General features: G+C 33.9%; 48 protein-coding genes. 26 read left to right on the top strand and 22 right to left on the bottom strand.

Annotation, left to right across the window (positions count from 1 at the left end):
• The first annotated feature begins 34 nt into the window (after positions 1–34).
• From AC3E9W_RS06240 to AC3E9W_RS06255, 4 genes are all read left to right on the top strand, one after another.
• Positions 35–346, top strand: a complete 312-nt coding sequence (locus tag AC3E9W_RS06240; protein ID WP_095929060.1) for a rhodanese-like domain-containing protein — start codon at positions 35–37, stop codon at positions 344–346.
• A 75-nt stretch (positions 347–421) separates the two neighbouring features.
• A complete protein-coding gene (locus AC3E9W_RS06245; protein ID WP_488767543.1) occupies positions 422–2,002 on the top strand; it encodes an NADP-dependent glyceraldehyde-3-phosphate dehydrogenase in 1,581 nt (526 codons plus the stop codon).
• Between the two features lie 208 nt (positions 2,003–2,210).
• Complete coding sequence (locus AC3E9W_RS06250) at positions 2,211–4,088, top strand: M1 family metallopeptidase (protein ID WP_488767544.1); 1,878 nt, start codon at positions 2,211–2,213, stop codon at positions 4,086–4,088.
• 163 nt (positions 4,089–4,251) lie between these two features.
• Complete coding sequence (locus AC3E9W_RS06255) at positions 4,252–4,866, top strand: hypothetical protein (protein WP_488767545.1); 615 nt, start codon at positions 4,252–4,254, stop codon at positions 4,864–4,866.
• Between the two features lie 53 nt (positions 4,867–4,919).
• On the opposite strand, the gene AC3E9W_RS06260 is transcribed toward AC3E9W_RS06255, so the two are convergent.
• Positions 4,920–5,483 (bottom strand): outer membrane beta-barrel protein, encoded by a 564-nt coding sequence (locus tag AC3E9W_RS06260; protein ID WP_488767547.1) that lies wholly within the window; start codon positions 5,481–5,483, stop codon positions 4,920–4,922.
• 176 nt (positions 5,484–5,659) lie between these two features.
• Between AC3E9W_RS06260 and AC3E9W_RS06265 the strand changes: the two genes are divergently transcribed.
• From AC3E9W_RS06265 to AC3E9W_RS06285, 5 genes are all read left to right on the top strand, one after another.
• Entirely contained in the window at positions 5,660–6,064 is a 405-nt protein-coding gene (locus AC3E9W_RS06265) for a GNAT family N-acetyltransferase (RefSeq protein ID WP_488767548.1), read from the top strand.
• Between the two features lie 180 nt (positions 6,065–6,244).
• Positions 6,245–6,625 (top strand): hypothetical protein, encoded by a 381-nt coding sequence (locus tag AC3E9W_RS06270; protein WP_488767550.1) that lies wholly within the window; start codon positions 6,245–6,247, stop codon positions 6,623–6,625.
• 177 nt (positions 6,626–6,802) lie between these two features.
• Complete coding sequence (locus AC3E9W_RS06275) at positions 6,803–7,885, top strand: efflux RND transporter periplasmic adaptor subunit (protein WP_456895957.1); 1,083 nt, start codon at positions 6,803–6,805, stop codon at positions 7,883–7,885.
• Between the two features lie 108 nt (positions 7,886–7,993).
• Positions 7,994–11,161 (top strand): efflux RND transporter permease subunit, encoded by a 3,168-nt coding sequence (locus tag AC3E9W_RS06280; protein ID WP_306155999.1) that lies wholly within the window; start codon positions 7,994–7,996, stop codon positions 11,159–11,161.
• A complete protein-coding gene (locus AC3E9W_RS06285; RefSeq protein ID WP_488767552.1) occupies positions 11,154–12,593 on the top strand; it encodes a TolC family protein in 1,440 nt (479 codons plus the stop codon). Before AC3E9W_RS06280 ends, AC3E9W_RS06285 begins: the two co-directional genes overlap by 8 nt.
• Before the next feature lie 77 nt (positions 12,594–12,670).
• Here the strand turns inward: AC3E9W_RS06285 and AC3E9W_RS06290 are convergent, their stop codons facing one another.
• Complete coding sequence (locus tag AC3E9W_RS06290) at positions 12,671–14,194, bottom strand: tetratricopeptide repeat-containing sensor histidine kinase (RefSeq protein ID WP_488767553.1); 1,524 nt, start codon at positions 14,192–14,194, stop codon at positions 12,671–12,673.
• A gap of 295 nt (positions 14,195–14,489) precedes the next feature.
• The gene (locus AC3E9W_RS06295) at positions 14,490–14,675 is read right to left on the bottom strand and encodes a hypothetical protein (protein WP_488767555.1); all 186 of its coding nucleotides are present in this window, start codon (positions 14,673–14,675) and stop codon (positions 14,490–14,492) included.
• A gap of 569 nt (positions 14,676–15,244) precedes the next feature.
• Between AC3E9W_RS06295 and AC3E9W_RS06300 the strand changes: the two genes are divergently transcribed.
• Together AC3E9W_RS06300 and AC3E9W_RS06305 are read left to right on the top strand one after the other, a co-directional pair.
• The gene (locus tag AC3E9W_RS06300) at positions 15,245–15,871 is read left to right on the top strand and encodes a hypothetical protein (RefSeq protein WP_488767557.1); all 627 of its coding nucleotides are present in this window, start codon (positions 15,245–15,247) and stop codon (positions 15,869–15,871) included.
• A 375-nt stretch (positions 15,872–16,246) separates the two neighbouring features.
• Positions 16,247–16,612: a hypothetical protein gene (locus AC3E9W_RS06305; RefSeq protein WP_488767559.1), complete on the top strand. Its 366-nt coding sequence runs from the start codon at positions 16,247–16,249 to the stop codon at positions 16,610–16,612.
• A 150-nt stretch (positions 16,613–16,762) separates the two neighbouring features.
• Here the strand turns inward: AC3E9W_RS06305 and AC3E9W_RS06310 are convergent, their stop codons facing one another.
• The 14 genes from AC3E9W_RS06310 to AC3E9W_RS06375 all read right to left on the bottom strand — a co-directional run bounded on the left by AC3E9W_RS06310 (position 16,763) and on the right by AC3E9W_RS06375 (position 26,479).
• Complete coding sequence (locus AC3E9W_RS06310; RefSeq protein ID WP_488767561.1) at positions 16,763–18,115, bottom strand: GH1 family beta-glucosidase; 1,353 nt, start codon at positions 18,113–18,115, stop codon at positions 16,763–16,765.
• Between the two features lie 237 nt (positions 18,116–18,352).
• A complete protein-coding gene (locus AC3E9W_RS06315; RefSeq protein ID WP_488767562.1) occupies positions 18,353–18,562 on the bottom strand; it encodes a hypothetical protein in 210 nt (69 codons plus the stop codon).
• Between the two features lie 143 nt (positions 18,563–18,705).
• On the bottom strand, positions 18,706–19,122 hold the full coding sequence (locus AC3E9W_RS06320) for a hypothetical protein (RefSeq protein ID WP_488767564.1): 417 nt from the start codon (positions 19,120–19,122) through the stop codon (positions 18,706–18,708).
• Between the two features lie 158 nt (positions 19,123–19,280).
• A complete protein-coding gene (locus AC3E9W_RS06325) occupies positions 19,281–19,571 on the bottom strand; it encodes a DUF3892 domain-containing protein (protein ID WP_488767565.1) in 291 nt (96 codons plus the stop codon).
• Positions 19,572–19,592: 21 nt separating this feature from the next.
• Positions 19,593–20,006, bottom strand: coding sequence for an FxLYD domain-containing protein (locus AC3E9W_RS06330; RefSeq protein WP_488767567.1), 414 nt, complete (start codon positions 20,004–20,006; stop codon positions 19,593–19,595).
• Positions 20,003–20,449, bottom strand: a complete 447-nt coding sequence (locus AC3E9W_RS06335; protein ID WP_488767568.1) for a hypothetical protein — start codon at positions 20,447–20,449, stop codon at positions 20,003–20,005. Before AC3E9W_RS06335 ends, AC3E9W_RS06330 begins: the two co-directional genes overlap by 4 nt.
• A gap of 161 nt (positions 20,450–20,610) precedes the next feature.
• Positions 20,611–21,510 (bottom strand): hypothetical protein, encoded by a 900-nt coding sequence (locus AC3E9W_RS06340; protein WP_488767570.1) that lies wholly within the window; start codon positions 21,508–21,510, stop codon positions 20,611–20,613.
• Positions 21,511–21,514: 4 nt separating this feature from the next.
• Positions 21,515–22,783, bottom strand: coding sequence for an ABC transporter permease (locus tag AC3E9W_RS06345; RefSeq protein ID WP_488767572.1), 1,269 nt, complete (start codon positions 22,781–22,783; stop codon positions 21,515–21,517).
• A gap of 3 nt (positions 22,784–22,786) precedes the next feature.
• A complete protein-coding gene (locus AC3E9W_RS06350; protein ID WP_456895980.1) occupies positions 22,787–23,182 on the bottom strand; it encodes a tellurite resistance TerB family protein in 396 nt (131 codons plus the stop codon).
• 14 nt (positions 23,183–23,196) lie between these two features.
• Positions 23,197–23,478, bottom strand: coding sequence for a membrane protein insertion efficiency factor YidD (gene yidD, locus AC3E9W_RS06355; RefSeq protein ID WP_488767574.1), 282 nt, complete (start codon positions 23,476–23,478; stop codon positions 23,197–23,199).
• A gap of 1 nt (position 23,479) precedes the next feature.
• Positions 23,480–23,710 (bottom strand): hypothetical protein, encoded by a 231-nt coding sequence (locus AC3E9W_RS06360; protein WP_488767575.1) that lies wholly within the window; start codon positions 23,708–23,710, stop codon positions 23,480–23,482.
• A gap of 150 nt (positions 23,711–23,860) precedes the next feature.
• The gene (locus AC3E9W_RS06365; protein ID WP_488767576.1) at positions 23,861–24,529 is read right to left on the bottom strand and encodes a response regulator transcription factor; all 669 of its coding nucleotides are present in this window, start codon (positions 24,527–24,529) and stop codon (positions 23,861–23,863) included.
• 6 nt (positions 24,530–24,535) lie between these two features.
• Positions 24,536–26,146, bottom strand: a complete 1,611-nt coding sequence (locus AC3E9W_RS06370; RefSeq protein ID WP_488767578.1) for a tetratricopeptide repeat-containing sensor histidine kinase — start codon at positions 26,144–26,146, stop codon at positions 24,536–24,538.
• 144 nt (positions 26,147–26,290) lie between these two features.
• Complete coding sequence (locus AC3E9W_RS06375; RefSeq protein ID WP_488767579.1) at positions 26,291–26,479, bottom strand: hypothetical protein; 189 nt, start codon at positions 26,477–26,479, stop codon at positions 26,291–26,293.
• A gap of 355 nt (positions 26,480–26,834) precedes the next feature.
• Between AC3E9W_RS06375 and AC3E9W_RS06380 the strand changes: the two genes are divergently transcribed.
• Together AC3E9W_RS06380 and AC3E9W_RS06385 are read left to right on the top strand one after the other, a co-directional pair.
• Entirely contained in the window at positions 26,835–27,800 is a 966-nt protein-coding gene (locus AC3E9W_RS06380; RefSeq protein ID WP_488767581.1) for a hypothetical protein, read from the top strand.
• A 112-nt stretch (positions 27,801–27,912) separates the two neighbouring features.
• Positions 27,913–28,329, top strand: a complete 417-nt coding sequence (locus AC3E9W_RS06385; RefSeq protein ID WP_488767582.1) for a lipocalin family protein — start codon at positions 27,913–27,915, stop codon at positions 28,327–28,329.
• A 97-nt stretch (positions 28,330–28,426) separates the two neighbouring features.
• Here the strand turns inward: AC3E9W_RS06385 and AC3E9W_RS06390 are convergent, their stop codons facing one another.
• Both AC3E9W_RS06390 and AC3E9W_RS06395 read right to left on the bottom strand, forming a co-directional pair.
• The gene (locus AC3E9W_RS06390) at positions 28,427–32,446 is read right to left on the bottom strand and encodes a PAS domain S-box protein (RefSeq protein ID WP_488767584.1); all 4,020 of its coding nucleotides are present in this window, start codon (positions 32,444–32,446) and stop codon (positions 28,427–28,429) included.
• A 12-nt stretch (positions 32,447–32,458) separates the two neighbouring features.
• The gene (locus tag AC3E9W_RS06395; RefSeq protein ID WP_306155983.1) at positions 32,459–32,905 is read right to left on the bottom strand and encodes a response regulator; all 447 of its coding nucleotides are present in this window, start codon (positions 32,903–32,905) and stop codon (positions 32,459–32,461) included.
• A 498-nt stretch (positions 32,906–33,403) separates the two neighbouring features.
• Between AC3E9W_RS06395 and AC3E9W_RS06400 the strand changes: the two genes are divergently transcribed.
• Entirely contained in the window at positions 33,404–34,849 is a 1,446-nt protein-coding gene (locus AC3E9W_RS06400) for a glycosyltransferase family 2 protein (protein WP_488767585.1), read from the top strand.
• Positions 34,850–34,962: 113 nt separating this feature from the next.
• Here AC3E9W_RS06400 and AC3E9W_RS06405 read toward each other — a convergent pair whose 3' ends face one another.
• Both AC3E9W_RS06405 and AC3E9W_RS06410 read right to left on the bottom strand, forming a co-directional pair.
• Positions 34,963–35,667 (bottom strand): AAA family ATPase, encoded by a 705-nt coding sequence (locus tag AC3E9W_RS06405; protein ID WP_488767587.1) that lies wholly within the window; start codon positions 35,665–35,667, stop codon positions 34,963–34,965.
• Positions 35,668–36,026: 359 nt separating this feature from the next.
• Positions 36,027–36,758 carry a YggS family pyridoxal phosphate-dependent enzyme gene (locus tag AC3E9W_RS06410; RefSeq protein ID WP_488767589.1) on the bottom strand — a complete coding sequence of 244 codons (732 nt, stop codon included), beginning with the start codon at positions 36,756–36,758 and terminating at the stop codon, positions 36,027–36,029.
• A 364-nt stretch (positions 36,759–37,122) separates the two neighbouring features.
• Between AC3E9W_RS06410 and AC3E9W_RS06415 the strand changes: the two genes are divergently transcribed.
• Positions 37,123–37,383, top strand: coding sequence for a DUF2024 family protein (locus AC3E9W_RS06415; protein WP_488767591.1), 261 nt, complete (start codon positions 37,123–37,125; stop codon positions 37,381–37,383).
• Positions 37,384–37,647: 264 nt separating this feature from the next.
• Here AC3E9W_RS06415 and pdxR read toward each other — a convergent pair whose 3' ends face one another.
• Positions 37,648–39,057, bottom strand: coding sequence for a MocR-like pyridoxine biosynthesis transcription factor PdxR (gene pdxR / locus AC3E9W_RS06420; protein ID WP_488767593.1), 1,410 nt, complete (start codon positions 39,055–39,057; stop codon positions 37,648–37,650).
• A 485-nt stretch (positions 39,058–39,542) separates the two neighbouring features.
• Between pdxR and AC3E9W_RS06425 the strand changes: the two genes are divergently transcribed.
• From AC3E9W_RS06425 to AC3E9W_RS06475, 11 genes are all read left to right on the top strand, one after another.
• A complete protein-coding gene (locus AC3E9W_RS06425; protein ID WP_488767595.1) occupies positions 39,543–40,136 on the top strand; it encodes an RNA polymerase sigma factor in 594 nt (197 codons plus the stop codon).
• A 157-nt stretch (positions 40,137–40,293) separates the two neighbouring features.
• Entirely contained in the window at positions 40,294–41,442 is a 1,149-nt protein-coding gene (locus tag AC3E9W_RS06430; RefSeq protein WP_488767597.1) for a FecR family protein, read from the top strand.
• Positions 41,443–41,614: 172 nt separating this feature from the next.
• Positions 41,615–44,938, top strand: a complete 3,324-nt coding sequence (locus AC3E9W_RS06435) for a SusC/RagA family TonB-linked outer membrane protein (RefSeq protein ID WP_488767599.1) — start codon at positions 41,615–41,617, stop codon at positions 44,936–44,938.
• 11 nt (positions 44,939–44,949) lie between these two features.
• Positions 44,950–46,404, top strand: a complete 1,455-nt coding sequence (locus tag AC3E9W_RS06440; RefSeq protein ID WP_488767600.1) for a RagB/SusD family nutrient uptake outer membrane protein — start codon at positions 44,950–44,952, stop codon at positions 46,402–46,404.
• A 15-nt stretch (positions 46,405–46,419) separates the two neighbouring features.
• Positions 46,420–47,187: a DUF4843 domain-containing protein gene (locus tag AC3E9W_RS06445; RefSeq protein WP_306155973.1), complete on the top strand. Its 768-nt coding sequence runs from the start codon at positions 46,420–46,422 to the stop codon at positions 47,185–47,187.
• Between the two features lie 32 nt (positions 47,188–47,219).
• Positions 47,220–48,713 (top strand): PKD-like family lipoprotein, encoded by a 1,494-nt coding sequence (locus AC3E9W_RS06450; protein WP_488767602.1) that lies wholly within the window; start codon positions 47,220–47,222, stop codon positions 48,711–48,713.
• Between the two features lie 72 nt (positions 48,714–48,785).
• A complete protein-coding gene (locus AC3E9W_RS06455; RefSeq protein WP_488767604.1) occupies positions 48,786–49,661 on the top strand; it encodes a thioredoxin family protein in 876 nt (291 codons plus the stop codon).
• A 6-nt stretch (positions 49,662–49,667) separates the two neighbouring features.
• The gene (locus AC3E9W_RS06460; protein ID WP_488767606.1) at positions 49,668–51,143 is read left to right on the top strand and encodes a retropepsin-like aspartic protease; all 1,476 of its coding nucleotides are present in this window, start codon (positions 49,668–49,670) and stop codon (positions 51,141–51,143) included.
• Positions 51,144–51,172: 29 nt separating this feature from the next.
• Positions 51,173–52,555, top strand: a complete 1,383-nt coding sequence (locus AC3E9W_RS06465; protein ID WP_488767607.1) for a TlpA family protein disulfide reductase — start codon at positions 51,173–51,175, stop codon at positions 52,553–52,555.
• Between the two features lie 12 nt (positions 52,556–52,567).
• Positions 52,568–55,384: a M16 family metallopeptidase gene (locus AC3E9W_RS06470; RefSeq protein WP_488767608.1), complete on the top strand. Its 2,817-nt coding sequence runs from the start codon at positions 52,568–52,570 to the stop codon at positions 55,382–55,384.
• Positions 55,385–55,523: 139 nt separating this feature from the next.
• A complete protein-coding gene (locus tag AC3E9W_RS06475) occupies positions 55,524–57,566 on the top strand; it encodes a protein-disulfide reductase DsbD family protein (RefSeq protein ID WP_488767610.1) in 2,043 nt (680 codons plus the stop codon).
• Positions 57,567–57,671: the final 105 nt, after the last annotated feature.

Raw genomic sequence — 57,671 nt, forward strand, 5'->3', positions numbered from 1 at the left:
GAAACGTCGTAATTTTACAAAAACACATTTTACTATGAATTTATCACAAGAAGATTGGGTTGCTCAGTTAGAAGCTGACGAAAATGCAGTTATACTTGATGTACGAACTGAAGACGAATTTAATGACGGCTACATCGAGAACGCGCTTAATATTGACATCAATAAAGGGCAGGCTTTTATCTATGAAATCGAAGAATTAGACAAAAATAAAAACTATTACGTATACTGCCGTTCTGGAGCTAGAAGTGCAAAAGCATGTCAGATCATGAACGAATTGGGTATCGAAAACGCCTACAATCTGCTTGGAGGAATCCTAGATTGGGAAGGAGAAACAGTACAACCATAAAAGAAGAAGAGGCAATAAAAAAGCCTCTTTTTTCTTTTGAAAATAGAATTACCAGACCATTAAACAAACCAAATTATGAGTTTTATACCAGAAGAATATCAGATCAAAGGGCTGATAAACCAAGATACGTATCTTGTGAATGGAGAATTGAAACAATGGACAGGGCAAACCACACCTGTGTTTTCAACTATTTCTTCAACAGAAAAATATGCGCCGACTTTATTAGGATCTATTCCGTTTATGGCAGAAAAAGAAGCTGCCGAAGTTGTAGAAGCAGCAACTGCTGCCTACGATATGGGACAAGGATTATGGCCAACCATGAAAGTAGCCGATCGTATTAAGGCTATGGAGAATTTTGTTCGCCAGATGAAAGAAACCCGCGAAGAAGTAGTAAAATACTTGATGTGGGAAATCGGAAAATCATTGGGAGATTCGCAAAAAGAATTTGACAGAACAGTAGAATATATTTACGATACTATTGCAAGTTACAAAGAATTAAACGGACGCAGTTCGCACTTTGAAAAAGTACAAGGTGTAAATGCTATGATTCGCCGCGGACCTCTTGGTGTTGTTTTGTGTCTTGGACCTTACAACTATCCGTTAAACGAAACTTTTTCATTGCTGATTCCAGCTTTGATTATGGGGAATACTGTAATCTTCAAACCTGCTAAACATGGTGTATTGTGTATTTCGCCATTATTAGAAGCTTTCAGAAGCAGTTTTCCAAAAGGTGTAATCAATATTGTTTACGGAAGAGGACGCGAAGTAGCTTCTCCGATTATGAAATCTGGAAAAATTGATGTTTTAGCATTAATAGGAAACAGTAAATCGGCGATTGCTTTGCAAGATCAGCACCCGAACAAAAACAGATTGCGTTTGATTTTAGGATTAGAGGCCAAAAATCCAGCGATTATTCTTCCAGATGCCGATTTAGATTTGGCTATTCAGGAATGTATTACAGGAAGTTTGTCTTTCAACGGGCAACGTTGTACGGCTCTAAAAGTATTGTATGTGCACGAATCTGTAAGAGAAGAATTCAACAGACGTTTTGCTGAAAAAGTAGACAGTTTGGTTTATGGAAATCCGTGGGAGAAAGGAGTTTCTTTAACGCCGCTTCCAGAAACAGATAAACCAAAATATATTCAAGGTTTAATTGATGATGCAACTTCTAAAGGAGCAAAAATCATCAATGAAAAAGGAGGAAAACATACCGAAAATTATATTTTCCCAGCAGTTTTATATCCGGTAAACAAAGAAATGCGTGTCTATCACGAAGAGCAGTTTGGACCAGTGGTTCCTGTGCTTTCTTTCAGCGATATCAAAGAACCGCTTCATGATATGGCAGAATCTAATTACGGACAGCAAGTAAGTTTGTTCGGAAAAGACATTAAAACATTGGCACCGCTTATTGACTCGCTTGTAAATTTAGTTTGCAGAGTAAACCTCAACAGTTCTTGCCAGAGAGGGCCAGATGCGTTCCCATTTACAGGAAGAAAAGATTCTGCTGTAGGAACCTTGAGTATTCCAGATGCTTTGCGTTCCTTCTCAATTCGTACGTTTGTAGCTTCAAAAGATATCGATTATAATAATCAGATTCTGCAGGAATTGCTTAACAGCAAAGAATCGAATTTTATTAATACCGATTATATTTTGTAGTCATCAAGGTTATATATTAATTGTAGATGCCGTCTGTTGCTTTTGGTGACAGGCGGTTTTTCTTTTTTTTAGCTTCTAAGTTTTTAGTCTTAATACATTCATAATTCGCAATTGAGCATTCACAATTAATAATTAACTTTGTAACATTCTAAAAAAAATCTCCACTAATAGTTATCTAAAAAATAATTTAAAGACCTAAGAATCATTTATGAAAAAGAAATTTTTGCAATTTGCATTAATAGCATTTGTTCTTTTCGCTCAAAATAGTTTTGCCCAAGAACTTTATATGCCAAGAAATATAAAAAAAGCCTTTGAAAAAGGAACTCGTTCTAAAGACGGAAAGCCTGGCGCAAACTACTGGCAAAACCGAGGAAAATATAATATGGAAATCTCGGTTGACCCCAAAACCAGATTGGTTACAGGAACGGAAACCATCATTTACGAAAACAATAGTAAAGACACTCTGAAAAACATAGTTATCCGTTTTGTAAACAATCTTCACAAACCGTCTTCACCAAGAGGCAGTGAAGTGAGTAACGATTTTTTAAGCGACGGATTAACGATTACTTCCTTAAAAATTGAAAATGAAGTCTACAAAGAAGACGCTAAAAACTGGGGAACGGTTGGAAATGTAAAATTGCAAAAACCGATTTTTCCGCATTCAAAAACCATAATCAATATTCAGTGGAACTATCCTTTATCTAAAGAAAGCGGTAGAGAAGGGCAGATTGACGAAACAACATTTTTTGTAGCGTACAGTTATCCTCGCGTTTCAGTTTACGACGATTATAACGGCTGGGATAGATTGCCGCACACAGACCGTCAAGAATTCTACAACGATTTTAATGATTATACTTTTTCTGTAAAAGCACCTAAAAATTATGTGGTGTATGCAACCGGAGATCTATTAAATCCAGATGAGGTGCTACAGCCAGAATTTGCTTCACGATTAAAGAAATCGTACACCACAGATGAAATTCTGCATATCGCTAACGAACAGGAAATGAAAAGCGGTATCGTAACGAAACAGTACGATTGGAATGTCTGGAAATTTGAAGCAAAAAATATTACCGATGTGACTTTTGGTTTGAGCGATCACTATTTGTGGGATGCCAGCAGTGTTGTGGTGGATAAAAAAACAAATCGTCGTGCAAGTGTTCAAGCTGCTTACAATGTTAAGGGAACCGATTTTGTAAATTCAGTAAAAAACAACCAATATGCTCTAGACTGGTTTTCTAACAATTGGCCTGGAGTTCCGTATCCGTTTTCTAAAATGACAGCCTTTCAAGGTTTTGCAGACATGGAATACCCAATGATGTGTAACGATTCGCAAATGGATGATCCAATTTTTGCTCAATTAGTTCAGGATCATGAAGTAGCTCATACTTATTTTCCTTTTTATATGGGAATTAATGAAACACGTTATGCTTTTATGGACGAAGGCTGGGCGACAACTTTCGAATATTTAATCGGAATTGCCGAACATGGCAAAGAAGCAGCAGATAAGTTTTATCAAAATTTTAGAGTAAAAGGCTATATCAATGATCGTTCTACAGAGGAAGACCAGCCTATAATTACAATGTCGACTCAAGTTTCGGGTGCAGGCTATGGCAATAATTCTTATGGAAAAGCTTCTCTATCTTATTTGGCTTTAAAAGATATGCTTGGAGATGATGTATTCAAAAAAGCATTACACGATTACATGGATATCTGGAACGGAAAACATCCAATTCCTTGGGATTATTTTAATGCATTTAACACCTCAACAGGAAAGAATTTAAATTGGTTTTTTAATAATTGGTTCTTTACCAACAATTATTTAGACATTGGTGTAAAAGATTATTCTGCTGATAAAAAAGTTATAACAGTAGAAAACATTGGAGGTTTTGCAATTCCGTTTGATGTTGTGATTACTTACGCTGATAAATCGACAGCAACAGTTCATCAAACTCCAGCAATTTGGGAGAAAAATCAAAAAACAGCTAGAATAATTCTGAAAAGCGCAAAAAAAATAGAAAAAATTGAACTTGATGGCGGAATTTTTATGGATGCAACGCCAGAAAATAATATTTTGCTTGTTAAATAATTGAATTAATTCTAATAAAACTTTAATAACGCCACTTTGTTTTGATGAAGTGGCGTTTTTTTGTTTATAATAGTTAAAAATATTCAAGAATACGGAAAACCGTAAAGATTATTGTGCAAAATAATTTATGTTTGCAAAAACAAAAAAAAACCTACAAGATTTAATGAAAAAGACATTTGTTGTGATTGTTCTGCTAACTACTTTTCAGTTTTTTGGCCAGAACGATCAAAAAACCGCGTTTCAAAAAAACAAGTATGAATTGGCTGTCTCTTACTACAAAAAAGCCGATTTTGTAAAAGCTATCGATTTATTTTCTTTGGCGGCAAAGATTAAACCAGAGAATGAAATAGGGCAAGAAGCTGTCAAAAAAGTAGACACTTTACGCGAGCTTTTAAGAAAAGAAATTATGAGCCAAGCAATTGGAACTTGGAAAAAAACAGGGAACCAGCCTGTATGGTCTTCGGCTCAATCAAACAGTAATGATCAGTCTACTTTTGACGAAGTAGTTGAAATTAAAGAAAATGAGATATTGTTTTATGAAGTCGATAAAAAAACGAAAGTAAAGAAACTTCTAAAAACAGAAAATTTAGTTTATAATGATGCTAAATGTATGGTATCTCCATTTTCAGAAATTATTCTATCAGACGGAACAATTTGGAATTGCAGTATCGATGAAAAATCAAATACACTTCATGTTATTAATGTAGCCATTAAAACAGAAGAAGGAATAGAGAGAATCAAAACCAATAACGAAGAAAGTTATTACGTTAAGATTTAAATAAGGCACAAAAAAGGGAATCAATCGATTCCCTTTTTTTATGTTTTTATATTCTATAGGAATTTAAATCCTACCGATAAGTTGGTGACTCCAGTTTTAATTTCACCGTCAGAAGCATCTATATCTGTCAATCCGGCGAGATATCTTACATCAAAAGTAAATCGCCAAACATCGACTCCAACTCCTCCAAGCACGCTGTGATTATTTTTTTCGAATGCTATAGAATTTAAATTGTTGCTAGAACTTATATCAGAATAATTCTTCCAGTTATAGCCTACAAAAAGTCTCACGTTTCCGAGTTTTCCAAGCGGAATAAGTTTGTATCCTGCAATTAATGTAGCATCTGTCCCAGCCAATTTAAATTCAGTTTCTCCAATACCATCTTGATAAACGCTGAAACTGTTTTTGGCATATCCAAATTCACCCTGAGCATAAAAAAGCAACAGATTTACTCGTGCAAAACCGGCAAAGCCAATTCCTGTATTAGTATGGTCGGAGCTGAAATTTTTTGTATCGACAGAAGTAATATTCGTCGAAATCTGAGGTCCAATTTGTATTAATTGTGCAAATCCATTGGCGCAAATACATAAAAATGCTGCTAAAAATAATTTTCTCATAACGGGATCTTATTTGATTTTGGTGACATAAAAATAATCATAATAGATTAAAATTGAATGATTTGTCTGATTTATTTTTTTGTAAAGTTTTGGAAATTAATTGTATCGAGATTTCTCTTTTACTTTTCTCCATCCAATCAAAAAGAATTATTTTTGAAGATATTTAATACATCGAAATGGAAATTAAAACAATAAAAGCATTCGATACTTGGCAGATCAGACATGAAGTAATGTGGCCAGACCAGCCTTTCGAATTTGTACAACTTGAAGAAGACAATTCGGGATATCATTTTGGAGTTTTTGAAGAAGATAAATTGGTTTCTATTGTTTCCTGTTTTATTGAAGGAAAAGAAATGCAGTTTAGAAAATTGGCAACTCTTGAAGAATATCAGGGAAAAGGAATTGCTTCTTATCTTTTAAAGCATATTTTGGAATTTGCAAAAAATAAAAATATACAAAAAGTATGGTGTAATGCCAGAAGCAATAAAAAGTCTTTTTACGAAAAAATCGGACTTGCAGATACTCACAAAACATTTATCAAAGCAGATCAGGAATTTACAATCATGGAAATAAACCTGTAAATTGATTTTTTATAACAGTTTTAAATTTTTGAATTGCAGTTGTTTATGATCTTAAAAAACAAGTTTTGTTTTCTTATTTTCATCTGTTTAATTACTGAAAACGTTTTCGCTTTTGGCAATTGTTAAAGCTTGTTAAAAAATCTTTTTTTCTTTCGATTCTTTTATTACTTTCGCACCGAAATGAGAAAGTTAATTGTATTTCTAGTATTCATGAATATGCTTCTGTTTGGCGGAGGCCAATATTTGAATGCCAATACTTTTGGTCCTCATTCTCATCATCATCTTCAAAAGCACAGAGTAAAATTTACCAATCAGGATCGTGGAACTTCAACAATTGAAGAAGCTACAGATATTGATCTAGAAGAAGACCTTTTAGGAGGAGATGATGTTAATACACTTACGAACAAGTTTTTTGCTGCTTCGTATAGTTTGGTAGACGCTTTGTATCTGGCACTTTCAGATCAGTCTGCAGCGAATGATTCTAATCGTTTAAAAATTTCTACGCCTGTTTTCGGGCATTCAAATCCTATCTATATTACTCAACGAGTATTAAGAATTTGATTTTACAGTATACATCGGTTACCTGAGTTTTGATCTCTGCGTATCTTGCTGTTGTATATTTTCTACTTCTGCTTATATGAAAGTTAAGGTCTGGACTAGGCTGACTGATGCATTTTAACATCCAAAAGGAATTTTCATTCCAAAAAGCATTCAATCGCTTAATTTCCAAACTAAATCATGAAAAAAATCATTGTGTTCACAGGCTTAATGGCCTTGGTGTGCTTAACGAGCTGTACATCAAAAAAAGAAGAAAAAGAAGAAGTTGAAAAATTTACCGTTACCAATCCGGTTGTAATTGACACTTCGTTTACAAAAGATTATGTATCTCAAATAAAATCAGTTCGAAATATTGAACTGCGTGCCCAAGAAAAAGGGTTTCTACAAAATATATACGTTGATGAAGGGCAGTTTGTAAAAGCGGGCCAGCTGTTGTTTAAAATTATGCCAAACATGTATCAGGCAGAATTATTAAAAGCGCAAGCAGAACAAAAATCAGCAGAAATCGAATTGCAAAATGCTAAATTGCTGGCAGACAAAAATATCGTTTCTAAAAACGAATTGAGCGTTGCTCAGGCAAAACTGCAATCAGCAAAAGCTGAAGTTTCATTAGCAAAACTTCATTTATCATTCACAGAAATCAGGGCTCCGTTTGACGGAACAATCGACCGTATTCCTTTAAAATTAGGAAGTTTAATTGACGAAGGCGAATTATTGACAAGCCTTTCAGACAACAGTCAGATGTTTGCTTATTTCAACGTTTCTGAACCAGAATATCTTCAATATCAGACGAATGTTAAAGACCGTGCTGATAATAAAGTGTCGCTGGTTTTAGCTAATGGAGATACTTTTAAAGACAAAGGAAATGTTGAAGTTATCGAAAGTGAATTCAACAACGAAACAGGAAATATCGCTTTTAGAGCAAGATTCCCAAATTCTGGAAAATTACTTAGAAACGGAGAAACAGGACAAGTTCAGATGAATGTTCCTCTTAAAAATGCTGTTGTAATTCCGCAAAAAGCAACTTACGAAATTCAAGACAAAAAGTATGTTTTTATAGTAGGCAAAGACGACAAAGTAACTTCAAGAGAAATTACCATTACGGGTGAAATTCCTGATTTATATGTCATCAAAAAAGGGCTTACACAAAATGACAGAATCTTGCTTGAAGGCGTTCAGAAAGTAAAAGAGAACGACAAAATTAAATTCGATTACGAATCTCCTAAAGAAGTAATCAATCACTTACGCTTAAAAGCAGAGTAATTCAGTGTTCAGTGCTCAGTCCCGAAGTATCGGGATAGTATTCAGTGAATGCTGAAAGTGTACTGACTGTATTGATTTGCATGGATTAATCATTAAAAAATATACAAAATGTTTAATAAATTTATACAAAGACCTGTTCTGTCGATAGTGATATCGCTGATTATTGTCTTTTTAGGGGTATTGTCGGTTTTAAATTTACCAATTACACAATTCCCTACCATTTCGCCTCCAATGGTGAATGTTACCGCAGATTATCCGGGTTCAAACGGTGAGCTGATGGTTAAAGCGGTTGTTATTCCTTTAGAAAGAGCCTTAAATGGAGTTCCAGGAATGAAATATATGGCTTCTGATGCAGGAAACGACGGAGAAGCTACAATTAAAGTAGTTTTTAACTTAGGAACAGATCCGAACCAAGCGGCGATTAACGTTCAGAACCGTGTGGCTTCTGTTACGAATAAACTTCCTCCTTTGGTAATTCGTGAAGGTATAAAAATTACCCGCGAAGTGCCAAGTATGTTGATGTACGTGAACCTTTACAGTACAGATCCAAATACCGACATGAAGTTCTTGTACAACTATGCCGATATCAACGTACTTTCTGAATTAAAAAGGGTAAACGGTATTGGTTCTGGTGACATCTTAGGAACACGTGAATATGCAATGCGTATTTGGCTGAAACCAGACCGTATGCTGGCCTATAAAATTTCTGCAGACGAGGTAATGGAAGCATTATCTAGCCAAAGTTTGGAGGCTTCTCCGGGTAAAACAGGAGAAAGTTCTGGTAAACGTTCTCAGGCATTCGAATATGTATTAAAATATTCTGGGCGTTTTACAACGAAAGAGCAATACGGAAACATCGTAGTGAAGGCAAATCCGAACGGAGAACTTTTACGTTTGAAAGATATTGCGAACATTGAATTTGGAAGTTCGATGTATGATATTTATTCTAATTTGAATGGAAAACCATCTGCGGCAATTGTATTAAAACAATCTTTTGGAAGTAACGCGAATCAGGTTATTGAGGAAGTAAAAGCAAAACTGGAAAAACTGAAACAAAGATTTCCAAAAGGAATGAATTATGAAATTTCTTATGACGTTTCTAAATTCCTTGATGCTTCTATCGAAAAAGTAATTCATACGCTAGTTGAAGCTTTTATTCTGGTAGGTTTAGTAGTTTTCCTTTTCTTAGGAGACTGGCGCTCGACCGTTATTCCAGCAATTGCAGTACCTGTTTCTTTGGTTGGAACGTTTGTGTTTATGACATTCTTCGATATATCACTAAACTTGATTACACTATTTGCATTAGTATTAGCGATTGGAGTCGTCGTCGATGATGCCATTGTGGTTATTGAGGCCGTTCACGCCAAGATGGAAGAAGAACACCTTTCGCCATTTAAAGCCACTAAAAAAGCCATGCATGAAATTGCAGGGGCAATTATTGCAATTACATTCTTGATGGCGGCTGTATTTATTCCAGTGGCGTTTATGTCAGGACCAGTTGGGGTATTCTACAGACAGTTCTCAGTTACTATGGCAACGGCTATTATTCTTTCGGGTATCGTGGCCTTGACTTTAACACCGGCACTTTGTGCAATGATGCTGAAAAACAATCACGGTCAACCTAAAAAGAAAACGCCTGCCAATAGATTTATTGATGCGTTTAACGAAAAATTCAATTTAGCTCAAGGAAAATATCAAAATCTATTAGCTAAAATTATCGACAGAAGAGTAGTGACTATCGTAGCACTTCTTGGTTTCTGTGCTGGAACTTGGTTTATAAGCAGTACAGTTCCTTCAGGATTTATTCCAAATGAGGATCAGGGAATGTTTTATGCGGTTATTCAGACTCCTCCAGGTTCTTCATTAGAAAGAACAAATAATATTGCCGAAAGAGTTCAGAAAATTGCTGAAGATATTGACGGCGTAAAATCGGTTTCTTCTTTGGCAGGTTACGAAATTTTGTCTGAAGGTACGGGAGCTAACTCAGGAACTTGTTTGGTCAACCTAAAAGATTGGAGCGATAGAAAGGAATCTGTTCTAGAGATTATGCATGAAATGGAAGAAAAATGTAAAGATATTGCGGGGGCAAATATCGAATTCTTCCAACCGCCAGCTGTTCCTGGATATGGTGCTGCCGGAGGATTTGAGCTTCGTCTTTTAGATAAAACAGGTACCGTAGATTACAAAAGAACAGAGCAGGTAAACAATGAATTTGTTGCTGAATTGAACAAACAGCCAGAATTATCAAACGTATTTAGTTTCTATAGTTCTAGTTTCCCTCAGTACATGATGAAAGTAGACAATGATTTGGCACAGCAAAAAGGGGTTTCTATCGAAAATGCCATGAATTCGCTGTCAACTCTTGTGGGAAGTAACTACGAAATCAGTTTTATTAAGTTCGGTATTAACTACAAAGTAATCGTTCAGGCTTCTCCAGAATATCGCGCGCAGCCAGATGATATTTTGAAACTGTATGTGAAAAACGATCGTGACGAAATGGTTCCGTATTCTGCTTTTATGAAATTAGAAAAAGTATATGGACTTTCAGAAATTACACGTCACAACATGTACACCTCAACACAGATCAGTGGTTCTGCTGCTCCGGGTTACAGTTCTGGAACAGCGATTAAAGTGATTCAGAAAGTAGCGGCTGAAAAATTACCGAGAGGTTATGACATTGACTGGGCAGGTATTTCTGCCGATGAGGTAGCGCAAGGAAATCAAGCTATTTGGGTATTCTTAATTTGTTTAGGATTTGTTTACTTGGTATTGGCGGCGCAGTATGAAAGTTTTATTCTGCCATTATCTGTAATCCTTTCATTGCCAGCGGGTATTTTTGGAGCTTTCCTTCTACTAAAATTAACTGGATTAGAAAACAATATCTATGCTCAGGTTGCCATGGTAATGTTGATCGGATTATTGGGTAAAAATGCCGTATTGATTGTGGAGTTTGCCATCCAAAGGCATGCAGCAGGAAAATCAGTTCTAGATGCTGCTATGGAAGGAGCAAAAGCACGTTTCCGTCCGATCTTGATGACTTCGTTTGCTTTCATCGCAGGTTTATTGCCACTTGCTTTTGCGACTGGTCCAGGTAAAATTGGAAACAGAACAATCGGTACTGCAGCAGCAGGAGGTATGCTTATCGGAACCATTTGCGGTGTATTTGTTATTCCAGGCTTGTATTTCATATTTGCTAAAATTGCAGAAAAACACAAATTGGTAAAACATGAAGAAGAAAATCCATTAACAGAAGAAATTGACAACAATCATGTATAAAATCAAATTATATCAATACAGTATTGCATTGGGTTTATGTCTTGCCGTGGCAGGATGTAAAACCCCTGCAGCTGAAACTGCCACTACAAGCACTCCAGTTCCTGAAGCGTTTGGAGCTGAAAAATCGCAGGACACAACCAATATGTCGGCTCTAAAATGGAAAGAATTTTTTAAAGACCAAAATTTAGTAGAGCTGATTGACGTTGCCTTAAAAAACAATCAGGAACTGAATATGACTTTGCAAGAAATTGAAATTGCAAAGAATGATATTCGTGTTAGAAAAGGATTATTGCTTCCAACAGCTGGAATTCGCGCGGGCGCTGGAATAGAAAAAGTAGGTCGCTATACCAGTCAAGGCGCAGGAGATGCTACAACTGAAATAAAACCAGGAGTAGAAACACCAGATCCATTGCCAGATTTTACGATTGCCGCTTACGCGAATTGGGAAGTAGATATCTGGAAAAAACTGCGCAACTCTAAAAAAGCTGCCGTAAACAGATATTTAGCAACCGTTGAAGGCAAGAACTTTGTGGTAACCAATCTTATTGCTGAAATCGCGGATTCGTATTACGAATTATTAGCTTTAGACAGTCAATTAGATATTGTAAAACAGACCATTGCTTTGCAAAGTAACGCTTTAGAAATTGTAAAAATTCAGAAACAAGCGGCTAGAGCAACAGAATTGGGAGTTCAGAAATTTCAGGCTGAGGTTTTAACATCAAAAAGTTTGGAGTTTGATATTCTTCAGAAAATTAAAGAAAACGAAAACAAAATCAACTTTTTGTTAGGACGTTATCCACAGGATATTAAAAGAGACAAAACCAATTTTACAGATTTGCTTCCGGCAGCTGTAAATTCAGGTTTACCTTCTCAATTATTAATGAACCGTCCAGATGTTAAACAAGCTGAATTAGAATTAGTAGCTGCAAAATTGGATGTAAAAGTAGCTCGTGCAGAATTTTATCCTTCATTGGATATTTCTGCAGCAATTGGAGTTCAAGCTTTTAAACCATCTTATTTATTCACAATGCCAGAATCACTTTTGTATTCTTTAGCGGGAGATCTTGTTGCGCCGTTGATTAACAGAAATGCAATTAAAGCGGAATTTTCAAGTGCCAATGCAAGACAGCTTCAAGCGTTATATAATTATGATAAAACAATCTTAAACGCATATTTAGAAGTTTCAACACAGCTTTCTAAAATCGAGAACCTTCAAAAAAGTTATGATTTAAAATCGCAACAAGTTGATGCGTTGAATACCTCTATTAGTGTTTCAAACGATTTGTTTAAATCGGCTAGAGTAGATTATTTTGAAGTTTTGATGACGCAGAGAGATGCATTAGAAGCAAAACTAGAATTGGTCGATACTAAAAAAGAACAATTGAATGCTGCAGTCCATGTTTACCGAGACTTGGGCGGCGGATGGAAATAATTTTGCCAATTGATTTGTAGAGAAAAAGCCTTTTGGGAGTAAATTCCTGAAAGGCTTTTTTGTTTTCCAAAAATAGCTTAAAACACGGCTGCTATTTTTTTTACTTTACTTTGAGTGTGTTTTGGTATCTCTATTTTGGCACGGAATCCTTTATCGGGTTCTGTGTCAAATTCAATATTTCCTTTTATTGCGTTTAGACGGCTTTCGATGTTTTGAAGGCCATTTTTTGCAATTTTAGTTTTTTCGCAACCAATTCCGTTGTCCATATAATTTATAAATATAGATTTGGCATCACTGTCAAATTTTATGACAACCAGATTGGCCTGACTGTGTTTTTTCATATTCACCATTAATTCCTGTAAAATTCGGCTTATGGTAATCTTTTTTACTTCGTCGATCACTTCCCATTCCACACTTTCGAGATTGGTGACCATGACATTTCGTTCTTTGGTTTGATAAGTCGAAAGCATTTCTTTTATACTTTGTGTAAAATCAAGTCCGGTATCAATACTATTGTTTTCTTTAGAAATTCCTCTCACGCGAGAATAGATGTCATCGAGTTTCTGAAGAAGATTTTCTTTTGTACTTTCTACAGATAATGGCTGCGATTCTGTAAACGCAATTACATTGAATACGTCGTTTGCCAATTCATCATGAATTTTTTTAGCAATTCGCGTTTCTGTATTATAAGAAGTTTTAAATTCTATAGCCTTGTTCTTATTTTTAAAATAACGCACTAAAATTGCTATTAAAAGGAGTAAAAAGGCAGATATAATACCAAATACAATTTTTAGGTATTTATCTCTTTGAAGAGCTAATTGGTTCTCTGCTTTCTCCAAACGAAGTTTTTCGTTTTCGTCTTTTTCTTTTTGGGAATCGTATTTGATTTTAGCAAACTTATTTTTAAACTTATTTCGAACTTTAATGATGCTGTCATTTAAAGAAAAGTAATGCTGTATATATTTGTCAGTTTTAGGACTGTTGTCATTCGAAATTAAAATTTGGAGAGCTTCTAATCTTTCGTCGACACTATTTAGTTTTGTAGCTACATTGTAAGCAGCTAACGCATTTTCGTCTGACTTTAGGAGATCTATTTTAGAATAGTAATCAGCAAGGTGTAAATAACTTTCGATACTTCCATAAGTGTTATTTGTTTCTTTCCTTATTTGAAGCCCTTCTTTCATTAAAAAATAACCTTTTTCATGGATTCCTTTCTTAAAATAGGCATAACCTAAGTTGTCCATAACTAAAGATTTACCAAATGCTTTGTCTATTTCTTTTATTTTTTTGCTTGAAAGAGATTTTAAAAGATACTCTAGAATAATAATCGCTTGATCGTATTTTTTTTGCTGAATATAAATGGCGGCTATATTGTTAAAGGGACCCACCTTATCAATAAAATCTTTAGATTCTTTTGCTGATTTTTTATAATACAGAATTGCGTCCTCATAAAGAGAAAGTTCTTTGTCTGCTATGCCTAATATATTGTTTATATAAGGAATGTAATTAAATCGGTTTTGAGCATAAGGTAATGCTTCTGTCATTGTTTCTTTACTGCCATAATAGTCTCCATTAATTTGTTGGATAATTGCCATATTCATGAGAACATAGGCAATATTGGCACTGTCTTTTAAAGACTCGAAAATTGGTTTAGATTTATTAAACTGGTAAAAAGCGGTGTTTAAATTCTGTTTTTGGTAATTTATATCTGCTTTGTCGCGTAAATCTAAAGCTTCCTTTCTTAGTGGTTCTGTATTAATCGTGACAGTCTTTTTTTCTTTACAAGAAAAGAGAAAAAGGAAAAGAAGAAAATAAAAAAACGGGGATCGTAACATGTAAATTTACTTTCCCCGAAAATAGTAATTAATTAAATACCATAAATATTTTTTTAAGTATTTAAGGTTTTGTCGGTGGTTTAGTACCTCCACCATCACCAGGTCCATCAGGATTTGGGTCACCAGCTTGTGCCTTATCAATAGTTTTTTCAACTTTTTTTGTTGGTTGAGTCTCGAACTCATCAGGAGTACAAGAAAATATAGTGAACAATAGCGCGAAAGCTATGAATAGTATTAGTTTTTTCATTTTAATTTAATTTAGAAATTAGACATAGGTATGGCCGTCCGAATCATGTTCAGAGCTTCTGAAAGCAATACCAATTTTGATTTTGGGAAGTCGATTGTGTAGAACGGTAAGACGTAATTTATACTTCCCGAATAAACTCGGTCTTACGGTTTTCCACAATGTTAATTAGAACTAGTTTTATATTTTTGTTTTAGTCTGCAGACAAAACTTGAACTAATTTCTGATACAAAGGAAAGGCGTTTCTAGGCCACTGTTGACAAGGGATTCCCAGAATTCCCACGTATTCCTGAGATTCCCGAGAATTCCCAGTAAAAGCGAAAAATCGACGCCTATTTTGACATTAATTTTTATTTAATTCTAAACAAATCTTTATTATTATAGATGCAAAAAGTTCTTCAAAAGTTGGCTGAGAACAATTAAAAAAAATGTGGAAATAATATAGATTTTGGAATAAAAATTGAAAGTGCTGAGAAGGGTTAATCAGAGAAGTCGAAAATAATGGCATATAAAAATTGTTTTGGTGAAAAATGAAAATTAATGAGTCTAAAGAAGTTCCTAAAAAAGGCAAGATGAATAATACATTAGAAGAATATATTAAAGCAATTAAAATGAAATACGAGACCGAAAAAGAGGGAGAGTATTTTGATTTTTTATACAATCCATCGCGCGGTAAACTCCGTGACTTATGCTGGATTATTTTTGAAGATAACCCGACTCAAGACGATTTAAATGTTTTTCGGAATTTGTTCTGTTTAGATTTTAATCATACTCAAAAGAATAAGTTTAAAGACCAGAAAGATAAGTTTAGGCCAATTGAAACCTTCTTTAAAGGCGAAACACATCCATCAAATATTGATGCTATAAATCTTGCCGCAATACTTGTCGATTTTCAGCCTCGACCTTTCAAAAAGTTTAACGAAAAATGTAGAATTGAAGATGCAAAACAGATTAAAAATGTAGGGAAGGTTGCAGTCGAAATCGATAATAATGGCATAGAAAAAAATGTTTTGGTGAATAATGGGCATGAAGAGTCTAAAGAAGTTTCTAAAACAGAAAATTCTTTATTGGATTTTGCAGGTTTATTTTCTAAAAAAATGATTCAGAAAATATATCCGCGAAAAATAATTACGGTTGCGGTTGGAGCTGTTGCTCTAATTTCTTCTGCTTGCTTATATCTGGTGCAGAAAAAAGATTAGAAAAAAATGTTTCGAAATGAAACTTAAAAACATTTTGAAAAATGAAATGTTTGAAGAAGTAAAAAGAATAATTTTTGAAAGGGTAATGTAGGCTTTTTAGAAAGTTTGTTTTTCGGCATATATTTACTGTTATTTACACTATAAAGATAAGAAAAAAACTCTGTTAAACCTAATGAAAATCAATAAAATAACAACTTTTTTACTAAAAAAATCACTTTTTTTGACTTTGATTTTCAGTCGGTTAATTGTTGATTTTAAAGCCAGAAAAACTTCCTTTTTCTCGTTTTAGAAATGCAATAAAATTGCCTATATTTATCAAATATTATAAATAAAAACACCTTTTAAGGTTAACCATTTAGTTTAAAAATAGCATTTATGAAAAAGTTCCTAGTACTATTGATTGTTTTATGCACTTTTGGCTGTAAAAAATATGTCGTGTCGTTTGAACAGCCGACAAATATGAAATTGGATAATTTAAAACTGGAAGTATTTCTGGATAAAGAAAAAATGCAGGATATTAATTTGAAAGCAACAGAAGCATTGCCAACTTACGAAACAGTGGGATTGTCAGTTTCTGGTGAAGGAAAACACTTGCTTCAGATAAAAGCTAAAGACACCACTTTTAATTTTGAGGTAAAGTATCCAGAAGAAAAATATATTATGGTTACAACTCATTTAAAAAATAATGGCAAAATTCACGTTGGAATCTTAAAACAAAGTTACAAGTATAGAGTTCGTTAGATTCGTTAGAACGTATTTTTAACCGCAAGGCACGCAAAGATAAACGCAAAGTTCGCAAAGCCATTTATAGATAAAGCTTTGCGAACTTTGCGGTTTTTATAGGTAACGTAAGATAAAAAACCTTGCGAACTTTGCGTTAAAAAAACAAGTCTACGATAAAAAATCCTTAAACCAAAGTCCAGAATTTTTGATCGTACGCTTTTGTGTCTCAAAATCGACATGAATTAAGCCAAATCGGGCGTTATAACCTTCGGCCCATTCAAAGTTATCGGTTAGAGTCCACACGAAGTAGCCGTCGACATTTAAACCGTCTTCTTTGGCTTTTAAAATTTGTTCTAAATGATCTTGTATGTAGTGTGTTCGTTTTATATCATGAACTTTTCCGTTTGTTACAGTATCAGGAAAAGCGGCTCCGTTTTCGGTAATAATGATTTTTCGGATTCCGTTATAATCATTAAATTTTTTCAAGACATGATATAAGGCAGGCGGATAAACTTCCCAGCCCATATCGGTTGCAATTACATTTCTTTTTTCGGCACTTACCAATTCGGCACCAATATAAGGCGTAAGCATGGAAGACTTTACCACTTCTCGGGTATAACATTGTAAACCAATGAAATCAAAATCGAAATCGAGATTGTTTAAATCGTCTCCTAGAATATAATTATTCAGTTTTTTAAGAACAGGAAGATCTTTCTGCGGATATCCTAATCCTAAAATAGGTTCTATAAAAGTTCTGTTCAGTAAAGTATCCACACGTTTTGCGGCTTCGATATCTTTTGCGCTTTCTGTCGCGGGTTCGATATGTGTGCACGAAAATGTAGTTCCGATATTCGCATGAGGAACTCGTTCGCGAATTATTTTAGCTCCTGCAGCAGTTGCCAGAGTAACGTGATGCATGGCTTTTAAGTAATTGGTAATGCCTTTTTTGCCAGGTGCGTGAATGCCTAAAAAATAGCCAGCTCCCGTAAATACAGAAGGCTCGTTAATGACCATCCAGTTTTTGACACGATTTCCAAAATATTGTACGCAGACTTCCACATATTCTTTAAACCACGAAACAGATTCTCGGTTTGTCCAGCCTCCTTTTACTTCTAGAGCATGTGGCAGATCCCAATGGTAAAGTGTTATCCAAGGTTCTATCCCAGAAGCCAATAATGAATCTATGATTTTGTTGTAGTAGTCAATACCCGCCTGATTAACAGGATGAACGCCAGTTGGCATAATTCTAGTCCAGCTGATAGAGAATCTAAAATTCGGAATATTTAATTCCTTAATTAAATTGATGTCGTCTTGATAACAATTGTAGAAATCGCAGGCAGTTAAGGCATGATGTCCGTTTTTAATTTTTCCCTTTTGAGAAGTAAAAACGTCCCAGATAGAAGAACCTTTTCCGTCAGAATCATGTGCACCTTCAATTTGGAAAGCGGCGGTTGACACACCCCACAAGAAATCTTCGCCAAATTGGTTTTTATTCAGAAATGAGCTTTCAACTTTATTCATTCAATCGGTTTTTCCTTTATAATTAAGTGTTTATTAGTGTAGGAAAGAAGATTGCATTGCTCTTAAAAAAAGCCATTCTTTGAAAGATACTAGAAATTTTAGATTAAAGAATTTCATAACGATTAGTTTTATATCAAATTAATAAAACTAATGTGAATTTATTGTAAAGTGATTATTATCAAATAGTTAAAATGATGTTTGAGTGTGGAATGTGAAATGTAAAAAGATGGGAAGACGTTAATCTTCCCATCCGCAAAGTGTTAAACCCAAACCTTGGGCTTGTTTAAGCGATTTCTTTACCACTTCGTGACTGCAAGAAGATAATCCGCGGCAGGTTTCTTTGTAATGGTATCTTTTAGCTCCCGTCGGTCCGCAGATGTAAACGGATGTTTCTACGGGATGAAATGAGCTTAAAATAAAAAGAAGAGAGATTAAAGTGTATTTCATAATGTGGTATTTAGAATAGAGAATAGAGAATAGAGAATAGAGAATAGAGAATAGAGAATAGAAAAAAGAGAATAGAAAAAAGAAAATCAATAAAAGAATCAAACATTATCTAATTGACTAATTTCAAATTATCTAATTAAAAATCATTTAACAACCAGCTGATATTCGTTTCCTTTTTTATCAACACCTTTGAGTTTCCCGTGCGAGACCCATTCTGTATTAATCTCTAGTTCAGGTACAGTATCCGTTATTAATATTCCTGCGCCATATTTTCCCTCTGTATTTATGTTTCCAAAAACCGAATCGCCTTTAATATTTATTCCTTTGACATGATAATTATATTTATAATGTCCTGGATGCCCCGTTCTGTATTCGTATTTATAAGTTGAATTGACATGGTACGTTTTGGCTTCTTCCGCCGTAATGGTTTTACGGTCATCTGCAGTAATGACATTTTTATAAAACGAACTTACTTGTGGCTGCGGTGGAGGAGGGGCGCTGGCTTTTTTACAGGAAAATGCAAATAGTAATACAAATAGTAGAGAGTAGTTTTTTAGCATAGGCGATGAGGGTTTGGTTAGAAGCTAAACATTTTGTCTCATTTAGCTGGGATAAATCTAATTAGAATTAAATTTTTTAAAATGAGTAGTTATACGGGATTTAAGAAACTAAAACTTGGAGAAAAATAAATACACTCCAAGCTTTAGTTCTCTACAAATTATATACATTCAGGTAATTCTAATAAATTGTTTTTTTCAGTAGTATCAGCTTCAGTTTTTAAGTATTTATACCCAAGCGGAGTTTTAGCAATTACAACGTTTACTTTTCCGCCGTAAATGTTGTTGACATAGAATGCCCATTTGTTACTTTCGATACCTTCTATTGCTTCTGCTAAAGATAATTTCCATTTTGTTCCATTAGAATTTAATCCTCCAATACTTTTAATGCGTTCATGTATATTATATCTATCAGATTTGTTTATACATTTAATTTCGTGTGAATCTGCCATTTTTATATTTATTTATGATTATTAATTCATTACATTTCCAATTTCAACGTTATAAGTCTCACAGTTTTGAATGTCAAGCCCCATTACATCGATTGTTTTTTCTGAACCTGCCGCAAAATTTGCAGCGTTGCCGATTCCAGTTCCAACTATATTTCCTTCCTTGTCGTAAAAAGTAGCCTTCAAATCTATATAAGTAATTAATTCAGAAGTATTATTTTTTACACGACAGTGAATTGTATATGCATTTAAATTAGGTTCATATTTTGCAGTTTCTTTTAAAATTTCTACATCAGGAACTGAATTGCTTGTTTCAGTCATTACTGTTGAGTTTGTTTTAAAATTCCTTTTTGTATCATCATCGCCACTGCCAAAAGCGATCAAAATAAATCCTGCAAAAATTAAAGCAGAAAATAGATGTTGTACTTTTCTTTTCATTTGTTTATTAAATTTAAGGTTATTGATTTTCGGTAAATTATAAGAGGTAATATTGTTCCGAGTAAATACATAAGAAGATCTGAGAAGTCGAAAGTGCCGGGAACTATATTTACGATTTGTCCTATTTCTGACAAAATAGAAATTATAGGAACTATGAAAATCCAAATAAAATTTTCTTGTTTTATCTCATTTTCCCATAGAAATAAAGTAAGACTTACATACGAAAACAACCACAATCCATCTGGTAATGAATACAAAATGATTTCTGGTAAGTTGTTAGAATATTTAGCTGTAAAGTTTCTGAGTGTAATGATGGTTTGTAAAATATTTAATTTTTCAAACCAGGCAAACATTTTCAAATTTGAAGTTCTAAACAAGATGTATATTAAACTTCCAGAAAGTAATGTAAGAATGTGACCAATATATAATTGTTTAGTTTTCATTTTGACTGCTTTAATACTTCAAAAGTAAAACCAATCAAAACCAGTATTTTATGGAAATCCGTAAAGGTGGCAGAATTTTAAAAGAAGTTTTTTAGAGATGAGTTTAAACAGAAAAAAGAGGACAATAAAGTTCCTCTTTAAAACATATTGGTGTTGTTTATTTATTCTTTTTCTAAAATGAAATCTTTGATAATCTTGTCCATGTTAGAAGGCAGATCTGCATTTTTAATTTCGAAATGTTTTATTTTCATTTCAGAAAGCCATTTGGTCCAATAAGCTTTTATCACTTTTTCTTCAAATGGATTATTCTTGCTTGGATTTATTCCTAAAACTAAAACTTCAAGGTTAGATAAATCAGCATCAATTTTAATGAAGCCAAAATTTTCCTTTTCAAATTTATTCTGCCAATTGTTAGTATTTAATCCATTTTGCTTAATTAGTTGAGGTGTTAAGTAGCTGGATAAATTTCCATCTTTGATTTGAGTTCCTTCATAAAACATATATCCATCAGTTAAAATAACTAAAATGTTTCTGGAGTTTTTATCTATACATTGATCTTGGACTTTGCTGTCGAAAAAATTCCAAATATCAGATCCAATATATTTATCGTCTTTAATTGCCGATTCATAAATTGCAGCTGTTTTAGAAGCGTAAGTTTCGTTTATAGAATTCAACAATTTTTTTGAAGCATTGTCCTTATTGACATTAATTCTCAACTCTTTTGAAATAGAATTAATTTCAGGATTTTCTGGTTCGGGATTAAAGAACAACTGCATTTTATCATCAATCTGTCTCATTCTTTTAGATTTTAGATGATTTGTAAAAGCCTCAGAAACTGACTTAATATATCCCAAATCTCTTTGGTAAATTTCCATTGTAGGATTTGGATTTTTCTTGAGACTTATTCGATCAGATAAATCAACAAGAATGCTGATATTATAATTTTCTGAAACAGAACTTTTAATAGCAGTTTCTTTTTCCTCTTTCTTGATTTCTTCTTTACAAGAAAAAAACAAAATGATCAATAAGGATGTCGAAATTTTGAGTAGAGTATTTCTCATAATTTTAGTTTTTAAAATACACTAAATGTTGAAAATCTGGATCAATTAAATTTAATCTGCCAAGATGTTCTTCGGATAAATTTTCGCAGTTTTCGAGCAGTTCTACTTTTTCTTTGTGTGGTAAAGCAATCTCAGTATTTATAGCCTGAAACCATCCTTCTTTATACTGATGATGGTAATGCAAATACTCTTTTACAGGAAAAACAAAACCATCGATTTTCAATTGAAGTTCTGAAATTTTACCGTTTATAGTAACAATCTGCTCTTTAAAACCATTGATTTTATTTATATAATCTGTTTTAAGTTTTTCTAGATTTAATAAATTTTCTTTTCTGCCTCTTATAAAAGCTCTGATTTTATCAATGTTTTCAAATTCTTTCATTACAAAATCAAACACAAGTCCCCAAATGATATAAACTACAAAACCTGCAAAAATGATCATCCAAAATTCTGGTTCGCCCAAAGCGATATTTAGGTTATAAGGAGATGATTCGGTTGTTTTGTTAAATTCATATATTTTTTTCTCGATGATATAAGCCAAGAGAGAATCAAATAAAAAGGTTATGGTAAAAAGCGCAACGAGCCTAAAAATATTTTTAATCCCTTTTCCTTTTTGCACCATGTGAATAACGTAACCTAATCCCATGAAGACAAACGGAATCGTGACAACCAAAACTCCCTCGAGCCAGCTTGCCTTAAACGCATTTGTAAAAGCATCGGCATCGAAGATTGCGGCGGTTAAACTGTCATTTGAGAATTCTTTGAAAAAAGCCGAATAAGAAGCCGAAATATAGAAAACCAAAACATATAAAGTAATTGGCAGTAAAAGTATAAGGCCAATATAAAATTGCGCTTTTAAACCTTTTCCTTCTTCAATTCCGTATTTATCAGGATTGCGTTTTACTTCTATAATCTCGTTTTTAATTTGGTCGATATTATCATTAACATCCTGTTCTTTTTTTTCGAAAATACCAATTGCGGCTTCAGACTTTTTCAGTTCAGTTCTATTTTTTTCCTGCTCTTCGCGGTAAGGCTGTTTCAGTCTGTCTTGTTCCATTTTTTGTTTTCGGCATTGGTCTTCAAAACTCATATATAAATTTTGGAGACAAGCTTTTAAAACAATTGGTTTTCCTGTTGCTTTGACCGATGCGGCAAAACCGCTTTGGTAATATGTGATTCTAATTTGTTCTCTGTCTTCTTCATTTTCTTCTAAAATTTTTAAAGAAGAATCTTCAGGTTTTTTTAAACTGAATAATTGGGTTATTGTTTTCATAACTTATGAGTTTAGTTGACTAATAATTTCTTCTTTTCCGATATTTTTTTGCACACAACCGATGAGGTAATCAGATAAGTCATTGATATTTTCTTCTACGAAATCAAATTTCCTGCAATACTTTCTCAGCATATTTAATTCGTCGTCAGTAATTTTTCCATCAGCCCAAATAATGCGAGTTAGGTCATAGAGATATTCAATTTTTGTGTTTAAAGTTTCAGGAACAATAAAATCTGTATTGACAGGGTTTAGAAAAAGTTTATCAAGTTCTTCTTTTGGAATTCCTCTTTCGTCTGCAAAATGATAAAGCATTTGAAGTTCTAATACATCAAATTGATCATCAGATAATGCCATTTGGTATAATCTTAAAAAATGGCTTTTTAGTTCTAGTGTTATCATGAATAATTTTTTGTTTAGTTGATTAGTCTATCAGCGATTTCCTCTCTGTCAATTATGAGTTGGGACGGAAGAATCATTTGAATTTTGTTGTCTATTGGATTTTGAAAAATTGAAAAATTTCCTCTGCAGTTTTCATATCTAAATTGAAAAGCTTTTAATCCTTTTATAAAACCTTCTTTTTGAGTTGTTTCAAAAACATAGTTTGAACAAGATTTTTTAAAAATGCATTTTCTTCTTTTAGATTGAGGAATTAAAATCCAATACAATCGAATGATTAATAAGATAAAAAATTTCATCCTATTTTTCGAAAATGATTAAGTGAGTAAAAAGTGTTTGAGCTGGTCTTGCTCCAAATCCAAAACAACCCAATTCTGCATTAACAAAAGTGGTTATGTTTTCTACTCGAATATATTTCCAGCCTTTTTCAGTATGATACTGTATTGCACTTTCTAATTGTTCAGCGATTTGTGTAGATGTGTTTTTCTTAAGGTCAATTGAAGCGGCAAAAGGTACTACTTTGTGTTCCATGATTTTTTTGTTTTTAGTTAATACTGATTAATAACCCAAAAGTAAAACCAATCAAAACCAGTATTTTACGGAAATCCATAATCCGTAAAATTTAGATTTTAGAAATAAAAAAAGCCCCAAGAAGGAGCTTTAAAATGGAGTAAATAGGAATTAAATTATTCCCATATCTTTTGTAATCGAAACCAAATGAACCGTATTGTTTGCTTTGAAAAAGTCTTTTAGTTTGGCTAATCTTTTTTCCATGGCACTTTTGCTATTTGGTTTGATATCACTGGTTTTAAAAATTTCTATAATTTCATCTTGCGAAGTTCCGTCAGATAAATATTTTAGGATTTTAATATCGACATCATCAATTTCGTAGTTGCCTTTTTCCTGAAGAGCAGAAGCTACTTCGGGGGAAATAAATTTTTGTTCTGAAGTCGAAATTATTGAAATCGCTTTTTTGAGTTCATCTATACTGTTTCTACCTTTTAGCACAAAAGCGTTAATTTCAGAATCTTCAAAAAGTGATTTTATACGAGCATTCTTATCTTCAATAGAGTAAGCGATGATTTTAATATCGGGTTGAAGTTCACGCACTTTTTGAATCAGTTCGTCGCCACTTCCGATTTTCACCTCTCGATGGTCTTTTTTAAAAGAAAGATCACTTATCAATAAATCGTATGGTTCATTATCTTGAATGGCTTTTCTTATTTTTAGAAAAGCATCGTCACAATATTTTGCGTGCTGAAAATTGACAATGTTGAGGTCACTCAAAGTTTGTTTTACGGCTAAATTGAATTCTTCAAAATCTTCGGCAATAATTACTTTTTTAAACATAGGCTCTTATTTTGGCATTGTTATTTTTACTTTAAAACCTTTATTGGGTTCAGTGTCAAAAGTAATAGTTCCTTTATTAGACAAAATACGGTTTTCCATATTTTGTAAACCATTTTTTATAATTTTAGCTATTTCGCAGCCTTTACCGTTATCCGAATAATTTATAATTAAAGTATTTGAAGCGTTTTCAAACTTTAAAGCAACAATAGAAGCGTCACTGTGTTTTTTCATGTTGACCATTAACTCATGCAAAACTCTCTGAATGGCAACTTTTTTTAAATGCTCTACCGAATCCCAGTTTATTTTTTCAGCACCATTAATAATAACGTTTGTTTGAGGGCTATTGTAAGTTGAAAGCATTTCTTTTAAATTATTCGAATAATTTGGACCAGTATCGATATCATTATTTTCTCTAGAAATTCCACGAACTCTCGAATAAATATCATCGAGTTTTTGCAGCAAGTTTTCTTTGTTATTTTCGTTGGTTAAAGATTGGGTTTGCGTATAAGTAATGGCATGAAAAACATCATTTGCCAATCCGTCGTGAATATCTTTTGAAATTCGTGTTTCGGTATCGTATGCTGTTTTTATTTTTTCTTCTCGATTTCTATTATCTAAGTGCTTTTTTAGATACGCCATAGAAAAAAGTGCAATAATGAATGCTGAAATCAATATAATCTTTTGTTTTTCTGCATTTTGAAGAGCTATTGTATTCTCTGCTTTCTCTAGTTTAAGTTTCTCATTTTCGTCTTTTTCTTTTTTAGAATCGTATTTTATTTTAGCAAATTTGTTTTTAAAATTGTTTCTGACTTTGATTATGCTATCATTCAGAGAAATATACATTTTGCCATATTTTATATGAGATCCATTTGAGATAAGAAAAGCCAATGCTCTCAAGCGTTCATCAATACTATTAAAATTAGTTGCTATATCATAAGCCTTTTTAGCATACTCATTTGATTTTTTTGTATCAGTTTTTGAATAATATTCTGATAAATGCAGATAACTTTCAATGCTTCCGTAAAAATCTTCATTCTTGGTTCTTAAGTTTAAGCTTTCATCCATAAGAATTAGGCCTTTATCTAATTTTCCTATTTTGAAATAAGCAAATCCAAGATTATCCAGAATTCTCGATTTAGTTTTAGAAGATAACATGCTGTCCATATCTTTTTTATTTAAGATAGATTGCAAGATTCGAATTGCTTTATCGTATTTTTTTTGCTGAATATAAACGACAGCAATATTATTTAAAGGCGATTGTTTTGAAATAGAATCTGTGCAATCTTTTATGGCCTCATTATAATAGAATATCGCATCTTCATATATTGCAAGTTCTTTATCGGCAATACCAAAAAAATTATTTATCGAAGCGCTATAGACATCTTTCCTCTTAATATATGGCAAAGTTTCGGTAAGAGTTTCTTTGCTGCCATAATAGTCTCCATTTATCTGCTGGATAGAAGCCATCTGAATAAGATTGTAAACAATATTAGCGCTGTCTTTTATCTTTTCGAAGTCAATTTTAGATTTATTAAAAGAATAAAAAGCACTATTAAAATTTTTATCTTCAAGTTGAGCTATTCCTTTTTCTCTTAGCGCGAGGGCTTTTTCATGCATATTTTTACTGTCAACAGGAGTATATGTCTTTTCTGTGCAAGAAAAAACCGATAGAGCAACGAGAAGAAATAAAAACGGGGATCGTATCATAAATAATACTTTCCCCGAAATTAAGAATAAAATATAAATGAGCTATTTTATAGACTATTTTTTTGGTGGAGGAACTACAATTGGATCATCACCAGGGCCATCCGGTTCGCTTGCCTGCGGATTTGAAATGGTATCTTTTACAATTTCTGCTTTTGATTCTGTTTTTTCAAATTCATCAGCAGTACAAGAAAATAATGTAGTTGACAATAGCGCGCACGCTCCCAATAGATATAGTGTTTTCATTTTGTTTAAGATTAAAAATTAGACAAGAGCATTTGCTGTCCAGAACTTTTCCAGATCTTTTTTAGTGACGGCAATACCAAATTTTGGTTGGGAAGTGAAGTGCGTAGAACTATAAAGCTTTATTTATACTTCCCGGATAAACTCCGTTTTACGGTTTTCCGCACTTGGTACATAAACTAGTTTTGTACTTTTGTTTTTAATCTGCAGATCAAAGCGATAACTAATTTTGTTGAGGCAAAGTAACAACCGTTTTGAGCCTGTGTTGATACGGAATTCCGGGATTTCCTAATTCTCTGGAGATGTCCAATAAAAACTTGAAAAAACAGTAATAAATCCTGAAAAATCCTGAGGGCCTATGAGAAAAATTACTCAAGATGATATTGAAAATGAATATAAAGAAGCGATTCGAGAGAAATATATGGTTGAAAAAAATAATGGAAAGTATTCACATTATTTGGCTAACCCTTCACAAGCACTTTTGCGAGATTTATGTTGGGAAATTTTCAACTCACAACCTAAAGTTGATGATTTAGCAGTTTATCGTGCTTTTTTTAAAGCTGAATTTATTCCAAAAGAAGAAGATACTTCACAGCAATACACAGATAAATTTAAAAAGGTTGGAGCATTTTTTAAAGCAGAGAGAGGAACGGCAAAAATTAGCACTGTAGAGTTAGCTGCAATATTGGTAGATTTTGAACCTAGACCTTTTAGGAAATTTGTTAAAAAAGGATTTGAATCAGATGTTAATAAAAAAGATTGTGTTTCTATTCCCAATGAGGTCGAAAGTATAAATGAAGCAAATTTTCATATTGCAGATAAAGATTTTGAAAATAAGCCTGAAGGGATTAAAGCTGAAGATTTATTAGTAGTAGCAAAACCAATAAATCTATTTGTAAATGCAAAGGAGAAATTTTTGAATAGATTTAAAGACAAACTAAAAAAAACAGCGATTGTAGTAACTCTAATTTTTGCTTTAATAACCGCTGTAGTTTATTTTGCTTTTTTCAAAAAACACTGTATGCAATGGACAGGCGAGCATTATGAAGTTGTAGATTGTACTTCTAATATTGGAAACAATAATTTGAATGAAGTAATTCCATTAGATAAAAATCTTTTAAATTTTAAAAGAATAAATGCTTGTGATACAACAAAATGTTTTCTGACTAATGGAGAAGCTATTGTTTGGTATGGCAAAACAGCTCATGGAATTGATTTCTTTAATGAGAATGGAAATGGCTGGCATCCAGAGAATAAAAAAGCACTTCGACCAATGACTGATTATATGTTTAGAAAATACTTAAAAGGCAAAGCTTGTGAGTAATTTACTTTAAAATGCGATTTATGTAAGATATTCCTAAAATCATGAAATTTTTTGTAAGTATATACATTTAATTTAGCAGTATTGAATTAAATTAATAAAAAACAAACAAATCATGAGAAATAAAAGTTTATTATTCGTATTAGCCTTAAGCGCGGGAATGTTCGTTACCTCTTGTAGTAGCGACGATAATGAAGGAGAAACAATTGTACCAATCCAAGGGAAATATAACCTAAGTCAAACTGGAACAATTGTTAATGGACAAGAAGTATTAGTAGATGCGATTCAAAATGCACCAGGATGTAATAGAGATTACCTTGATTTAAGATTAAGTAATGCTGCAGTTATTGGAGATTATGACGGAAGTAACTGTGCATTAACAGAAACTACAGGTACTTATGTGAGATCTCACAATGATTTAACTCTTACTGTTGGAAATATTAGCTCAACTAGTGATATCATGAATCTTACTAACAAAGAACTAAAACTTAAAGACAAAACAACTGGTATTATCACTGTTTATACTAGATAAAAAATTGTTTTGAGATAATTTCAATTCGTTTGAAATGGAAAAACGGAAACTCCAATTAAGTAGTTTCCGTTTTTTTTTTGTTTTTTATTTAATTGATTTATTTTACAGGAATATAAATATCAAAAGAAGCACCTTCGTTCTGAAGGCCAGAAGCAGTAATGATTCCGTTATGGTTTTCTACAATTTTCTTGACAATGGCAAGTCCGATTCCAGTGCCATTATAGCGGTCTCTGCCGTGAAGGCGCTGAAAAACTTCGAATATTTTTTTGTTGTACTGTGCTTCAAAACCAATTCCGTTATCAGAAACTTTAACGTGGCAGTATTTTTTAGCAGGAATCAGTTTTTCTTCTGCTAAATCTTTGCCCAACGCAATTTCGCTTGTAATCGTAATGACTATTGGAATTTCAGGATTTGAGAATTTTAACGAATTGCTAATCAAATTATAAAGCAATTGCTTGAACTGAAACGGAATAATATCCACTTCAGAATTTTTTTCGATTTTAATTATAGCACTTTTTTGTTCCAGTTCTTCGGTTAAATCTTCTTTTACCTCGCCAATAATCTGGGCTAGATCTGTTTTTATAAAAATGCGTTCCTGAATGTTTGTTCTCGAATAAGCCAATAAATCGTTTATTAAAGTCTGCATTCTTTGAGCGGCATTCTGCATTCGTTTAAATTTATCCATCCCATTTTCAGATAAATTTTCAGATTCTTTTTCGATAATCTGAGAAGCAAAAGTCTGTATTTTTCGAAGTGGTTCCTGTAAATCATGACTCGAAATATATGCAAATGACTGAAGTTCTTTGTTCATTTCTTCCAGTTCATTATTTTTCTGCTCTAGTTCGAGTGCATTCATTTTGAGTTTATCGTCGGCTTTTTTTCTTTCCGTTAAGTCATGTGTAACTTTAGAAAAACCAATTACTTCTCCTTTTTTATTATGAACAGCCGTAATAACCACACTTGCCCAGAATAAAATTCCGTCTTTGCGCGCACGCCAGCCTTCGTGAATTACTTTTCCTTTTTCTCTTGCCAGCTGCAAAAGTTTCTCTGGCAGTTTGGCTTTTTGATCTTCTTCGGTATAAAAAATGGCAAAATATTTTCCGATAATTTCTTCTGCTTTATAACCTTTAATCTTCTCGGCTCCAACATTCCAATTCTCTACAATTCCATTTGGATTTAGATATAGAATGGAATATTCTTGAACTTCTTCGACCATTAAATGATAGCGTTCTTCACTTTTTCGAAGCGATTCGTTTATCTGGATTAGTTCTCTTGTTCTGGCTGTAACCTGTTGTTCAAGTTCATGAGTAAAGGCTTTTTCGGTATGAATATCGGTAAAAGCGCCAACCCACTTTATAATTTTGTTGTTAAGCCCAAAAACGGGTTCGCCAATAACGGTGTGCCATCTGTAAGTGCCATCTTTTCTGCGCATTCTTACATCGCAGCGGTACATTTCTCCCGTTTTAAGAGCATGCTGCCAGATTTTTACATTTTCGTCAAAATCGTCTGGATGAATCATTTTTTGCCAAGAATCTTCTATTCCAGGCTCAATTCCGGTATATTCGAGCCATTTTCCAGAGGTAAAAAGCGCTTTTCCTTCAGCATCAGTTTCCCAAATTAATTGCGGAATACTTTCGGTAAGCGAGCGGAATCTTTTCTCGCTTTCTTCGATTTTTTTTCTGGCTTCGACTTTTTCGGTCACATCAATCAATGTCATTCGAATTCCAGAGATCGAATTATCGCTTTCGCGGAGCGGTGCAAATTCAAAATCAACATAAAACTGACTGCCCGTCTTTTCATTAGCAATAAAAAGCAGGGATTCAGATTCTGCATATACCTTTCCAGATTCGTACACTGTTTGTAGTAATTCAGCATATTTTTGTTTGCTGAGTTCTGGAAATATGTCTAATAGTTTTTTTCCTTGAACTTCGGATTCTTCTTTCTTCCAAATATTATTCAAAAGCACAAAATTGGCCATTTCGACCACAAAATCGGTTCCGCGTAAAATGGCTTTTGGAACAGGCGACTGCATGATAAGATTTCGCAGTTTCCTTTCGCTATCTTCTATTTTCTGCTGATATTTTTTCTCTTCAGTTATATCTCTAATCGTTCCAATAAGCTTTTGAGGCTCATTATTTTCATCATAAAAAAGCTTGCCTTTTCCTTCAACCCAATGTACAGATTTGTCCAACCAGATAACTCTAGCTTCATAATTTAGAAAGCCTTTTTCTAGAGCATCTTTAAAAGCTCTATTTCGAATAGGCATATCATCAGGATGCAGATGTGCTAAAAGCTGATCGTGTGTGAGCTGAAGATCTTCTTTGTAACCGCCCACAATCTCAAGATATCTTTGCGAATAGATTGGTTCCCGTGTTTTTACATTGAGTTCCCAAGTTCCCAATTCACTGGCTTCAACCACTATTTTAAGACGATCTTCATTCAATTCGATTTTCTTGCGGGCTTCTACTTTTTCACTTACTTCGGTAACGGTTACTAAAATGCCCGAAATAGTCCCGTTTTCTTCTTTTAAGGGATGATATAGAAAATCGAAATACGAAGTTTCTATTTTTCCGTATCGGTTTAAAGGAACAGGAACTTCACTTCCGTGAAAGGGAATGCCAGTATTTAAAACTCCGTCTAATAATGCGCTTACAGTTCCTTCAACTTCAGGAAGCGAATCATACAAAGGTCTTCCAACAAAAGTCTTTTCTTCTCGATCGACAAGTTTTAGATAAGCTTCGTTGGCCATTTCTACCACATATTCCGGCCCACGGAGAATCGTAATTCCTACAGGAGCTTGCCTTACCGTATCTCGAAATCGCTTGTCGCTTTCTTCAATTTTTTGTTTGGCTAAAGATAAGTCGGTAATATCTACAGCAGTGTTCATTACGCCGTAAATTTTGCCGTTGAGGTCGTATAAAGGCGTAAAACTGTAATTGAAATAAGAAGTTTTTAAAACATTGTCTACTACAAGATCAATCCTTGTATTTTTAGAATGAAAAGATTGTCCTGTTTCATATACCGTCTCGACCTGTTTAAAAATAGGTTCGTCCTTTAGTTCCGGAAGAATTTCGGTGTATGTTTTTCCGATTACGTCTGGGCCTTTTCCCCAAACTTTAATTATGGAATCATTTGCTAGTTCAATACGCATTTCCTTCCCAACATAAACCGCAATTGGGAAAGGAGCATTTTCAACCAGCTGTCTTATTTTTTGTTCGCTTTCTTCTACTTTTGAGCGTGCCAAAACCTGAGCGGTAACTTCTGTAGCAATTGCCGCAACGCCAGAAATAGTGCCGTCCTTTTCTCTCAGCGCTTCGTAAACAAAATTGATATAAGTATTTTCGGTTTGTCCGTTTCGGCTTAATTGGACAAATAATTCGTCTGTAGTAATCTTTTTTCCGTCTCTAAAAACGTTTTGAAGAATTTCGCTAAAACCTTGTTTTTTCAATTCTGGCAGAACTTCAAAAATAGGTTTATTAATTACATTTTCAGCTTTTGTTCCCCAGAGCTCCAGCATTTGTTCGTTGGCGATTTCAACAAGATGGTTTTCGCCTCTAAAAATGCACATTGCCACAGGCGCCTGCATAATGTTATTAATAAATCTTGCATTACTTTCCTGCAAAGCATCTGCAACAATTCTTTTCTCTGTATTTTCGATAACAGTCACCAGAATTCCGCCAACAGAACCATCTTCTATTTTTATAGGACTGTACGAAAAATCAAAAAAACAATCTTCTGTATAGCCATTTCGATGAAGTGAAACTTTAAAATCAGGAAAACTTACCGCATTTCCTTTCATGACATCTGCAAACATAGGACCTATAGTATCCCAGATTTCTGCAAATGTTTCCCTTGAACTTATCCCCAAGGCATGAGGATGTTTGGAAGCGCCAAGAATGGGGCGAAAAGCATCATTATACAGCTGCGTATAATTTTCTCCCCAAGCAATGTACATTCCAAACGGATTGCCAAGCATCATTGCCGTCATGGTTTTTAAACTCTGAGGCCAATTTTCAGGATCGCCCAAAGTAGTTTTGCTCCAATCTGCAGAACGAATTAAATTCCCCATTTCTCCTTCTTGGGAAAGAAAATAATGTTCCTTTTTTTTGCGGTTCATTTCCAAAGAAGATTAAGGTTGCAGAATGAAATTGGCTCTTTCGGGCTGTTTGAAATTATTTTCGGATGCAATGGTGAGCGCTTTTTCTATAACAGTTTTGAGTTTAGCAAATTCACCTGGTTTTCTAATATAAAAAGAAGCACCTTTTTGATATAATTTGTTCACTATTTCGCCATCTAACGAAGTAGAAAAAATAATAATAGGCAAGTTTTTTAAGTTTTCGTCAGCTTTTATTTCGGCCAGACATTCCAAGCCATTTTTTAGAGGCATATTTAAATCCAAAAAAAGAACATCTGGAAGATTTGAAATAGTATTTTTTAAATGATTCATCAGCTGCACTCCGTCGTGTACCATTGACAAAGTTGTGCCGACAGTTATCTCATCGAGAGCTTCTTTAAAGAAAAGGCAGTCATCTTCGTCGTCATCAGCCAATAAAAGATAATAATGCTCTTTAGTCATTTTGTATTCTCCTTAAGTTTAGGGTTAAGTTTGTTTCGATAAATTTAACTTTTTTTCGCTAAAACTTCTAGCTTTTTTGTGAAGAATGTTTTTTAAAAGATAAAAAAAAATACAAAATAAAGCTGCTTTCTTTTTTTGATGCAATTTTATTATAAAAATAGCGTTTTCATTAGTTCTTATAATTTTTTATAAAACTTGCTTTTCGAGATTCAGAATTTCTTTTTCAAGCGAAAGAAAAAATACGCCAAACCCTTCTGAAATCTGACTTCTTCGATTCCAAATTCTCCGATTTTTGTGTATACCGTATCCAGAAAGTGTAAAATAATTACACACTCTTTTTGGTCTTGATTTTCTTAAATGGCTCTATACCAGTTTAAAATCGTATTGGCATGCCGCTTGCAAATTGTGTTTATGTCAAATCTTTTATGTGTCCGTTTTTTGAAAGGAAAAAGATTTTACTAAAAGCCAAATTAAGGAAATTAAAAAAGGAGTATAAGCATGGAAAGCGAAACAATTATCTCAGAACAATTTTATGCGAACGGCAGTTCAGCAATCAGCAAAAAAACATTAAACGGTTCTTTTTTTAGAACCAATGAAAAAGTACAAAAAATACACGTAAAAAGACCAAACAGTCTATTAGGCTCTACTGTCTTAATCGGAACATTTATATTGATGTTGGTAGGAACTTATTTTACGATTCAATTGCAAGATGATTTCGAACAATTTCAAATGGAAAGAATCGAATCTACATTAGGATTTCCATTTTTGATTATTGCTACTATTTTATTCTTTTATCAAGCAGGAGTTTTTCTTTACAGTTCTTTCTTGTATTTAAGATATAAAGCAATTCCATCTGTTTCAGACGATTTGTTGCCAACTTGTACGATCATTGTACCAGCTTACAATGAAGGAAAACTAGTTTGGGACACTTTATTAAGTCTTGCAGACAGCGATTATCCAGCTGAAAAATTACAGCTTTTGGCAATCGACGATGGAAGTAAAGATGATACTTGGTACTGGATGCAAGAAGCAAAAGCAAAATTGGGAGATAGAGTAACGATCTTTCAACAGCCTAAAAATGCCGGAAAACGTCACGCTTTATACAGAGGATTTAAATTGGGTACAGGAGAAATCTTTGTAACGGTAGATAGTGATTCTATTGTGAAAAAAGATACTTTAAGAAACTTGGTAAGTCCGTTTGTGGTAAACAAAAAATGTGGTGCCGTTGCAGGAAACGTTCAGGTTCTAAATAACAAAACCGCTATTTTGCCAAAAATGTTGAATGTAAGTTTTGTAATGAGTTTTGAATTTCAGCGTTCTGCAGAAAGCGAGTTAGGATCTGTTTTATGTACTCCTGGCGCACTTGCAGCGTACAGAAGAGATGCAGTTTTTAACTGTCTTCCAGAATGGATCAACCAGACTTTTATGGGACAGCCATCAGATATTGGAGAAGACCGTGCGATGACTAATATGATCTTGAAACAAGGATTGGAAGTGAAATTTCAAAGAAATGCAGTGGTTTTAACCAATGTTCCTGAAGAATACAAAGGTCTGTACAAAATGTTTATCAGATGGGCGAGAAGTAATGTTCGTGAAAATCTGGCAATGGGAAAATTTGTGTTCACCAACTTTAGAAAAGAATCAAAATTTGGAGCAAGAATGCTGTTTTTAAATCAGTTTTTTAGAATTGCAATGACGTATCCATTTTTAATATTCATGATCTATTTTATTGCAGTTCACCCGATATTATTCTTGACTTCTACCTTTTTTGGAATTCTTATTATGTCAACATTCTCAATGCTATTTTATGCAAAAAGATATAAATCGACAGAATCTTTCTGGGCGTACACTTATAGTTTTTTCTATACTTTCAGTTTATTCTGGATTGCGCCTTATGCTCTAGTAACAGCCAACAAAAGAGGATGGCTAACAAGAGGATTATAATTTAGTACACTATTCATTCTATATAAAAACTCCGCCAAATGAAAACCCGCTGTATTGTACAGCGGGTTTTCTGTTTTACCAATGATATATTCCTACGGAATATTTTTATGGGTTTATTTAGATTCTAAAGTTGCAATAATCTGCCTTTTCATTGTAGTATTTATATAGTCTAAGGCTTCGGCATACGAAATCGAATATTTTCTTTCTATGTTTTGAAAATGTTCAGGAAAGGTGCTTAAAATTTTATCGTAATAAATATCCAGCTGTTCTTTTGAAGGCATGTCATATTTCAAACGAAGCTGAAATCTTCGCAATAAAGCGCTATCTATTATTTCGTAATGATTCGTTGCGCAGATCAATAAGCTGTCAGAAGGAAAATAATCAAAAAGCTGAATGATAGTGTTAACCAAACGTCTCATTTCGCCCACATCTTTGTCGTCGCTGTCACGGCTTTTTCCGATTTGATCAAATTCATCCAAAAATAAAACGGCTCTTTCAAGAATGGCTTTATCAAAAATCGCTTTCAAATTTTTTGAAGTTTCGCCAATTCTAGAATCGACAACCGTGCTGAGGTTTACAATGATAATTTTTTTGTTTAAAGTATTGGCAATCGCTTTTGCCGTTGTCGTTTTACCGCAGCCAGAACTTCCGTGCAGTAAAATCTTGTTGTCAACCTTCAGATTGTATTTTTTTAATTCGTCAATATATTGATGTTCTTTAATGATTTGAAATAAAGCGGCTTTATTTTCGTCACTAAAAAACAAATCGTCCAGTGCAATTTTTTCATTATCGATTACAGTAAGATCATTCAGGTTCATCTGCTTTTATTTTTTGCAAAAGTAATTTTTTATTTTTTTAATTATTGATGTCAATAGGTGCAACCCCGCTGGGTTGTTGATAGGGGGATTTTGAATTTTCTATAAATATTTAACTCCGCTGGAGTTATTATTCTAGTATGGGATTTTTTTCTATAAATAGGTAATCCCTTCTGGATATTCTTTAGTTGTTTTATTTTTTTTTTCAAAATTTGGATTTGTTGGTTAAATCCGAATTAATTTCCTCATTAATAAATCCCAGAGGGATTACATATTTATAGAAAATTAAAATCACCGTCGTCTACAACTCCAGCGGGGTTGAATATTTATAAAAAAAATCGTCCCAGAATGATAACTCAATTTTATTCCACAATATTCTCATTCCATATTTCTTTCCCTAAAAATCGATTCCCGAATATAGACGTCCCAACTCTAACCATATTAGAACCTTCAGCAATGGCGAGCTCCAAATCCTGAGACATTCCCATAGACAATTTTAAATCTTGTAAACCCTCGATTCCTTCTGCATAAATTTCATCTCGAATTGTTCTTAAAAGCAGTAGAGACGGAATCATTTTTTCTTTTTCAACATCCAAAAGTCCGATTGTCATTAAACCTTTAATATTTAAAGTGTCGTATGTTTTTATTTTTTTAATGAAAGATAAAACCGCTTCTGGAGCTAGACCGAATTTGCTTTCTTCATACGAGGTATTGACTTGCACAAAAACATCCAATTTTCTGTTTTGGTTTTGAAGCTGTTTATGCAATTCATCTGCCAGATTTATTCTGTCCAGAGACTGAATGCAAGAAACATATTTTAAGACATCCTTAACTTTATTAGTTTGAAGATGTCCAATAAAATGGCGTTCCACAGGAAGATTTTTCAAAACATCATTTTTATCCCGCAATTCCTGCATTTTATTTTCGCCCATTAAAGTTTCGCCCGCTTCAATTGCGATTCTTATTTTTTCTGCAGGAACTGTTTTGGTCGCCAATAAAAGCTGAACATCAGCAGGACTTCTTCCTGAAATTTTACAGGCCTCTTCAATACGCTGATGAACCTGATTCAAATTAAAAATAATATCGTTTTCCATATCACAAAATTAAATCTAAACCATAAAATAGTACTGGACCAGTACCGCTCAAAAAATGAAAAAACTGGATGATTCCGCACATTCAAAACCAGCATAAATTTGCAGAGTAAAATGAGACTTCTAAGATGCTAAGTTTCTGTGATATTGATCAGTGTATGTTTTGCATAAATCTTCTAAAACATTTTGCTGTAAAAAATGAGTAAAAATGTTTTCTCGCAGATTTAGCAGATAAAGCAGATTGCTGAGTGTGTAAAGATTTGCGCAGATCTACAAATAAAAAAATCTGCCGAATCTGCAAAATCTGCGAGAGATATCCTTAGCGACTTAGCGCCTTAGCAGCTTAGAACCTTAAAAAAGAAAAAAAATGAAAGTAGCAGTTTGGGATACTTATGTAACCCGTAAAGACGGAAAAATTATGCATTTTGATATTTTGGTTGACGAAAATGTTAATGCAGAACAAGTATATGATTACGGTAAAAAATACTTGAAAAGTGTGGAACAAGAAGGACAGGATTTGTCTTCAAAAGAATGCCGTTTCTGCCACATCGATAAAGCACCGATCGAAGTTGAAAATCAGATTCGGGCAAATGGTTTTTCTATTATTGAAATGGAAAACTGTAATTAAATTTTTAACACATAGAAACATAGGATTTTGAGGATCATAAAAGGCGTTTCACTAACATTAGTGCACATAAGCTTTCTTAAGCTATGTGTTAATGATGTATCATCTTCTTTTTTCTTACACACATTCAAAATAAAAACTATGTTTCTATGTGTTAGAAAATATTTATTAGGTTGGTTTTTGGAACATGCAGAGCATGAAAAAGGCTTCGACTCCGCTCAGCCAGACAATTACAATGTCACTTAGAGTTGGGTCGAAGAGCTTTTATTAAAGCAATTTAGAAAGTGCTTTAATTCCTTCTTCCATTTGTTTTTCTGAAAGAGAAGCATAACCTAAACGGAAACCTTTGATTGTTTCATCAAAACTAAATCTATTCGGATTCATGATTTGAATGCCTTGCGATTTTAGTTTTTCGAAAACATCAAGAACATTGATTGGTTCATTTGGAACAATCCAAAAAGCCAATCCGCCTTCAGGTTTTGAGAACGTGATTTTGTCTTGAAGATACTGGTTTAAAATACTTTCGAAATAGTCTCTTTTGCTTTTATAAACCAAACTGGCTTTTTTAAGATGACGCTTTATTTTGCCTTCATTGATGAGGTTTAAAATCGCTTCTTCCATAATATTATCGCCCTGAACATCGATGATTTTTCGATGATTCCCGATTTTCTGAATAATTTCATGCGAACTGGCTAAATAACCGATACGAAGAGCAGGAGCAACGATTTTACTAAAAGTACCAATATAAATGTAGTTTTTTAAAGCCGAATAACTCGAAATCGGAAGTATTGGTCGCTGCCCAAAATGAAACTCATTATCATAATCATCTTCAATAATCGTAAAATGATATTGGTTCGAAAGTTCGATAAGCTTTAACCTCTTTTTTAAAGATAGCGTTACCGTGGTCGGAAATTGATGATGCGGTGTAACATAAATGGCTTTAATGTTTTTATGCTGCAAGTATTTTTCGACTTGATCAATATCCAGTCCGTCCTGTTCTACGTTGACAGGAAGTAGAGTTGCACCGGCATTTTCAAAAGCTTCCCACGCAGGTTTGTAGCCAGGATTTTCGACTAAGACAAAATCGCCTGCTTTCAAGATGCAATGTGAGGCGAGATACATAGCCATTTGGCTTCCGCGTGTAATGCAGATTTGATCGTGAGAAATACTCATTCCACGTTTAAAATTCAGCATTTGAGTAATCGATTTTCTGAACTCCAAATTTCCCAATTCGCTGCTGTAACCCATAATTTGCCAGCGTGATTTTCGGCTGAACAATTCGCGGTACGCTCTTGCGAGATCATTCATTGGGGCCAAACGGCTGTCCGGAAGCCCATCATCAAAAACCAAGAAACTTTTAGATTCTTCGGTTACCATTTTTTCGTCTTTTTTATTTTCCGAAAAATGATCAATCTGCGGGAGTGACTGCGTTACAAAAGTGCCTTTTCTGTCAATGGTTACGAGCCAGCCTTCGGCGTTTAAAACATCCAAAGCTTCTACAACAGTATTTCGGTTTACCTTGAGTAAATCGGCGAGCTGTCTGCTTCCTGGCAAAGCATTTCCGCTAACCAGTTTTCCAGTTTTTATAGCATCAATTACCGCATCGGCAATTTGCAGGTAAATGGCTTTGTCTGATTTTTTATCTAGCTGAATTTCTAAAGGCCAAGGTCGAAGCATCTGGACTGTTTTTATTTTAGGAATAAATATAATCTGCTAGTCCAAAAATACAAATAAATATAAAAAGGTCACTATCAAATTGGTATTGTTATTTCTAGCGTATAAAATCTGTTGTAGAAATTTCTATGGCAGATTTTTTTATTTAAGAATTTTTGAGTTAAAAAAATAAGTGTTGAAAATTCCCTTTTAGATTTAAAGAAATTGGCTACGTCATTTTTTTGAAATTTAATAAAAATACAATTTTAACTTAACAAGATTTTGGGTTTTGTATTTTGAAAAATTCATTTTATTTTAATTGTGATTCTTGCTTATGTTTAAAAATAGAGCTGATTGTTGGATTAAAATTAGATTTTGTTTAAATCTTTTTGCTATTTAAAATTAAGATTAATGCTAATTATAAAGCTCTGATGATTAGAACAAATTAGGATTATTAACGGAATTTATTAAGTTTGTTGCGAATTATTCAATTCTTTAAACAGCCATCATTGCCAAATTCCATATTAAATCAGGATCAAATTTTAATCAATCGTCTTCGTGACGGCGATGAATCGGCGTTGACAGAATTGTACAATAAATTTTGGCAGGCACTTTTTATGTCGGCTTACAATGTGATTAAAGACAAAGAATTGTGCGAAGATATTATTCAGGATATTTTCATGAACATTTGGTACAATCGCGAAAAAATCGAAATTCATATTTCGCTGAAAGGATATATGTACGCTTGTGCAAGATATCAGGTTTTTAATCATTTAAGAAAAAACAAAGACAAAGTACATGTCGAGCTTTTTGACGATTTAGAAAAACGCTTTTTGTCTACAACTCCAGAAACGCAGCTTATGCACGACGAATTGGTGCAACAGCTGAATTTAATTATTGAATCGCTTCCAGAAAAATGTCGGGCCGTTTATAAATTAAGCCGTGAAGAACAGCTGAGTCATAAAGAAATTGCCGAACGACTTAATATTTCTACAAAAACTGTCGAAAATCATATTACAAAAGCACTTCATACCATCCGATCTTCTATGGGCGAAAGTATGAGCATGGCGATGATTTTATGGCTCTCAAAAAATATCTTTTAGCAAAAAAATAAAATGAAGGGTTTGGGCTGATGAGGTGTGGTTTTTCTTCTTTTTTAATTGCTTTTCAAAAAAAATCAAAAAAAATACCATTTGGACTAGGGGGAACATTCCTTTTTGGTTACTTACCTTATATACTCCCGAAATAATACAATAAAAAATGAAAAAAGAGGATTTCTTACTGTTACTAAATAGATATCTTTCCGGTGATACGAATCTCGAGGAGAATAATAAATTATTGAATTATTACGAAAGTTTCCAGACCGACAAAGATTGGGACGAAAACTTAGGTTCTAAAGAAGAATTAGAATTTAAAATGAGAACCCGTCTTCAAAATGCCATTCAGTCTCAAGAAACAAAAATAATATCAATACAACCCTTTTATACCAAAACTGCTTTTAAGCTTGGAGCAATGGCAGCTTCATTATTATTACTGATTTCAATTTCTTTAATAATTAATAAAACCAATCCGCTTAAGATTGAAACGCCGCAAGTGGCACACAAAGAAATTTTGATTGGAAGCGACAAAGCCACGCTGACTCTTGAAGATGGTTCTGTAATTGAATTGGAAAAAGGAAAATCGTATACCAAAGGAAACGCTTCTAGCAACGGAGAAAAACTGATTTACAATTCGAATAAGAAAACGGCAGCTATTGCCAATAACCTTTTAACAATTCCGAGAGGAGGTCAGTTTTTTGTACAATTGGCAGACAGCACCAAAGTTTGGCTGAATTCAGAATCGCAATTAAAATATCCAGTTGCTTTTACAGATGGTGAAATTAGGCAAGTGGAACTGGTTTATGGAGAAGCTTATTTTGAAGTTTCGCCAAGCACCAAACATAAAGGTTCAAGATTTAAGGTTAAAACTCAAGAACAGAATGTTGAAGTTATCGGAACCGAATTTAATATTAAAGCTTACCGAGACGAACCTGCCATTTACACAACTCTAGTAAAAGGAGTTGTTGCCGTTAGCAATGCTGCCAAAAAACAGATTTTAACGCCAAACGAACAGTCTAAAATAACGGAGTATAATGGAAATATAACCGTTTCTGAAGTAGACGTTTACAATGAAATTTCTTGGAGAAAAGGATTGTTTGTTTTTAAAGGAATGCCGCTAAAAGATATTGCAAAAGTATTGTCAAGATGGTACGATGTAGATATTGTGTTTGCAGATCCTGCGCTTGGCAATGTTAAATTTAATGGGGTTTTAAATAAAGATCAGAAACTAGAAGATATATTAACCACGATCAAGAATATTAATTTTATTAATGCCTATGAGAAAAAAGACAATAAGATTATAATCAAATAAAAAGAAAAGGGATTAAAGTTTAGACCTCTCACCGTACTGCGCTTTATCCCTTTCTGTGTATTAATCCATTAATCAGTTTTAACAACCAACCAACCAATTAACATGTAAATTTATGAAATTTAAATTAACCAGTGCCTATTTCTATTTTAGAAAGCGGCTAATTATTAACATTATGAGAACTTTTATCTTCTTGTTTTGTACTACAATTTTTGGTTTTTCTCCCGTAAATCTATTTTCACAAAACACGAAAGTTGTAATTACAGCTGATAAAACAGTATCTGTTGACGAAGTTTTTGAGATCATTAAAAAGCAGACCAACTATACTTTTATTTATCAGGAAGATTCATTTAAAAAATTGCCTAAAGTACATTTAAAAAAAGGAAAAATTAAAGTAAATGATTTACTGGCAGCCACTTTTACAGGTAATGATTTTGGCTTTAGTTTCGCAAACGGCAATACCATTGTTATCAAAGAAAACCGAAAACTAGAGAAGGTTTATATCATTGAAGCAAAAGATATTGAAATTAAAGGTACAGTAACCAACGAAAAAGGCGAACCGATACCAGGAGTAAATATTAAAGTGAAGGGGACAAATGCCAGTGCGCAAACTGATTTTGACGGAAAATTTACGATTATGGCTCCCGAAGATGGGCAGATTTTATTTACTTACATTGGACACAAGGCACAAATTATTCAAGTAAATAAAAGAAAGGTAATTAACGTAAAACTGCTTGAAGAAAGAAATGAATTGTCTAGTGTTGTCGTAAATACTGGGGTTACAGTTCGTAAAAAAGAATTAATTACTGGAGCAGTTTCAATTTATAAAGGAGAGGAATTAAGACAGGTTTCTACTCAAAACGTAGTGCAGGCTTTAAAAACTTTAGATCCTTCATTTATCGTTTTAAATAATAATATTTCAGGTTCAAACCCAAATGTACTGCCTGTAATTGAGGTGAGAGGACAAACTAGTTTATCTGTAAATCAGGTAAATGACCAGTTTAAGGAAGACCCAAATCAGCCATTGTTTATCTTGGACGGATTCCCTACTACTTTACAGCAGGTGGTCGATTTAGATATTAATAGAATTGCGAGCATTACTTTATTGAAGGATGCTGCTTCAACTGCATTATACGGTTCTCGTTCTGCAAATGGAGTTGTCGTTATTGAAACCAATAAACCGCTTCCTGGAAAATTACAGGTTTCTTATGTGTATAATTCATCTTACGAATTAGCAGATTTAAGTGTTTATAATTTAATGAATGCCGAGCAGAAATTAGAATTCGAAAGACTTTCTGGAGCTTATACGCCATCTCGTTATTCTTCTTATGAAACACCAATAAAATACGAGCAGGTTTACAATGATCGTCTGGCTGCAGTGCGCCGCGGTGTTAATACGTATTGGCTGAACGAACCTATCCAGATGGGAATCACTTCGGGACACAGTTTAACAGTAGGTGGAGGATCTGATGAGTTTCGATTTAATCTTGCCGGAAATTACAAAACGGTTTCTGGAACAATGAAGGGTACAGAGCATAATACATGGGGATATAATGCCAATTTAACCTATAGAAAAAACAAAATAAGCTTCAACAATAACTTCTTTATTTCTGGAGGAAACAATCAGATTTCTCCTTATGGCGATTTTTCTATTTGGGCAAAAGCAAGTCCGTATTATCCAAAATACAACGAAAATGGTGTGCCAACAAGATATTTGGACGGAAGCTCACTTCCGATTCCTGCTAATCAACGTACTTTAAACCAGCCTGCAAATCCGCTTTACAATGTGTTTTTGAACAGTTATGACAAAGATGTTGATTTTAATTTTACGAATAACTTTGCCATAAATTATGACATCAATTCGCATATTAGAACTACAGCAGCCTTATCTGTTTCGAGATTAGACAATACAGCAACGACATTTATCTCGCCAGATGATACGAGATATATTACCAATCTTCCAACTGAAAAAGGAAGCTATGAAAGAATAGATTATTTAACCAATAAATGGAATGCGAACATTGGAGGGACTTATTCTAATGTGTTTGCCGGTGTACATTCTTTAAACTATACCATTAGAGCTTCTGCATACGAAACAAAAAATACATCGTATGGTTCTATTTTGAGAGGATTTCCTTTAGGAGTTCCCGGTAATCCTTCGTTTGCTTTCGGATTTCAGTTGAATTCTAAACCAGAAGTTTACAATGATATGGTTAGAAGTATAGATTTGACCAACCAGATCAACTATGCGTACGACAAAAGATATTTGCTTGATTTAACGCAAACCATTTCTGGAGCAACAAACTTTGGAACCAATAAAAAATATTCCCCATATTATGGAATTGGAGTAGGATGGAACTTAAACCACGAATTTAAAATGAATGAAGATATCGTTAATATCTTTAAAATTCGTGCCAATTATGGTCAGACAGGAAACCAGAATTTAGTGGGTTACGCCTCACATGATGTTTACACATACGATCCAAATACTAATATTTTTGGAGCAGGTTTAAATATTTCGCAATTAGCAAATGCCGATTTAGAACCTCAAAAAACAAAAGATTTATCGGTAGGTTTAGATTTAGCGATGTATAGAAATAGGCTTACCCTTACATTAGGGGCTTATCGCCGAGTAACTACGCCACAAATTGTTCCGATTGATCTTGCCGCTTCTACAGGAGTAAATACCTATCCGCTAAATGTAGGTCATATTACCACAAGAGGTTTAGAGCTAAAAGGAAATTATAATATTATCAATAATTATAAAGAAAATATTATTTGGTCAGTTGGTTTAACTGCTACAACAAATGAAAACGAATTAGGAGGTTTTAATAACGCACTGGCATCTTTAAACGAGGCTGCTAAAAAAACAACGAGCCTAACAAGATATTATGATGGAGCGAGTTCAAACGACTTATGGGCTGTGCCATCTTTAGGAATTGACCCTGGAACTGGAAAAGAAATTTTCTTAAAGAAAAATGGAGAGAAGACTTTCATCTTAGATAAAAAAGATGAAGTTGTAATGGGAAATTCTAGAGAAATTGCTACTGGAGTATTCTCAACAAATGTAAACTACAAGAACTTCAGTTTAGGTGTTTTCATCCGTTACAGTTTTGGTGCAGACCGATTCAATACGGCTTTGTATGATAAAGTAGAAAACATCAGCATAAATAATATTTTTGAAAATCAAGATGCGAGAGCCTTTACAGATCGTTGGACAACTCCTGGACAGATTGCTCAATTTAAAGCGATTAGTTTAACCAATCAAACTCCAATATCTTCTCGATTTATTCAGAAAGATGATTATATCTCTGGAGAATCAATGCGTTTTGGATACCGTGTGACCAATAGAAAATGGCTTCAAAAATCTGGTTTGGCAGGTTTAGGATTTAACGCTTATGCGAATGAATTTTTTAGAATTTCTTCTATAAAAGCCGAGCGCGGAATTACCTATCCGTTCTCAAGAATTTATTCGCTAAGTATAAACGTATCATTTTAATACCATTAATTATGAATCAGTATTTAAATAAAATAGCATTATGTTTTCTGATTGCCTTTTCAGCTACCAGCTGCAGCGACTTTCTGGATGTAGTGCCTCAGGATAAAATTTTAGAAAATCAGATATTTGAAAATGAAGCCGGAGTGCAAAATGTGCACAACGGACTCTATATGAGTCTTTCTTCAAATAATTTATACGGGCAGCAGCTGACTATGGATGCTGTCGAAATTTTAGGACAGCAGTACAATACGGGAGGTAATCATGACAAATATGAAATGGGAACCTATGCTTACACAGAAGCAAATCCTAAAGCTGTTTTTACAAATGTTTGGGAAAAAGCATTTACAACTATTTTGTATGTAAATAAATTTCTAGAAAGCATGAAAGAGCATTCTGGAGTTGTTTCTCAAGAAAAAGCCGATCTTTTAACAGGGGAGGCAATTGCCATAAGAGCTATGCTTCATTTTGATATGCTTCGTTTGTACGGGCCAATTTATAAAGTAGATGCATCACTTCCTGCGATTCCGTATTACGATGCAGCGGTTACCGTGAATCAGCCTTTGATTTCAGCAAAAGATGCGATGTCAAAAATTCTCGCAGATCTTGATGCAGCCTTGGTTTTACTAGCAAAAGACCCTGTTGTTACCGTAGGGAAATATAATGGAAATTCAGATTTTGATGCAAATCCGTATTACTCTCGAAACAGAGGAAACCGTCTGAATTATTTAGCAGTAAAATGCCTTAAAGCGCGAGTGCTTTTATATTCTGGAGACAAAACTGGTGCATATGCGACGGCAAATGAAGTGATCAATTTTACTAAAGCAAGTCCTTTATTTCGTTGGACTACATTTTTGGAAGCAACTCATTCAATTATTCCAGATCGAACTTTTTCTCCCGAAACGTTTTTTGCTTTAAGTGACTTTACATTATACAATAAACAGAAAAATTTATTCGATTCGAGTTTGCCAGACGATGAAATTTATGCGCCGCTATTAAACAGAATAAATGCCGTTTTTGAATCGAACGATAATGATTACAGAAACTTGCCAAGCTGGAAAATTCCGATTGTTGGAGGAAAAACGCAGAAAACATTCTACAAATATGAAGATGTTACAGACATAGTAAATTTAGAAGAACCTTTCCGTTTTCAGATTCCGATATTTAAGCTTTCAGAAATGTATCTTATTGCAGCCGAAGCAGCGCCATCTCCAGCAGAAAGTATTGCTTTTTTAAATACACTTCGCTTTAATCGCGGTCTGTCCAATTTGGCGGCAACTGCAAACGTAACAACAGAAATTACTAAAGAGTATAGAAAAGAATTTATAGGAGAAGGCCAGCTGTTTTTTTATTATAAAAGAATAAACAGTACGACTATTCCAAATGGTTCTGCAGCTTCTGGAAACGTTACGATGAATGCATTGCAATACGTAGTTCCGTTACCAGATTCTGAAATTAATTTTCAATAATTTAAAAAAGTACACATGAAAAAAATATTGATTTTAGGCATCACTTTTTTAGCCTTTTTGGCAGTAACATCTTGTAATAGCGAAGAAATTGAAACGTACCAAGGTTCAGACAGTATTTATTTTTCGCCTTCTGTTTTTGAGTTAGTATTCAATGGACCGCTTATAGATAGTACTGGTTATAGTTTTAGTTTAGAACCTGCGACGGTAAAAGAACATGTTTATTTTCTTGCAGTTAGAGTTCAGGGAAAAGTGTCAGATGTAGATCGAAAAATAAAACTAACAGTTGATCCTTCGAGTACTGCAGTTTTGGGAACACACTTTACTTTGCCTGATAACATTGTGATGCGTGCCGGAAGAGCTGTAGATACAATTGCAGTAACCATGTTAAGAACAGAAGACATGAAGCGAGAAGGAAAATTATTAGTGTTGAATCTTGAGGAAAATGAATCGTTTAAGACCGATATGAAAAGTACGGTTACAAATGTACTTACTCAAAAAACACTAAGTTATATAAGTTTCAAATTGTCTTTTGACGATAAACTGACTCAGCCTCTTGGCTGGTATGTTCCTTATTTGGGAGTTTTTACGGCTAAAAAGTTCTTTTTAATGTGTGATTTGATGGGTTTGCAACCTTCTATGTTCAATCAGAAATTAGGAGCTCCAGGTTTGGCAATTGCCGATATCAACTATTATCAAAACTTTATGAAGCGTTATCTGGCAGATCAAAAAGCATCTGGAAATATTATTTATGAAGAGGACGGAAAAGAAATGATTTTTCCATAAAGACAATTCATTAATTCTAAAAATAGAACAACATGTTAAAAAATATAAAAATTCAATTATTGCTTTCTCTGCTTCTGGTTGTAAGTTATAGCTGTACAGACGACGAAGGGAATTACGATTATAAAGAAATTAATGAAATTGCTGTTACCGGAATTGAGGATAGTTACACCGTATATACAGGAGAGTATCTTAAAATTACGCCAGATTTAAATGCCACTATCGATGACGGTAGTAACCCAGAACGTTATACTTACGAGTGGGTAGCACTAAATCCCTCAAAACTTTTGTTAGAATCAAAAACAATTATCGCAACAACCAAAAATTTTGATGGAATATTAAAATTGCCACCAGGATCTTATGATGTGTATTATTTTATTAAAGATAATGTCACGGGAGTAACATGGAAAAGAAAATCTTTTGATCTAAATGTAGTCTCTTCGATCTATGAAGGCTGGCTAGTAATTGGTGAAGCAGACGGAAAAGCACGTCTTGATATGATCTCTATTTTGCCTTCAATACCGCAGCCGCGTATCATTACAGATGTTTTAGATGCTGCCGGTTCTGCACTAAAATTATCTGGTAAACCTGTTGAGGTTACTTGTTTAGGTAATGCTTTATCAACAACTTCAGCTTATGGTATATATGTTACCACTACAGAAAATGGTACGGCGCGTATAGATCCAGATTCTTTCGGCTGGGCACAGTCGCAAAATTTGGCTTACGAAACTTTAGGCGGAGCATTTCCAACAAATTTTGGCATAGATTTTATGAAATCGCCAGGCGGAGGAGAAAATTTTCTTTACTCTAAAGGAAATATTTACTACTATTTACGTGTCTTTAATATTAAATACGGATTGCCGCAGAATATTTTAGAAACCGAAACCAAAACATTTAATGCGGCGCCTTTTATTGCAGAAAATGCGGGTTATTCTATTGGAGCACCAGTATTTTTTGACCTCGATGCGCGCCGTTTTGTAAGGTTTAATTATTCTAAAGGCAACTGTTCTACAATGCCGCCGCTTGTAGGAAGTCCAACTGTTTTAGATTGGAATAATACCAATTCTGATCTGGTATATATGACAACTTCTAGCTATAACGGAATTGAAAATTTTGCAGTTCTTAAGAATATAACAACTGGAAAATACCATTTGCTTCGTTTTACAAAAACTTTGGTACAGAATTATTATAAAGAAATTTTAAATGCTCCTGATTTTGATAAAGCAACTCAGTTTGCTGTGAGCCCAGATTCTGGATATTTATTTTACGTTGCTGGAAATAAAGTCTACGAATACGATCACGGCACACAGTCTGCAAAATTGATGATAGACAAAGGTTCAGAAGCTGTGACTTATATTGGTTTTCATAGTTACGCCAGAAACGCAGACAAAAAGTTAGTGCTTGGAAGTTATGGCACAGCTGGCACATTAGAATTGTATACTGTTCCTCCCGTAAATGGAGATTTGATATTAACCGATAAATTCAGTGGCTTAAGCAAAATTGTTGATGTTGCATACCGTCGCAGATAATTAAAAACCTTAAAACAAGACCGAATGAAGAATAAACCTCATTCTTCATTCGGTTTCTAAAAACCACATTTTATGAAACGTTTTTTTAAAATCGCAAGTGCAGTTTTGCTGCTTGCCTGTCCTTCTATTGCCTTAAAAGCACAAACACAATCAGCAGATTATGGTTGGGAAAATGCTAAAAAACAAGCCGCTGAAGAGAAGAAATTAATTTTTGTCGATTTGTATTTTACAGGTTGTATGCCGTGCGCACAAATGGACAAAGAGGTATTTCCAGACCCGAAGGTGGCAGCGCTTTTAAACGCCGATTTTGTCACTTTTAAATCGGATATCTTGAAAGAAGAAATCGGTAAAAAATTGTGCATGAAATATGGCGTGACTGGATTTCCAACTTTTTTATTCCTGAATGCTGATGGAAAAGTAATTGATATTGCTGGCGGTTTTCAAAACGTAGAGCAATTTACGGCTTTACTTCAAAACGCAAAAAGTCAGGCTGCAAAAGGAGATTTCAAAAAATACAGCACCACAATTAACGAAAAAGATTATCCTGATTTTTATGTGCAGGCATATATGGCAAACAAAAGAAATGTCCCTTTTGAAACCGTTGATGCTTACCTAAAAGCACAGCCTTCATTAATGGAAGAAGTTCCTTTTGTAATAATTTCAGGATTAAGAATTGGGCGCCAGTACGATGATTTTTATTTAAAAAATGCACAGCAGCTTTATAAGGATTACGGTTCTTCAAGTGTAAATATTCATGTTTTTAATATTTTGAGAAGCAAAAGAAAAGAGTTTGAAAAAACGAAAGATATGGCTTCTTTTAAAAAGCTTTTAGAAGAAATGAAATCCCTTTACACTACAGAAGAATGGACAAAATATGAAGGCATTCTGCTAAAAGATTTTGGTGTAGAAAAATCTGCAGCAAGCAATCCGTACACTTTACAAAAGTAATTACAAATGAAAAAAATAGCAGTCTTGTTACTGACGATTTTCTGTTGTTCCCTTTACGGACAGAAAAATAATGTCCGCCAATGTATAAAAACATTTGAGCAAGCTTTTCAGCAAAAGAATTATAGCAGTATAAAAAATCTTTTGGCACCTGAATTTACAGTTGGTGTTGGAGATTCTTCGTCAAACGAATTTTATCTGAACGGAATTATGAACGCTTTTCCAGTTTTAGATTCTATTCAAATTGGAAAATCTGTCGAAATTAAAAATGAAACTTTTGTTCTGGCCGATTTTTGTTTTAAAGGAAAAGAAAAAAAACCGACTCAATTCGTTTTCAATTCTGAAAATAAAATTTTGTACGTAACATTTTTTGATGGATTATATAAAGTGGATCGACATGCCGCAGTAAAAGAAGTTGCTAGTATTCCGTTTGAAATTGTCGAAAATGGAATTGCCATTAAAATAAAACTGAACAAATCGGATCGTGAATTTTTGATGCAGTTTGATACTGGTGCTGACGGAATGGCTTTAAATCCTGACAGTGCTTACAAAGCGGGTGTTGTCGTTACTAAAACAAAATCTGCAGGTGTTGTCGGCGGTACTCAGCAAGTGCAGTATTCGGCAGACAATACAATTTATATTGGTGATCAGGTTCTTAAAAATCAAGCATTGGTTATTTTTCCAAAACATGGTGTTTACGACGGACTTTTTGGTGCCAATTTGCTTCGAAATTTTATCACTTCGGTCAATTTTGATACGATGACGATTGATTTGTACAATTTCGGAAATTTCAATTATTGGGGAAAAGCGAAGCCTTTTGTTTTCGATTATAAATCGGGACTTCCGGTTGTAAAAATGAATCTGACTTTTGAAGATAAAAAAACAGTCGAAGGCAATTTTACTTTCGATACAGGCGCAAGTTATGATTTGATTGCTTATGGGCCTTTCAATCATAAAAATAATCTCGAAGCAAGTTTAAAAACAGAATATACTTCGATCAATCACAGTTTAGGAAAACAAACCAAAATTGTCGGCGGTACTATTCCGAATATTGCCATTAACGGAAATAATTTTCCAAACGTAACCATTGCTTTGCAGGAATACGATGAAGAAAATAAAAGCTGGGCTTTTGCCGACGGCTCACTCGGAATCGATTTAATCAAACGCTTCAATTTTACAATCGATCTTTTGCATAAAACGGTGTATCTGGAGCCCAATAAAAATTTTAAAAAGCTTTCTTCTTTTTACTTAAATGGTTTAGAGCTGGATTTTGATGAAAACCAAAACCTATTTGTAAAACGAATTTTGGATTATGAAAATAAAGATTTAAAACAAGTAAAAATCGGAGCCAAAGTAGTACAGATTAACGATTTTGAAGCCAAAGATTTGGTAAATCCAGAAAGTCTCAAAAAACTAAAGTCAACAAAAGAAAGCAAAGATTTTATCATCGAGCAAGGCGATCAGTCTATGCAAATTTCAATTTAAGATTATCAATCAAAAAACAAGGAAATAATATGAAAAAACACATTTTACATTTCATTTTGGCCTTTATTACGGTTCAAATGAGTTTTGCTGCCAATTTTTCTGAATATGCAGTAATTAGAGGAACAATTTCAATCCCCGATCTTAAAGCGAAAGAAGTAACGCTTTATAATGTTGAAGAAGGAAAGCCAGCGGTAGCTGCGACGGCTAAAATCAATACGTCTGGGGAGTTTGGTTTTATGGTGCCAGTTTCAGCAGCTGGTTTTTATTACGTAGATTATGGTCAAATGAAAAGCAGAAATCAATTAATTCGTTTGTATTTAGAACCAAAATTAGACATTAGCCTTTCCATCAATAAAGAGAATTATGTTTTGAGTGGAAAGAATGTAGGGCAAAATGCTTTAGTTCAAAAAGCAAATGAAATCTACAACGAATTTGCACCGTTTTCAAGACTTGGCGAAAATGTAACCTATGTAGAGTTTTATCCGTTTATTGACAAAGGTGTGGCAAAAGCCGAAGAATTTTCGAAATCTATTAAAACGAAAGATGTAACATTCAATAAATTATTAAAATTAGCTGTTGCAACAGATGTTGAAGAATTGACGTATACTTTTTTCAGAATGCCAAGAACAGCATTTCCAGATAAAAATGACCGTCCAGCAGTTATAAAAACTTGGGAAACAGACCAAAAGTTTACAGATCCAGATTTATTAAAACTGCAAAACGGCGTTTCTTTAATGTCAAATTACTTTTTCTACATTAGTATGAACAGCACTGCGCCTGCAAAGCGTTTGGATATTGTTGAATCATTAAATCATATTACAGATCCAGCTTTAAAAGATGTTTATCTTCGTGATGCAGTGGCAACTTCTAGAATGAAAATAGAAGAATACGAAAAAATTGCTCCAAGCATTAAACCGTATATGATTTCTGATGCGAGTAAAGCATTTCTATTAGAATATGAAAAAGTTTTGCACAAAAACGTTGGGCAAAAAGGTTTAAATTTTACCTATAAAGATATTAATGACAAACCAGTTTCTTTTTCAGATTTCAAAGGTAAATTTGTATACATCGATTTATGGGCAACTTGGTGCGGACCTTGCAAGGCTGAAATTCCGCACATGAAAAAAATCGAAGAAGATTATCACGGAAAAAATATTGTTTTTGTGAGTCTTTCGTTAGATAAAGCAAAAGATGCTCAAAAATGGAAAGATTTTGTAACCAAACAAGAATTAAAAGGAATTCAGTTAATGGCAGACAAAGATTTTGGCTCTGATGTGGCTAAAAACTACGATGTCAATGCGATTCCGAGATTTTTATTGTTTGATACAAAAGGAAATATTATCAATGCAGATGCACTTCGACCTTCAAATCCTGAATTGAGAGCGCAGCTGGACAAATTATTGAAAAGCTAAAAAATATATTTTATGTGGTGCAGCAAAAAAATATTCATTTTACTGTTTATCGCGGGAGTTTTTTCTTCCGCGAAAGCGCAAAATTTTAAATCGAGTGATCCAATTGCGGTCAATCAGAAAATAAAAAAAGGAGTTCTTCCAAACGGAATGACGTATTATATTTATCCGACAGAAGTCAATAAAAATACGGCAAGTTATTACATCATTCAAAACGTAGGGTCTATTTTAGAAAACGATCAACAGAAAGGTTTGGCGCATTTTCTAGAGCACATGGCGTTTAACGGAACCAAACATTTTGAAGGAAAAGGCATTTTGAATACGCTTCAGAAACAAGGAGCGGTTTTCGGAAAAAATATAAATGCGTATACGAGTACAGATGAAACGGTTTACAATCTAGATAACATTCCGTCAAAAGATGGCGGGGTGGTAGATACTTGTTTATTGGTTTTACACGACTGGTCTAATTTCTTATCGCTTACAGATGCAGAAATCGATGCGGAGCGCGGTGTAATTACTGAAGAATGGCGTACGAGACAAAATGCCCGTGCGAGAATTTATAACCAGCTGGCGCCGTATTATTACAACAATTCGCTATATGCAGATCGCATGCCGATTGGTGATATGGATATTGTAAAAAACTTTAAATATCAGGTTTTAAAAGATTTTTATAAAGATTGGTACCGTCCAGATTTGCAGGCAATCGCCATTGTTGGAGACATTAATGCAGACGAAATTGAAGCAAAAATCAAAAAACTTTTTGCTGATATTCCGACGCCTCAAAATCCGAAAAAACGTTTTGAAATTGCGATTCCAGATCGAGCAGAACCAACTTTCAAATTGGCTCTGGACAAAGAAATTTCAGCTTCTGGAATTAGTTTTATGATTCGCCATGCAGCTGAAAAACCAACAAATAACTACGCCGAATTAGAAAAATCAACACAAAGAAGCATTGCTTTTTCTATTTTGAATAATCGTTTGGCAGAAATGGCGCAGAAACAAGAATGCCCATTTAAAAGTGCTCAGATTGGCTATCAAAATTATTCTCGTTTAAATGATATCTGGATTTTAAGCGTTTCGCCAAAACCAGAAAAACAGGCCGAAGCTTTTGCAATGGTAATGAACGAATGGGTGAGAGCGTATAAATTTGGTTTTTCTAAAGGAGAAATCGAACGCGCCGTTACAGAAACTATTTCAGGATACGAAAATTACTTAGACAAATTAAATGAGATTTCGCACAAGCAAGTAATCGGAATGGTAAAAGACGATTATTTGAACCATGAAGTAATTGCTGATCCTAAGGCAGAATTTGAAATGACAAAAAGCATTTTGAACAATTTGGATAGCAAAATACTTCAGGAACAAATCAGCAAATTATACACTTCTCAAAACCGCGTTGTAGCGGTAACTGGAGTTGAAGACGAAGAAAATTTGACTCAGGAAAAAGCTTTTGCTATTATTCAGAAAGCAGAAAGTGATGCTTCTCTACAGCCTTATGTAGATACTTTTGAAGGAAAAACACTTTTAGGAAATCTAAAAATTGTTCCAGGAAAAATTGTGTCTGAGAAAAAAGAAACAGCCATTGATGCCACAACTTTTGTACTTAGCAATGGTGTAAAAGTGCATTACAAATTTGCAGATAAAAATAAAAAGCACGTATTGCTGCAAGCAAAAAGTTTGGGAGGATCTTCTCTGTATGGAGCTAAAGATTTGCCATCAATAAATTCACTTTCAGAATTTGCATCGATGTCGGGCGTTGGAGAACTTTCTAATGTAGAGCTGTCAAAAGTACTAAAAGGGAAAATCCTTGGAGTATCTGCAGATGTTTCTAGCTTATCTGAGTCGGTATCTGGTTCTACGAATACTAAAGATATCGAGACATTCATGCAACTCGTTTATTTAAAATTTGTAAAGCCAAGATTTGATGCCGATCAATACAATTTGCTGAAACAGAGAATGCAAAATTCTTTAAAAAATAGACAAAATGATATTTCGTCTAAAATGAAAGACAGCCTAACTTTTGCAATCTATGGAAAAAACAATCCAAAAATTCGCATCATGAATCAGCAGTTTATTGATGATTTGTCTTTTGATAAAATGAAGTCATTTTATCTGGATCGTTTCTCAGATGTTTCAAATTTTGAATTTTTTATTGTTGGTGATGTAACTCCAGAAATTTTGAAACCATTGCTAGAAAAATACATAGCAAGCATTGAAGGAATAAAACGTAAAGAACATTTTAAAAATGATAATCCAAAATGGATTGCGCCTAAAATAGACAAGGATGTTTTTATTAAAATGGAAACACCTAAAAGTTCTGTGCGAATTGCATTCTCTAAAGAATATTCTTTTACTCAAAAAAACAGAATTCTGACTTCTTATTTAGCTGATATATTAACCTTACGTTATACTGAAAGTTTGCGTGAAAAAGAAGGTGGAACCTATGGAACGCATGTTTCGGCAAGCTTAGAAAAATTTCCAATTTCGAAAATAAGAATGAATGTTGTTTTTGATTGTGATGCTGATAAAGTAGAGCACTTACTGCCAATTGTATACCAGGAAATTGATAAAATCAAAAAAGGGGAAATTGGTGCTGAAGATATCGAGAAAACCAGAATCAACTATTTAAAGTCGAAAGAAGACAGTAAAAACTTTAATACTTACAGCTTGAATTTGCTTCAGAATTATTTTGAGAATAAGTACGACATGAATGATCCTAAAAATTACGAGGATATTGTAAAAAACATTACTGCGAAAGACATTCAAGAATTTGCCAATTCATTTTTGAACAAAGCAGATTCTTATGAAATAGTTTTCAAACCACTAAAATAATCTGACCTCTTTTTATTAGAGTTTAATTTGTGTTTCCCTATCAAATAAAATTTTGAATTAGTAAGCAATTTAGTTTGTATAGCGGATTACTTAGAGGGTTGTTTTTTGCTATTCAACCCTCTTTTTTAAAAATTTTCCCATGAAAAAAAATGTTTTTTTACTGGGCTTTTTCCTGCTGTTTTCCATATTCGTAAAGGCTCAGATCTATAATCCCATAAAATGGAAAACCAGTGTCGAGAAAATTTCTGATACTGAATACGAATTGCAGGCAAAAGCCATTATAGAATCGGGCTGGCATTTATACAGTCAGGAAGTGGCAGACGGTGGCCCGATACCCACTCATTTTAATTTTATCAAAAGTGCCGATTTTCAGTTGACAGATGCTGTAAAAGAAGAAAAAGGAAAAACGATTAACGATCCTGTTTTCAAGATGCAGATTAAGTTTTTTGAAAAAGAAACCACTTTTAGACAGCGCATAAAAATACTTTCATCAAAACCGTTCAAAATTAAGGTTGAGGTTGAATTTATGGTTTGTAATGATGAAAATTGCCTTCCGCCAAGTTCAGACGAATTGGAGTTTGCAATTAGCCCTTCCGCGAAAGCGAAAACTTTAATTGAAGTTGCTGTAAAAGAAGAAAATAAAACAGAAATAATTGATTCTGTTGTTGCCGAAACAAAAGTGCAGACAGCGAAAATTGTTCCTGCAGAAGCGTTAAAAATGCCAAAAAAAGAATTCAAAAAAGCAAAATCTGAAACCGAATCCAAAAGTCTGTGGACGATTTTTTTATTGTCATTTTTCTCTGGATTTGCAGCTTTGCTCACGCCTTGCGTTTTTCCGATGATCCCAATGACGGTGAGTTTTTTTACCAAACAAAGCAAAACAAAATCGCAGGGAATTAGAAAAGCAATTTTTTACGGAATCGCGATTATTGCCATTTATATCTTTTTGGGAGCGGTTGTAACTTGGGCTTTTGGAGCAGATTCTCTCAATGCGCTTTCGACAAACGTTTGGTTCAATCTGATCTTTTTTATCCTTTTAATGATTTTTGCTTTTTCATTTTTAGGAGCATTCGAAATTATGCTTCCAAATGCGTGGGCCAACAAAGTCGATTCTCAGGCAGACAAAGGGGGAATCGTCGGAATATTGTTTATGGCCTTGGCTTTGGCAATTGTTTCTTTTTCTTGTACAGGACCAATTGTTGGGACTTTATTAGTCGAAGCGGCCTCTCGCGGCGGAATCGCACCTTTTGTCGGAATGTTTGGTTTTTCTCTGGCTTTGGCTTTGCCGTTTACTTTATTTGCCGCTTTTCCGGGCTGGTTAAATTCATTACCAAAATCGGGTGGTTGGCTCAATTCGGTTAAAGTATGTTTAGGATTTTTAGAAATGGCTTTGGCTTTTAAATTTCTGTCTAATGCCGATTTGGTGTTGCAATTGCATTGGTTCGAAAGAGAAACATTCTTAGCGATTTGGATTGCCATTTTTGGAACTTTGACTTTTTACTTGTTCGGAAAAATACAGCTTCCGCATGATAGTCCGATTTCTAATTTAAGCGTTGGAAGAGTAGGATTGGGCGTTTTGGTTCTGGCTTTTACCATTTATCTGATTCCCGGAATTTGGGGTGCGCCTCTTAAAATGATTAGCGGTTTTCCGCCGCCAATGCATTACAGCGAAATTCCAAATGGTCTCAATAATTCTTCTTCAAAAGAAATCACGCAAAACCTGCCTGAAGGCGCAGAACTTGGTCCGCACAATATTATAGCTTTTACCGATTATGATTTAGGAATGCAATACGCTAAAAAAATCGGAAAACCAGTTATGATCGATTTTACGGGTCATGCGTGCGTAAACTGCCGTAAAATGGAAGACAACGTTTGGTCTGACGAAAAGGTTCAGAAAATCTTAAAAGGCGATTTAGTTTTAATTTCGCTTTATGTAGACGATAAAAGAGAATTGCATCCGAATGAGCAAATTACGTCTCAGCTGACGGGTAAAAAACTAAAATATATTGGTCAGAAATGGAGCGAATTTCAAACGCTTACTTATAAAACCAATGCACAGCCGTTTTATGTTTTAGTTGATCATAACGGAGAAGCGCTTAACGAAACGTCGGCCTATAATCCAGATGTCGAAGATTATTTGAATTGGCTCAAAAAAGGAGTTTCAAAATTTGAGAAAAGCTAAAGTTTAGGATTTGTACTTTATTTATAATTATGTTGTTAATCAAAAAGGGAATAGCTCGAAAACTATTCCCTTTTTTGTCCTAAGAATATTAAGAAAGTACAGTGT

This window comes from Flavobacterium sp. 38 (assembly GCF_057799715.1).

What these genes read in the sequence shown, in the direction of transcription:
- AC3E9W_RS06240 (WP_095929060.1), top strand. Translation starts at nt 35, where the DNA reads ATGAATTTATCACAAGAAGATTGGGTTGCTCAGTTAGAAGCTGACGAA.
- AC3E9W_RS06245 (WP_488767543.1), top strand. Translation starts at nt 422, where the DNA reads ATGAGTTTTATACCAGAAGAATATCAGATCAAAGGGCTGATAAACCAA.
- AC3E9W_RS06250 (WP_488767544.1), top strand. Translation starts at nt 2,211, where the DNA reads ATGAAAAAGAAATTTTTGCAATTTGCATTAATAGCATTTGTTCTTTTC.
- AC3E9W_RS06255 (WP_488767545.1), top strand. Translation starts at nt 4,252, where the DNA reads ATGAAAAAGACATTTGTTGTGATTGTTCTGCTAACTACTTTTCAGTTT.
- AC3E9W_RS06260 (WP_488767547.1), bottom strand. Translation starts at nt 5,483, where the DNA reads ATGAGAAAATTATTTTTAGCAGCATTTTTATGTATTTGCGCCAATGGA.
- AC3E9W_RS06265 (WP_488767548.1), top strand. Translation starts at nt 5,660, where the DNA reads ATGGAAATTAAAACAATAAAAGCATTCGATACTTGGCAGATCAGACAT.
- AC3E9W_RS06270 (WP_488767550.1), top strand. Translation starts at nt 6,245, where the DNA reads ATGAGAAAGTTAATTGTATTTCTAGTATTCATGAATATGCTTCTGTTT.
- AC3E9W_RS06275 (WP_456895957.1), top strand. Translation starts at nt 6,803, where the DNA reads ATGAAAAAAATCATTGTGTTCACAGGCTTAATGGCCTTGGTGTGCTTA.
- AC3E9W_RS06280 (WP_306155999.1), top strand. Translation starts at nt 7,994, where the DNA reads ATGTTTAATAAATTTATACAAAGACCTGTTCTGTCGATAGTGATATCG.
- AC3E9W_RS06285 (WP_488767552.1), top strand. Translation starts at nt 11,154, where the DNA reads ATGTATAAAATCAAATTATATCAATACAGTATTGCATTGGGTTTATGT.
- AC3E9W_RS06290 (WP_488767553.1), bottom strand. Translation starts at nt 14,194, where the DNA reads ATGAATATGGCAATTATCCAACAAATTAATGGAGACTATTATGGCAGT.
- AC3E9W_RS06295 (WP_488767555.1), bottom strand. Translation starts at nt 14,675, where the DNA reads ATGAAAAAACTAATACTATTCATAGCTTTCGCGCTATTGTTCACTATA.
- AC3E9W_RS06300 (WP_488767557.1), top strand. Translation starts at nt 15,245, where the DNA reads ATGAATAATACATTAGAAGAATATATTAAAGCAATTAAAATGAAATAC.
- AC3E9W_RS06305 (WP_488767559.1), top strand. Translation starts at nt 16,247, where the DNA reads ATGAAAAAGTTCCTAGTACTATTGATTGTTTTATGCACTTTTGGCTGT.
- AC3E9W_RS06310 (WP_488767561.1), bottom strand. Translation starts at nt 18,115, where the DNA reads ATGAATAAAGTTGAAAGCTCATTTCTGAATAAAAACCAATTTGGCGAA.
- AC3E9W_RS06315 (WP_488767562.1), bottom strand. Translation starts at nt 18,562, where the DNA reads ATGAAATACACTTTAATCTCTCTTCTTTTTATTTTAAGCTCATTTCAT.
- AC3E9W_RS06320 (WP_488767564.1), bottom strand. Translation starts at nt 19,122, where the DNA reads ATGCTAAAAAACTACTCTCTACTATTTGTATTACTATTTGCATTTTCC.
- AC3E9W_RS06325 (WP_488767565.1), bottom strand. Translation starts at nt 19,571, where the DNA reads ATGGCAGATTCACACGAAATTAAATGTATAAACAAATCTGATAGATAT.
- AC3E9W_RS06330 (WP_488767567.1), bottom strand. Translation starts at nt 20,006, where the DNA reads ATGAAAAGAAAAGTACAACATCTATTTTCTGCTTTAATTTTTGCAGGA.
- AC3E9W_RS06335 (WP_488767568.1), bottom strand. Translation starts at nt 20,449, where the DNA reads ATGAAAACTAAACAATTATATATTGGTCACATTCTTACATTACTTTCT.
- AC3E9W_RS06340 (WP_488767570.1), bottom strand. Translation starts at nt 21,510, where the DNA reads ATGAGAAATACTCTACTCAAAATTTCGACATCCTTATTGATCATTTTG.
- AC3E9W_RS06345 (WP_488767572.1), bottom strand. Translation starts at nt 22,783, where the DNA reads ATGAAAACAATAACCCAATTATTCAGTTTAAAAAAACCTGAAGATTCT.
- AC3E9W_RS06350 (WP_456895980.1), bottom strand. Translation starts at nt 23,182, where the DNA reads ATGATAACACTAGAACTAAAAAGCCATTTTTTAAGATTATACCAAATG.
- yidD (WP_488767574.1), bottom strand. Translation starts at nt 23,478, where the DNA reads ATGAAATTTTTTATCTTATTAATCATTCGATTGTATTGGATTTTAATT.
- AC3E9W_RS06360 (WP_488767575.1), bottom strand. Translation starts at nt 23,710, where the DNA reads ATGGAACACAAAGTAGTACCTTTTGCCGCTTCAATTGACCTTAAGAAA.
- AC3E9W_RS06365 (WP_488767576.1), bottom strand. Translation starts at nt 24,529, where the DNA reads ATGTTTAAAAAAGTAATTATTGCCGAAGATTTTGAAGAATTCAATTTA.
- AC3E9W_RS06370 (WP_488767578.1), bottom strand. Translation starts at nt 26,146, where the DNA reads ATGCATGAAAAAGCCCTCGCGCTAAGAGAAAAAGGAATAGCTCAACTT.
- AC3E9W_RS06375 (WP_488767579.1), bottom strand. Translation starts at nt 26,479, where the DNA reads ATGAAAACACTATATCTATTGGGAGCGTGCGCGCTATTGTCAACTACA.
- AC3E9W_RS06380 (WP_488767581.1), top strand. Translation starts at nt 26,835, where the DNA reads ATGAGAAAAATTACTCAAGATGATATTGAAAATGAATATAAAGAAGCG.
- AC3E9W_RS06385 (WP_488767582.1), top strand. Translation starts at nt 27,913, where the DNA reads ATGAGAAATAAAAGTTTATTATTCGTATTAGCCTTAAGCGCGGGAATG.
- AC3E9W_RS06390 (WP_488767584.1), bottom strand. Translation starts at nt 32,446, where the DNA reads ATGAACCGCAAAAAAAAGGAACATTATTTTCTTTCCCAAGAAGGAGAA.
- AC3E9W_RS06395 (WP_306155983.1), bottom strand. Translation starts at nt 32,905, where the DNA reads ATGACTAAAGAGCATTATTATCTTTTATTGGCTGATGACGACGAAGAT.
- AC3E9W_RS06400 (WP_488767585.1), top strand. Translation starts at nt 33,404, where the DNA reads ATGGAAAGCGAAACAATTATCTCAGAACAATTTTATGCGAACGGCAGT.
- AC3E9W_RS06405 (WP_488767587.1), bottom strand. Translation starts at nt 35,667, where the DNA reads ATGAACCTGAATGATCTTACTGTAATCGATAATGAAAAAATTGCACTG.
- AC3E9W_RS06410 (WP_488767589.1), bottom strand. Translation starts at nt 36,758, where the DNA reads ATGGAAAACGATATTATTTTTAATTTGAATCAGGTTCATCAGCGTATT.
- AC3E9W_RS06415 (WP_488767591.1), top strand. Translation starts at nt 37,123, where the DNA reads ATGAAAGTAGCAGTTTGGGATACTTATGTAACCCGTAAAGACGGAAAA.
- pdxR (WP_488767593.1), bottom strand. Translation starts at nt 39,057, where the DNA reads ATGCTTCGACCTTGGCCTTTAGAAATTCAGCTAGATAAAAAATCAGAC.
- AC3E9W_RS06430 (WP_488767597.1), top strand. Translation starts at nt 40,294, where the DNA reads ATGAAAAAAGAGGATTTCTTACTGTTACTAAATAGATATCTTTCCGGT.
- AC3E9W_RS06435 (WP_488767599.1), top strand. Translation starts at nt 41,615, where the DNA reads ATGAGAACTTTTATCTTCTTGTTTTGTACTACAATTTTTGGTTTTTCT.
- AC3E9W_RS06440 (WP_488767600.1), top strand. Translation starts at nt 44,950, where the DNA reads ATGAATCAGTATTTAAATAAAATAGCATTATGTTTTCTGATTGCCTTT.
- AC3E9W_RS06445 (WP_306155973.1), top strand. Translation starts at nt 46,420, where the DNA reads ATGAAAAAAATATTGATTTTAGGCATCACTTTTTTAGCCTTTTTGGCA.
- AC3E9W_RS06450 (WP_488767602.1), top strand. Translation starts at nt 47,220, where the DNA reads ATGTTAAAAAATATAAAAATTCAATTATTGCTTTCTCTGCTTCTGGTT.
- AC3E9W_RS06455 (WP_488767604.1), top strand. Translation starts at nt 48,786, where the DNA reads ATGAAACGTTTTTTTAAAATCGCAAGTGCAGTTTTGCTGCTTGCCTGT.
- AC3E9W_RS06460 (WP_488767606.1), top strand. Translation starts at nt 49,668, where the DNA reads ATGAAAAAAATAGCAGTCTTGTTACTGACGATTTTCTGTTGTTCCCTT.
- AC3E9W_RS06465 (WP_488767607.1), top strand. Translation starts at nt 51,173, where the DNA reads ATGAAAAAACACATTTTACATTTCATTTTGGCCTTTATTACGGTTCAA.
- AC3E9W_RS06470 (WP_488767608.1), top strand. Translation starts at nt 52,568, where the DNA reads ATGTGGTGCAGCAAAAAAATATTCATTTTACTGTTTATCGCGGGAGTT.
- AC3E9W_RS06475 (WP_488767610.1), top strand. Translation starts at nt 55,524, where the DNA reads ATGAAAAAAAATGTTTTTTTACTGGGCTTTTTCCTGCTGTTTTCCATA.